Source organism: Anabaena sp. 54 (assembly GCF_017355725.1).
In the GTDB taxonomy this organism is placed as follows: Bacteria; Cyanobacteriota; Cyanobacteriia; order Cyanobacteriales; family Nostocaceae; genus Dolichospermum; species Dolichospermum heterosporum.
In genome coordinates this window covers 1-57,671 of sequence record NZ_JAAVWA010000012.1, presented here as the reverse complement: position 1 = coordinate 57,671, position 57,671 = coordinate 1, and the positions used below count along the sequence as shown (strand labels likewise).

Here is a 57,671-nt window from a genome sequence, read left to right as displayed (position 1 = left end):
TTACTTTTCCTGGATTTAACTGTAATGAATTAATTTACCCAAGGACAGACTTAAATCCCACATAGAATCTTTAAAAATTTATGGAGGTAAATGTATATATTGATTATTACAGCAGATTGTAACTCAACAAATTGGAGAATCTGTACCAGAAACTATATACTTTGAGTAAAAGGAAAATAAGACTTTGGACTATAACATAACACAAAAAGTTATGATTGATACATTCAATCTTGACGAAGTTGTAGAATTTGCAGAAAACCCCGAACCCCGTTGTCCATGCGTGTTATTGCTAGATACTTCTGGTTCAATGCAAGGAGAACGAATCGAAGCCTTAAATCAAGGTTTGTTGAGTTTAAAGGATGAACTGGTTAAAAATTCCTTAGCATCCAGAAGGGTAGAAGTGGCAATTATTACATTTGATAGTAATGTTAATGTTGTTCAGGACTTTGTAACTGCTGATCAATTTAACCCGCCGATTCTCACAGCCCAGGGGTTAACAATTATGGGTTCGGCTATTCATAAAGCCTTGGATATTATTCAAGAGCGCAAATCCCAATATCGCACGAATGGTATTGCTTATTATCGTCCTTGGGTGTTTATGATTACTGATGGTGAACCCCAGGGTGAACTAGATCATGTTGTTGAACAAGCTGCCCAAAGACTGCAAGGGGATGAGTCTAATAAGCGGGTGGCGTTTTTTACGGTGGGTGTAGAGAATGCGAATATGAGCCGATTAAGTCAAATCGCTGTACGAAGTCCCCTGAAATTAAAGGGATTAAATTTCATTGAGATGTTTGTTTGGCTGTCTGCTAGTATGTCAGCGGTGTCTCATTCTCAGGTAGATGAACAGGTAGCACTACCACCAATTGGGTGGGGATCTGTTTAATGAAAATTGCAGCTTGTTGTTTAAACTGAACTAGCTGTGGAAAACAAATTATATGAATACATCAAAACAGATTTCTCAATGGCGGGTAGTGGCTGCTTCTGTATGTGGGACTAGTCATTCAAAAAACCAGCAACTTTGTCAGGATGCTCACCATTGGCAGCTATTGGCTAATAATGTGTTGGTGATAGCAGCGGCGGATGGTGCGGGTTCTGCTAAACTAGGAAAGGTGGGATCAATGATTGCGGTGGAAACGGCAATAGATCATCTTTCTCGCCAAGAGATAACGAGTGATTCTCTGGCTAATGATGGTGTTTTGCGTTATTTGCTCAGTGACGCTATGTTAGTAGCCCGCAAAGCTATAGAAATTGAGGCGGATGTTTGTAATCATCAACCTCATGATTTAGCAACTACCTTGATTCTGATGATTGCTACACCAGAAATTGTGGCTGTAGGGCAGGTTGGGGATGGTTTGGCTGTGGCTAAAAATAGTATGGGTAATCTGATAGCGTTAACCATTCCTAGCAATGGCGAATATATCAATCAAACAACTTTTCTTACGTCTCCTGGCGCTTTGGAGACAGCACAATTTGAAATATGTCGGGAAGAGATTGTTAATGTGGGTGTTTTGACTGATGGGTTACAAATGTTAGCTTTGAATATGATTGTTGGTGAACCTCACAAACCTTTCTTTTTTCCTTTATTTCAGTTTGTAGCGAATGCTGAAGATAAAATATTAGCAAAAGAACATTTAATGCGGTTTTTAAGTTCTGATAAGATTACTCAGCGGACTGATGATGATTTAACTTTAATTTTGGCTGCATTTATTAACTCATAATTTATAGTCATTAGGGATTAAAGACAGTATGGTATTAGCCATACTCTTGAGTGTCTGAACTTTTGACGGATTCTAATCACCTCATATAACCTTTATTCTGCCATGCAGGTACTACGTCATCTTCCTAACCCGGAAATTCTCAACCTCTCTGTCAGTGTGGGACATGGTGGTGAAGCTTGTATCTATGCAGTTCCATCGGATGAGAATTTGGTAGCGAAAGTATATCATAAACCAACTGTCTCTTATGCCCAAAAACTGCGGGCGATGCTTGCTAATCCTCCTGTGAATCCGACGGATAATTTAGGGCATATTTCTATTGCTTGGCCACAGGAATTATTGCAAGCGGCGGATGGTAGCGGTAAGGTCGTTGGTTTTGTGATGCCCAGGATTCGGGGAATGCGACCAATTATGGATTTTTATAATCCAGGGATTCGCCGACAACATTGCCCTTTGTTTAATTATCAATATTTATTGCGAACTGCCCGGAATCTGGCTGCGGCTTTTTCGGCTTTGCACGCCAGCCGATACTGTGTTGGTGATGTGAATGAGTCGAATATTTTGGTGAGTGATACGGCTTTGGTGACGTTGGTGGATACGGACTCGTTTCAAGTGACCGAACCGTTGCAGAATGTTGTTTATCGTTGTTCTGTGGGTAAGCCTGAATATACACCTCCAGAATTACAGAATAAAACTTTTGCGGACTATGATCGAGAAATTCATCATGATTTGTTTGGGTTGGCTGTGCTGATTTTTCAGTTGTTAATGGAAGGAACTCACCCATTTTCTGGGATATTTCAAGGGGCGGTAGATCCTCCAACCTACCAAGGGAGGATTCTTTCTGGACATTTTACCTATAGTCAAAAGAAACAAGTTCCCTATCTACCAACGCCTATTTCTCCTAGCTGGAATCTGCTTCATCCTAGTTTGCGGGATTTATTTGTGCGTTGTTTTGAGGATGGTCATGATCAACCTTTGTTACGCCCTAATGCTCAAACTTGGTTGTCGGCTTTAACGGCGGTGGAGGAGAGTCTGATGATTTGTCAGGTGAATCTTCAGCATCTTTATCATAATCATTTGGATAAGTGTCCTTGGTGTGAGCGGACTAAAAGATTGGGTGGGAGAGATCCATTTCCGTCATTGCTGGCGATCGCTTCTAAACAACATCTACAACCACGCGCCCAACCTAAGTCTAAACGTCGCTATATTCCTACTCCCCGCATCACTCAGCCATTAACACCAAATTCTCCGGTATATCATTGGCAACCTATAGCTAATCAGCAATTTTATCATCCTCCTGCTGGTAAAAAATTAAATCGGAAGGTATATGGTGTGATTTGTGGGGTGATGGGATTGGGTCTTTTGGGCTATTTGGATGTAATGATTAAATTTACCCGTCCTTTTGTTTCCCAAAATCCCTACACTCAACAAAGTTTGATGTCTCGTACATCTAATCAAACTGCTGATTTGCCAAGTCTTTCTTTTGCGGATTACTACCAGCGCGGTGATACTGCTTACCATCAAAAAGATTATGAAGAAGCAGTTGCCAACTTCACCGAAGCTACTAAAAAGAATCCCCAATCTGCCAAAGGGTATATAAATTTGGGTAATGCCCAATATAATTTAAATAATTATGAGGCGGCATTAGCTAATTATAACCAAGCTTTGAAGTTGAATCCTCAAGAGGTTAAAGCCTATATAAATCGCGGTAATGCTTACTATATGCTGGCTGACTATAGTAGTGATCCTGATAAGGAATATAAACAAGCGATCGCTGATTTTAATGCCGCCATCAATATAGATAAAACTGATGCGGAAGCTTATGTCAGACGGGGTATTGTCAGATTTGAAATTACTAAATACATCAATAATTCTTTTCCAGAATACCAAAGGTCAATTGCTGATTTTACTGAAGCCATTAAACTCAATTCAGCTAAAATAGATGCTTACTTTCAACGGGGTTTGGTTCGTTATCAAATGGCGCAATACAGTAGTAATTATGCAACAGAATATAAACAGGCGATCGCTGATTTTACTGAAGCATTAAAACTTAATCCCCGATTGGCTAAAGGTTATCTAAAACGTGGGATGGCTTATTATGAACTAGCACAATATAGAGAAGGTATAGCTGACAAAAATCATGTTCAAGCAGTTGCGGATTTAGAAACAGCCGCTAAAGTTTCTTTGGAGCAAAATGATATGGATAATTATCAACAGTCTTTGAGTAGTATTTGTATCGTTGTTGCTAATAAATGTGATAGTTTATTATCTAACACAATTCTCACTGGACAAAGTAATTGATTTAGGAGTTCAGGAGTCAGGAGTATGGCTAACGCCACGCTACGCTATCAGGAGTATGGCTAACGCCACGCTGCGCTATCAGGAGTCAGGAGTCAGGAGGAAGAAGAAGGAAGAGGAAAGAAGAGGAAAGAAGGAATAAGAAAGAAGGAATTAAAATCATCTAAAATGTGAATAATCGGTTAAAAATAATATTTAAAATTTACTCCTGACTTCATTAAGAAATTAGGGGTTTTATTTTTGTGACTAAAATTACTAGGGAGCATCCCAATTTTGCAGAAATAAGCTGGCGATTAGGAAGATGCCTCCGGCTCCCGTCAGGGATACACGGCTATACAAACAAAGTCCGCCTACGCGGACTAGGGAAATTTAAAACCCACGCAGGTGGTCACTGAGCCTGTCGAAGTGTGGGTTTTGCCTGTGTAGCCGTGACTTCGAGTCGCCTGAATTCTTATAGTGAAATGTGGCTTGAATGAGACACAAAATTCACGAAAAAAGACAAACACCAAAAGACTTTTATTCCTTCTTTTTCTCCTGAACTCCTACTATAAATATTTTACATATAAAATATCTTAATTTACTTATTCTTTATGATTTTCTAGAAAATAACAGTTAAATTATGTTTATCTACCTAATAAAGAGAAAGAAAAAATTATTTAATTTCTTTACCATCATTGTGCATTCTCTTCATTTCCATTAGTTGAAATTATCGTCCACCTGCAAATCTTTGAGGTAACTACATGAAAGCAGTAATTTTAGCAGGAGGTCTGGGTACAAGGTTGAGTGAAGAAACCAGTATCAGACCCAAACCAATGGTTGAAGTTGGTGGTAAGCCAATTCTTTGGCACATAATGAAAACTTACTCTGCTCATGGTATTAATGATTTCATCATTTGTTGCGGTTACAAAGGTTATGTCATTAAAGAATACTTTGCTAACTATTTTTTACATATGTCAGATGTGACATTTGATATGCGATTTAATCAAATGAATGTCCATTCTGGATATGCTGAACCCTGGCGCGTCACCTTAGTAAATACAGGTGATAATACAATGACAGGCGGACGTTTAAAGCAAGTTCGTGAACATATTGGGAATGAAACCTTTTGCTTTACCTATGGTGATGGTGTAAGTAATATCAATATTACAGAATTAATTAAATTCCATCGAGAGCAAAAGACATTAGCAACACTCAGCGCAGTGCAACCAGCAGGAAGATTTGGAGCAATTTCTCTAGGACAGGAACAAACTAAAATAACTAGTTTTAAAGAAAAACCTGAAGGTGATGGTGCTTGGATTAATGGGGGCTATTTTGTTCTCGAACCCCAAGTAATTGATTTTATTGCTGATACCTCAACTGTGTGGGAGAAAGAACCATTAGAAAAGTTAGCTGATTTAGAACAGTTAGCGGCTTACAAACATGATGGTTTTTGGCAACCAATGGACACATTAAGAGATAAAAACTATCTAGAGGATCTATGGAAAAGTGGTAAAGCTCCTTGGCAAGTTTGGTAATAGCAATTTTGATTTTGGATTTGAGAGTTGAGATTTTAAATATTGGATTGGGGAAAGATTACTAATGTACGATTTTGCGATTATTGGTGGGGGAATAGTTGGACTTTCCACTGCAATGGCTTTAGGAGAGCGTTATTCTCATGCTAAAATATTAGTGTTAGAAAAAGAGAGCGAATGGGCATTTCATCAAACTGGTAATAATAGCGGTGTCATTCATTCCGGTATTTACTATAAACCGGGAAGCTTTAAGGCTAAATTTTCCCGTGATGGTAGCCGTTCAATGGTAGAATTTTGCCAGAAATATGATATTGATCATGAAGTTTGTGGTAAAGTAATTGTTGCCAGTAATCAACAAGAATTACCTCGCTTAGAAAATCTCTACACACGCGGGTTAGAAAACGGTATTCCTGTTAAAAGAATTAGCCCAGAAGAAGTTAAAGAAATTGAACCTCATGTTAGTTGCGTTGGTGGAGTTCAGGTATTCAGCACAGGAATTGTCAATTACAAACAGGTTTGTTTAAAATATGCGGAATTAATTCGCAATCAAGGGGGAGATTTACGTCTCAACACCCAAGTTTTAAAAATTGTCCGCAGTGGTAGAAATCAGGTATTAGAAACTAACAATGGCAGGTTTGAAACTCGATTTGTGATCAATTGTGCCGGATTGCATAGCGATCGCATTGCAAAATTAGGTAAAGCTAATCCTGAAGCTAAGATCGTTCCCTTTCGCGGTGAATATTACGAACTTACCCCCGAAAAACGCTATTTGGTGAAAACTCTCATTTACCCAGTTCCTAACCCAGATTTCCCCTTCCTCGGCGTGCATTTCACCCGGATGATTGATAACACTGTCCATGCAGGACCCAATGCAGTTTTAAGTCTGAAACGTGAAGGTTACAAAAAAACCGACTTTGACTTCAGAGATTTTGCCGAAGTTATCACCTATCCTGGCTTTTGGAAACTAGCAGCAAAACACGCCGACGAAGGAATTCAAGAAATCATTCGTTCCTTTAGTAAAGCAGCCTTTGTCAAAAGTTTGCAAAAACTCATCCCCGAAATTCAAGCCGCAGATGTAATTCCCACCCATGCAGGAGTTCGCGCTCAAGCATTAATGAATAATGGTTCTCTGGTAGATGACTTTTTAATCATTGCAGGTGAGAATTCCATTCATGTTTGCAATGCACCTTCACCCGCTGCAACTTCTTCCTTAGAAATTGGTAAAGCTATAGTTAAGCAAATACCAGAACCTACTCATTTGCACAGTTTAGTAAGTTAGTAGGGTGCGTCAGATACTAAAAATCTGTTAACTTTACTAACAAATCAAGTCTGACGCACCCTACAAGAGAATTTTATCTGCGGATTTTTCAAGCAACAACATATTTTTCCACATCAAAAGTTTTAACAATCATGAAAGTTTTAGTAACTGGCACAGAAGGTTATCTTGGTTCTTTATTGCCTTCTTTATTAATGCAAAAAGGACATGAAGTTATTGGTGTTGATACTGGTTTTTATAAAGTTGGTTGGCTATATAATGGAACTAACGTCACAGCTAAAACCCTAAATAAAGATATTCGTGATATCAATCCCGAAGATTTAGAAGGTGTGGAAGCTATTGTTCACATGGCGGAATTATCTAATGATCCTACTGGACAATTATCTCCTACCATTACTTATGATATTAATCATTTAGGTTCAGTTCGTCTAGCTAATTTGGCAAAATCAGTAGGTGTCCGCCGTTTTGTTTATATGTCCTCCTGTAGTGTTTACGGTGTGGCTAGTGAAGGTGATATTACAGAATCATCACCAGTTAATCCACAAACAGCTTACGCAGAATGTAAAACATTAGTAGAAAGAGATGTTCAACCATTAGCTGATGATGACTTTTCTCCTACTTTCATGCGGAATGCGACTGCTTTTGGTGCTTCCCCCAGAATGCGTTTTGATATTGTTTTAAACAATTTGGCTGGCTTGGCTTGGACTACAAAAGAAATTAAAATGACCAGTGATGGTACACCTTGGCGGCCATTAGTTCACGCTTTAGATATTTGTAAAGCCATTGTTTGTGCCTTGGAAGCACCCAGAGATATTATTCACAATCAAATCTTTAATGTTGGCGATACAGCAAATAATTATCGAGTTAAAGAAATAGCGGAAATCGTTGCTGATGTTTTCCCCGGTTGTCAATTATCTTTTGGAACTAATGGTTCAGATAATCGCAGCTATCGAGTATCTTTTGAAAAAATTAACACAATTCTACCTGGATTTAAGTGTGATTGGAATGCTCAACTTGGTGCTGGACAATTATTTAGTTTGTTTAAGCAAATTGATATGAATGAAGATACTTTCTTGTCTAGAGGATTCACCCGCTTAAAACAATTAGAGTATCTAATTCGCACAGAACAAATTGACAAAGATTTCTTCTGGAACAAGCAGGAAAACTATTAATTTATTCGGAAAATATTGTAGGTTGGGTTGAGCGACAGCAAAACCCAACATGATTAATAATTTTGTTGGGTTTCCTTGCGTCAACCCAACCTACATTTCTACATTTCCTTAACCAAACATTATTGCATCAAGGTGGATTAAATTGAATTTTCTTAATTCAAGATATTCGATTTAAAAGCCTATTTTAAATTTATACCAAGTTAAATTAACAGATAATGCAAAAGTTACTAACCATTGCTATTCCTACATACAATCGCGCTGCTTTACTAGATAAACAACTGGCTTGGTTAGCAACAGCAATCAAAGGTTTTGAATCAGAATGTGAAATTATTATTTCTGATAATTGCTCAACAGATAATACACCGGGAGTTGTGAAAAAATGGCAAACTGCTTTTAGTAATACTGTATTTATAGCGAATAGAAATCGGGAAAATATAGGGTTAATGCCAAACATTGCTTTTTGTCTTCAAGCTGCTGGTAGTAAATATGTTTGGACTGTGGGTGATGACGATCCAATTCAGGAAAGGACTCTAGGTTATGTCATCAATAAAATTAAAGAAAATCCCAGTTTGTCACTGATGTTTCTCAACTGTTGTGGACGAGATAAAAATACAAATAAAGTTTTGGTAGAACACTGGTTTCCTAGTGATAGTGATGAAATCATTGTTGATAGTAAACCTGTATTTCAAAGGTATTTACAGGGTAGTTTTGGGGGTGTACTATTCATGACAGCTACCATTTATAATACCGAACTTGTGCAACAAGCTTTGCAAAACTGGACTACTTCATGTAAAAATTTAGCATCCCAAGCATATTGGACTGGATTTTGTGCGGCTTATGGAAATATCATTGTTACTCAAGATAATTATTTGGAATGTACAATGCACGCTAGTTCCCTAGAAGAAAATCCTCGATGGTCACTAATGATGCGATATGTCTACATCCCGGAGATTTATCTGAAATTATTAAGTTTAGGATATTCTGCTAAATTTTGTCAACGAATGATTCTAGAAAATATTTTCAACCTGAGTGATTGGAAAATATTATTGGGTGCTTTAAGAAGATGGCCAGTTCTAGCAACCAATATTATAATTACCTACTTGCAATTAGTAGGTAGATTCATCTATCAAATGAATTTTAATCAAAAAAAATCAGCAATAAATATCTCACGAATAAGTAATTAAATAAAAGATAAAATCCTTCTCTATTAACCATCAAAAACCATGAATAAACTACTAACTATTGCTATTCCTACTTACAATCGAGCCGAGTTACTAGATAAACAATTAACTTGGTTATCTCAAGCTATTCAAGGATTTGAATCAGAGTGTGAAATTTTAGTTTCTGATAACTGTTCTACAGATCATACTCAATCTATTATTAGTAAATGGCAAAATATTCTCACAAACATCACATTTAAATCCAATAAAAATCCTGAAAACATCGGCGTAATGCGAAATATTTTTCATTGCCTAAGTTCTGCCACAACCAAGTATGTTTGGACAATTGGTGATGATGATCCAATTCAGGAAAGAGCAGTTGCCTATGTGATGAATAAAATTAAAAATATTGATGATTTATCATTATTGTTTCTGAATTTTTCTGGTCGAAACAAAATTACTGGTGAACCAGTACATCCACCAAAAATAGTTGGTAATCGCTGGTTTGATGCCGATACAGAAGATGGTGAAGGTGATGGTAAAGCAATATTTGAACATTGTTTTACTAAAAGTGTAGGAGCAGTAATTTTTCTAACTGCTACAGTATATCGTGCTGATTTAATTAAACGCGCTCTCCAAATTTGGCCAACTGCTAGTAATAATTGGATATCTTTAGCATATTTAGCCGGTTATTGTGCTGCTAATGGCAGAGTAATTGTGACTAAAGATATCTATTTAGAATGTATTGTTGGTGTTAGTTATTGGCAAAAAGAACCGAAATCTGCACTTTTAATGCAATACCAACATATACCTGAAGTTATTTTAAAACTTGAGCAAGTTGGTTATTCTAAAGCATATTGTTGTCGGATGCTTTTACAAAACTACCATGAAGTAGACCTGAAAGTTTTTTTAGGAGCGATGAGAAGATGGCCTGTATCGGCTATTAAGACAGTAATTCCTTTTTTAGGTTTAGCTAGTGTGGCAGCATTGGAATTAATACCAATGAGAGAATTTAAAGTAGCAGAATCAGAAATGGACAGAACAACGACTTCGGAAGTCAGAAACTATAAGGGATGAATCAGCAATTGTTTGGACAAAATAAGTTTTGATTGGTAGGGATTCGGATTGTGCTTAACACCGTTATAGAAAAAATCTCAGTCTTAAAAGATGAGTTAGCTTATCAAGTGAAACTTTGGCAGTACAAGGGTAATTTGCCTGTCTTAACAGGAAATGATGCTATCATTGCTAATTCTCTTAAAAATGAAGGAATTGCCATAACAACGCTTGAAGCATTGGGACTACCTTCTACTTCACAACTATTGAATGCTGCTCATAATTTTTTACCAAATATGGGCAGGTCTAATTATAATTCTTCATGCCAAAATCCACCAGAAATTTACACAGTTACACACATAAATGATTTTTTTACTTGGGGAAATGAATCAAAACTGCTGAAGATTCTAGAAAATTATATTGGTCTTCCTGTTGCTTATCACGGTGTCCAAATTCGCAAAGACTTTATTAATCAAAGTCAATTCAGCACCATGCTGTGGCATCGAGATTCTGAAGACCGCCGCATTGTGAAAATCATCATTTATTTAAATGATGTAGACGAACAACAAGGACCTTTTGGATATGTACCATCATCTTTGACTTCGGGTCTAAATTTTTATCGCCTTTACTACAAAATTCATAATAAGGGCATTAATGATGAAACATTAAATAAAACTGTCCCTAAATCGGCTTGGAAGTCTTGTCCAGGTGCGGCAGGTACAGTAATTTTAGCGGATACAAACCGACTTTTACATCATGGAACTGTCCGCACTGAAGAAAGATCAACACTATTTTTTGTTTACACAGCTAACCCACCAAAACGACCGGGACTTTGTACTCAATATTGGGATGATACTTTTCCCAAACCAGAGTTATCTAAACAAGTTAATTAGGTTTAAATAGGAAGGGAATTCCTGTCATGCTGAACAAAATTTCAACTATAAGTTCTGAGTTGAATTATCGAGTATCACTTTGGCATCATGGTAAAAATTTACCTGCTATTAGTGCAAAAGATCAATTGATTGTTGATACCCTAAAAACATCAGGTGTTTATATCACATCTTTGGAAGATTTAGGTTTTTCATCTACGGCTACAATGTTAGCTACTGCTAATAGTTGTACTGATAGGATGGTAAATCCTAGAGATATTCATGCAGGATATAAATTACCCCAAATTTATACCGTTACAGATTTACCGGAATTTTTTAATTGGGGAATTGAAACCAGACTACAAAATATCATTGAGCATTATATAGGTTTACCTATCGCTTTTCATGGTGTTCATGTACGGAAAGACTTTCCTAATGAAAAACAATTGGAAACTTTACTATGGCATAAAGATTCTGAAGATAGACGCATGATTAAAGTCATTATCTATCTAAATGATGTGACTGAAGAACATGGACCATTTGAATATATTCCCCTACCGACTAATGCTTTAGAGCAAGTTAAAAATTATCAAGTTGATTATGAGTTGTGGCGTGTTAATTTTCTGGGAATTAATGATGATAAAATGATGAAAGTTATTCCTAAATCAGCTTGGAAATCATGTCCTGGTAAAGCTGGAACTGTGATTTTTGCAGATGTGAGAAATATTTTACATCATGGGACTGTGAGAACCCAAGAACGATCAACTATATTTTTCACATACACGGCTAAATCTCCTAAACGACCTGAACTTTGTACACAATATCATGATGATACCTTTCCCAAAATAAATCCCCAATTAGGATTAAAGGTATAAACCTAAAATGCAGAAATTCAGGAGTCAGAATAAGTAGTGAGACAGAATTAATTACACAATGTCATTGCGTTAGCGTAGCGTGGCGTTAGCCATATGGAACGAAGTGAAATGAAGCAATTCCAAGGGTTGTGATTGCTTCCCTTCGCTCGCAATGACTGTAAATATTTTTGTCCAATTACTTAATTGGTATCAACCATGATCATGCCAGTTTTATTTCCTGAATTTTGCTATCTAAAATCAAAACCATTCTATTATCTTCAAAAAACTTCCGAAATAACCATGATTTTTACCTCTACTAAACTCGCTGGTGCTTTTATTATTGACTTAGAAGAAAAGCCTGATTCTCGTGGTTTTTTTGCTCGGACTTTTTGCGCTGATGAATTTCTCGCTCATGGGTTAAAACCAACAGTTGCCCAATGTAACCTTTCTTTTAATCATAAAAAAGGCACATTACGAGGAATGCACTATCAAACTCTCCCCGCAGCGGAAACAAAATTAATTCGCTGTACTCAAGGAGCTATTTATGATGTGATTGTGGATATGCGTCCTGAATCTCCCACTTATCTAGCGCATATTGGTGTAGAACTGAGTGCAGAAAATCGTCGCGCTCTTTATGTTCCAGAAATGTTTGCTCATGGTTATCAAGCTTTAACAGATGGTGCAGAAGTTGTATATCAAGTGGGTGAATTTTACACTCCTGGATATGAACGGGGTTTGCGTTATGATGATCCAATTTTAGAAATTTCCTGGCCACTGAGTGCAACAGAAATGTCTGATAAAGATCGCAATTGGCCTTTACTAGAATCTATTTTGATAGGAGTTTAATCATGATTATTGTTGATAAAGCTTTACAAGCACGGGCGGCTTTAGGTAAACCAGTTAAAGTTGCCATGATTGGTGCTGGTTTTATGGGTCGAGGAATTGCTAATCAAATTATCAATTCTGTGCCAGGAATGGAGTTGGTGGCTATTTCTAATCGTCACATTGATAACGCTAAACGAGCTTATTTAGAAGCAGGAATTGAAGATATCAAAATTGTTGCTAATTTAGCTGATTTAGAAGAAGCGATCGCTCAAAATGAATATGCAATCACCGAAGATGCCATGCTCCTGTGTGAAGCTGATGGCATAGATGCAATCATTGAAGTCACCGGGACAATTGAATACGCGGCTCATTTGGTGATGTGTGCGATCGCTCATCACAAGCATATCATCCTCATGAATGCCGAACTAGATGGCACAATTGGACCGATACTCAAAGTCCATGCAGACCGCGCTGGAGTCATCCTGAGCGCCTGTGACGGCGACCAACCAGGGGTAGAAATGAACTTGTACCGCTTTGTCAAAAGCATCGGTTTAAAACCCCTCCTGTGCGGCAACATCAAAGGCTTACAAGACCCCTACCGCAACCCCACCACCCAAGCCGGTTTTGCTCAACGCTGGGGTCAAAATCCTGCTATGGTGACAAGCTTTGCCGATGGTACAAAAATCTCCTTTGAGCAAGCCATAGTCGCCAACGGCACAGGTATGAAAGTAGCCAAGCGGGGAATGTTGGGATATGACTACACAGGTCATGTTGATGAAATGACCAAAATGTACGACATTGACCAACTTCAAGAACTAGGCGGTATCGTTGATTACGTCGTTGGCACCAAACCCGGTCCAGGAGTATTCGTATTTGCCACCCACGAAGACCCCAAACAACGTCATTACCTCAACCTTTATAAACTCGGTGAAGGCCCCCTCTACAGCTTCTACACCCCCTATCACCTATGCCATTTTGAAGTTCCCCTCTCCGTAGCCCGTGCTGTCCTCTTCCATGATGCGGTGCTTGCACCAATCGCCGGTCCCGTTGTTGATGTCGTCGCCACCGCCAAAATTGACCTCCAAGCCGGAGCAACCCTTGACGGTATTGGTTATTACATGACCTATGGACAATGTGAAAATTCCCCAATTGTGCAACAACAAAACCTACTGCCAATGGGTCTAGCGGAAGGATGTCGCTTAAAGCGCGATATTCCTAAAGATCAAGTCCTCACTTATGATGACGTGGAACTACCAGAAGGTAGACTTTGTGATCAATTACGCGCTGAACAAGCAGTTTACTTTGCTCCTGTGAAAACTTTAGCACTAACAAAATAGTTTTCCAATTAGCATCAAGATAATTCAGAGGTTTCCTGATATTTTCATTTAACCTCTGAATTCACATATATACAATAAATGACAGAGATTATTTTGATAATCTTGCGAGGTTTCCCATGATTCAACTCCTTATTAAACAACATAAAATAATTGATACAAAACAACTGATACAACTTAGTAATGCAACATTAAAAATTCAATTACTAGAGAATAAATATTAAAACCAATCATCACTTACCAAATTATCAAGAAAAAGATGAAAATAGCTCTCGTCCATGATTACTTAACCCAACGCGGTGGAGCAGAGCGCGTATTTGAATTATTGTGTAAACGGTATCCCGACGCTGACATTTTCACCTCATTATACGACCCGCAAAAAAGTATTGATTTAGGTGAGAGAATTATCAACACCACATTTTTACAAAAAATTCCTGGTGCAACCAAATATTTTCGGATGTTAGCCCCCTTATATTTTCCCGCATTTCGTTCCTTGGATCTTCAAGATTATGACCTAATTATCAGCAGTAGCACCAGTTTTGCCAAAGCAGTACGGAAAAATCCCCAAGCAAAACATATTTGTTTTTGTCATAATGTTACCCGCTTTTTATGGGACACAGAAACATATTTACGGGAGTACGGAGACTATAGATACTTTGCTCCTCTCATCGAAAAAATCTTTCAAATGATGAGAGATGTAGACCTGAAATATGCTCAAGAACCCGATCTCTACATCGCTAACTCTACCATTGTTGCCCAACGAATTCAAAAGATTTATCACAAACAAGCGATCGCCATTAACTATCCAATTGATACTAGCAACTTTGTTTTTTCCGATACTAAAGAAGAATACTACTTGGCATCGGCGCGGATGATAAGTTATAAACGTCTTGATATAATAGTCGAAGCTTTTAATTGGTTAGGCTGGAACTTATTAATATCAGGTGATGGACCAGAACAAGAAAGATTAAAAGCCCAGGCATTACCCAACATCCAATTTCTAGGTCATGTCAGTGATAGAGAGCGTAAAGACTTATTTTCTAAAGCCAAATCAGTTATTGTTGCGGCTTTAGAAGATTATGGATTAGTTCCAGTCGAGGCAAACGCCAGTGGTACACCGGTCATTGCTTATGGAGCCGGAGGAGTCTTAGACACTCAAATACCAGGTAAAACAGGTGTATTTTTCAAAAGACAAGCACCATGCTCTTTACAAGCAGCTTTACTAGAAGCTGGAGGAATATCTTGGGATTACGAAACTATCCGTAATCATGCCGTTAGCAATTTCTCAGAACAGTCATTTTTTAGTAAAGTTGAGCAAGTTATTGATCAAGCTAGTAGTTCGTCAAATTTATTTTGACGGGTAATGATCGGAAAAAACTTCTGTTCTTCCCTCCCCTACCCCCCCCGCTCCCCCTACCCCCCTACCTCCCCTACCCCCCCTACCCCCCCTACCCCCCCTACCTCCCCTACCTCCCCTACCTCCCCTACCCCCCCTACCCCCCTACCTCCCCTACCTCCCCCGCTCCCCCGCTTGCCTTCACCCGTCATTTTCGGGTTGACAGACTACTAGTGCAGCATGGCAAAAATAACTCATCATTAAAAGTTCCTAGAAAGCTTATATAATTTGCTTTTTTAATTTTTAATTCTGCCTTGCAGCATTGGAGTTGTGCATCACTAATTCATTTAATTTTTTAGGTGTTTGCGTAGTGTATCGCAGATAAGGATAATAAAAGTGGTTCAAACTAGTCTAAATCCCAATATAAATTCAGCATCAGAAACAGAACCAGGTTATGGACAAATGTTTGCAGTAATTCTGCGAAGATTTCCCTGGTTATTATTAGTATTGCTCAGTTCTACGGCTATTGCTGGCATCATTACATTAAAAACCCCACCCAGCTTCAAAAGCACCATGCAATTGTTAGTAGAGCCTAACTATCAAGGCAAGAAAGAAACAGATAACACTGAAAGTCAATTTACTGATGCTAATGTGGAGGTAGATACAGCTACTCAATTAAACTTGATGCAGAGTTCTGGACTGATTAAAAAAGCAGTTGATAGACTTAAAACTGAATATCCAGACTTAACTGTAATGGATTTAAAAAAATCCTTAGTCCTCACTCAAATTAAGACTCCAGAGGATAATATTGCTACTAAAATATTTCAAGTTGATTACACCGATAGCGATCCAGGAAAAACTCAGAAAGTCCTCAAAACAATTCAGCAAGTTTATTTAGAATACAATAAACAACAACAAGATTCACGCCTACAAAAAGGTTTACAAGTTATCAGAGATCAATTAAGAAAAGCGACTGATGAAGTAACCGCTTCCGAAGCAAATTTACAAAGATTTCGCAGAAGTCAAAATTTAATTGATCCAGATGCTCAAGCTAAAACCGTAGAGACAGCTTTAAATACTGTCCAACAGGAACGACAAACAACTCGTTCTCAATATGAAGAAGCCTTAGCAAAGCAAAAATCTTTACAAGCACAACTAAACCGTTCTCCACAAAATGCCTTAGTTTCTTCTCGTCTGAGTCAGTCTACCCGCTACCAAGGCTTACTCAATGAAATCCAAAAAACAGAACTGGCTTTAGCACAAGAACGTTTACGTTTCACAGATGATACTCCCAGCGTTCAAAAATTATATGAACAACTGCAAAGTCAAAAGCAACTTTTACAAAAAGAAGTTAGCAGAACTTTAGGAGAAAAAACCAACTCTACCTTTAATTCTGGAGACAATCTTTTAGAACAAGGACAACTAGGACAAATTGATCTTAATCTCACAGGTCAATTAGTAGAAACCCAAACAACTATCGTTGCATTAACCGCCCGCGATCAAACTTTAGCAGCCAAAGAGAAAGAATTACAAGCCGACCTCAAGCGGTTCCCTTCTCTATTGGCTTATTACAATCGCATCCTGCCTCAACTACAATTTAGTAGAGAAAGATTAGAACAATTATTAAGAGCAGAACAAAAATTACGCCAAGAACTTTCTAAAGGTGGATTCAATTGGGAAGTAGTAGAAGAACCACAAGAAGGTTTTCAAACTGGTCCTAATATGAGACAAAATCTCTTATTAGGAGGAGTAATTGGGTTAATGTTAGGAGGACTTGCTGCCTTTATTCGTGAAGCATCTGACGACGCTGTACATACCACTGCGGAATTAGAAAAACAAGCTGCTCTCCCATTATTAGGAACAACTCCTAAATTGCCACCTCCCAAACCCAGAGAATCCATGATAAAATTGCCATTTGGCAAACCAGAAGTTCTCGCACCTTGGACAATTCAAGTATTACAATCTTCTCCCCGTTGGGAATCACTTGATCTCATTTACAAAAATATTGAACTGCTTAATAAAGTCTCAGATTTAAGATCATTAATGGTGACATCAGCATTACCAGATGATGGTAAATCGGCTTTGGCATTAGGTCTAGCCATGAGTGCGGCTCGCCTACATAAAAAAGTCTTACTAATTGATGCCAATTTACGCGATCCTAATCTGCACAAACAGTTAAATCTTCCTAATGAACAAGGACTTTCTAGTTTATTAGAAAGTGAAGTTAATCTACCTAATCAGATCAGTGTTCCTTACTCTGGGTCGTCTTATATTGATATTTTAACAGCCGGACCAACTCCGACCGATCCTGCTCATCTTTTGAGTTCTCCCCGGATGATTCAATTAATAGCTGCATTTGAAGAAAATTATGATTTGGTAATCATAGATGCCCCTTCCGTTCTTGGGTTAGTAGATGCTATGCTCACGGCATCATCCTGTCGTAGTGTGGTGATGATGGCAAGTATTGGTAAAGTGACCCGCACCCAACTTAATCAAGCCACAGGGATGTTGAGTAGGTTAAATCTGATTGGGGTTGTAGCCAATGGCGTATCTCCGTCTGATAGCACCTATGTACCTTATGTAAAACCAAAACAATTAGTTTTACAACCAGCAATGGAAGAATAAAGCAGAATATTTGCTGACTATTTAACCCACAAAAATATATTGACCCCTGCATTAGACAGGGGTTTTTGTGTTGACTATTCAAGATCAATTAAGTAGTGCCCCCCTTTCCCCTTATGAAGGGGGGTAACAATGTGATGAAAATTACGAGATAAGTAATGGGACAGAATTAATTACACAATTGATTTTTCTGTTCCCTGTTCCCAGTTAAGAGTTCCCTCTCTCAACGAGTGAATTTAATTTTGTCCGACTACTTACCACCTTTAAAACATTCTCTAAGGGACTTCCAATTAAAAAAATACCCAAAAATTTCTTGTGGTGCGGGACGAATTGCCCGCTAATCATCAAGGACGGGCAGGATGCCCATCCCACAAAATTGGGTAATTTATTTTTTGGTGTTCCCTAAGAGGAGAGGGAAAAGGAATAATATTTAATACTAGAGAGGCTTAAAACTCTGATTTTATGCTGCTAAAAACAAACCAATATGCCCCTCTCCAACGCGGAGAGGGATTGGGGTGAGGTTCAATAACTCCTACGTCGTCACGCTACGCTATCGAATTCACGTCTAATTAGGGTTAGATACTTGTTGGTTAAATGTATTGAGTTTTGTTTATAAATCTCTGCTAAAAAAATGATATTATTTGCTTTTTCAATTTTCAATTTATTACTGTAGTATGTTGGCAAATGACCATTCACTATACAAAATATTTTTGTTGTATTACTAATACAATTCACATTTATTTTTATTTACCTAATAAGTAATTTATGATATACTTTGCAAGTATAAAACAAGGTTTATTTTTATTTAGTTACGATTAATTCATTTCACCATATCTTAATATTATAGAGAAGAAAGTAATATTTATTTAAAGAGTGAATAAAGAAGTTGTTTCTTGATGATTTATTTATCGAGAGTCTTATATTCTAGAGATTGAAACCCATCATCAAAATCTCCAGGACGAAACCGAAGTAATTTTATCAGGGTTGCAAAAAGTTAGTATCTTCTCTGAGATGACTACTCTTGATCATAAATCCAAGTGTCCCTAATTTTCTGTTGTCATATTTAATCATTGCTATAGGACTCCTATACAATACTGTTCTGTCAAGAAAATATTAATTTTCTAATGGTAAATATTCAGTCAATCTTTTACTAATTTATCGCTGTTAATATATGCCAATTTCAGTCATTTCTAGTCTAAATAGTAACTCTATTGTCCCCCAGCAATCTGAAAATTTTAACTTCCTATCATGCTCATTAAAATGGCGCAGAGGAAAATTATTAGTAAAAGCCTCTGAAAAATTCTCACAACCCCATTTAGCTGCACTAGAAAATGAAGAATCTTTAATAGAATGTTTAAAACATTCTCCAGTTAGTTTAGTCAGCATAGATCCCAAAATCGGTGATTCTTTATTAAAAGTTTGGGCAAATGCTTGTCAAAAAGCTAATAAGCCCATATTTATGAACATTTCTGGGCATCAAAAATTGCCAAAGAAAGGTAATCAAATTTTCAGAACTTTACAAATAATAATTGATTGGACTTGGGCTTTACTTTTGCTGTTATTTATGAGTCCAGTCATTCTCGGAGGATTAATAACTATGCAAATATATTCCCCCAAATTGCTGTTTAATTATGAGTGGTATGTCGGAGAAAATGGGCAACTTTTTCAGATTATTAAGTTTAGTTCTATGGCTAAACAGGAAATGACAGATTTGAACATTATTTTAGGTACATTCATTTTGAATAATTTATCTAATGTATTGAATATATTGCAGGGAAAATTTTGTCTAATCAATAATCGTTGTTTATCTTTGGAAAGTGCAGTTAAATTAAGTTTAGAATCACAAAATAACAAATTAAACAAGCAAAATAAATTTAGCGGTGTATCGTAAATAGATGGGAAGGATAAACTGCCTATAGTTGAGAATAAATCTATTGGCTCTGTGTTTTCAAGCATTTTTATCTAATTGATGAATACTTCCTGTTCTCATATTGATGACTATGAATTATGTAGCTAATTAAAAAATAAGAAATATCATGCAAACAGCGATTTGTACCGTATTTGAAAAAGACTACCATTATGGTGTGGGGGCTTTGGTAAATTCCCTGTATTATCATGGTTTTCGAGGCATAATTTGGGCTGGTTATCGTGGAAATACACCCGATTGGGCTAAGGAGCTAAAAACAGAAACTGGTTATCAAGAGTTTTCTGTAGATGAAGGTTGTGCAATCCGATTTGTCAAACTAACAACTCCAAAACATTTAGGCTTTTATAAACCTGATTTTATGTCCCAATTGTGGGAAAATTATTGCCCAGATATTGATGCTTTATTTTACTTTGATCCTGATATTGTCAATAAATGTAACTGGGATTTTTATGAAAATTGGGTAAGTCGAGGAATTGCTCTTTGTGGTGATTCTTGGTATCTTGTGCCGGCGAATCATCCGAGACGGTTAGCATGGAAAGAATTTGCTGAAAATAATGGTTTTGCTTGTGAGCGCGAGTTAGATTATCACTACAATAGTGGCTTCATTGGAGTTCATAAAAACTACAAATCTATCTTGAAAGTTTGGCAGAAATTAGAAGAATTGGGTGAAATGGCAGGATATGCCAATTTAAAGGATCTTTATAACGGTAATACCTTTAATCATTATCCATATCTGTATGGAGATCAGACTTATTTAAACTTAGCATTGATGCTAACTAATTATCCTTTGAGTACCGTTGGACCAGACGGCATGGATTTTGTTCCTGGTGGTACTATTATGTCTCACGCCACAGTCCCACATATTAAACCTTGGCGCAAAAAACTACTGCTGAGTGCTTTAGAAGGTAGTTCTCCCACCATAACTGATAAATTATATTGGCGACATAGCCAAACACCTATTCAATTATATTCAATACCAAAAATACTATGGCAAAAATTTGAAATTCTCTGTGGTTCTGCTCTTGGTCGTTTTATTCGTCGCGCTCCTATGTAAGCATATTAATTTTCTTGAGATTGGTGCTTCTATACTTAATTATCAAAATTATCGGTCAAAATTTTTATGGATTCCAAATTTCTACCGTCAACTATGAAAATATTGCAAGCTACAAGTTGGTGGCAAAATAATCGGGTAATATTACGAGAATTTAAACACTTTCGAGTTGTGGCTATTTTAGCTATCGTATTTTCGGCTTTAGCTGCAAGTTTTGAAGGGTTTGGTTTAGGATTTTTGCTGGTGTTCCTGCAAAGCCTAACTACTCCTGGTTCTGAACCTGTGAAAACAGGGATAGAGTGGTTTGATATTTTGATTTTAGGAATTAATGGTTCAGCAACGGAGCGATTATATCGAATATCTGCTTTAATTGTTGTTACAACCTGTATGCGGGCATCCTTTAATTATATAGGACAGATTTGCATCCAGTTTAGTGAAATCAGTTTAGTAGATAATCTGCGTAAACGAATTTTTCAACAGTTAGAGGCTCAAACTCTCAATTATTTTAGTCATAAGAAATCTGGAGAATTAGTTAATATTCTTACCAGTGAAATGGAGAGAATTAGACAAATTTTTGGTGGACTAGCTTTTTTAATCACTAGAAGTTTTACGCTGATTGTCTATTCTATTTCTTTGTTTATACTTTCCTGGAAACTGACTATAGTTTCTATTTTACTATTTAGTCTTTTGGCGGTAGCATTATCTACCTTAAATAAACAAATTAGAGAACGTAGTTTTGCGATTACTTCCGCTAATGATAATTTTACTGCTAGGGTGCTAGAGTTTATCGAAGGTATTCGCACAATTCATGCTTTTTCTACTCAAGAATTTGAGCGAAACCGCTATTATCAAGCCAGTGAAAAAATTGTTAATACTTGGAAAAGTGTTTATTGGATTTCTTTGATAGTTAAGCCTTTGGCTGAGAGTATATCTACGCTAATTCTGATTAGTATGATTATTGTGGCTTTAGCCACAGGATTAATGAAAGTTTCGGCTTTGTTAACTTTCTTTTTTGTCCTGTTCCGCATTATCCCTATGACTCAGGATTTGAATGGGGTAGTGGCTTTTTTAAGTACCCAAGCGGGAGCAGTGGAAAATATCAAGGATTTGTTGAAACCTGATGATAAAATCTATTTTCAAAATGGCGCATTAAGATTTCCTGGTTTTAGAAGATCAATTGATTTGGTGTCTGTAGATTTTGATTATAGTCTTAATCAACGAGTTTTACATAATATTACTCTCTCGATTAAACAAGGGGAAATGACGGCTTTAATTGGTTCATCTGGGGCTGGTAAAACCACACTTGCAGATTTAATTCCTCGCTTTCATGATGCTACTGACGGCTATATTTATATAGATGAAGTTGATATTCGCAAATTTGACATTAACTCTCTGCGTTCTAAGATAGCAGTTGTGAGTCAGAATACTTTTATTTTCAATACTTCTGTTTGGAATAATATTGCTTACGGGACACCAACAGCTACAGAAGCAGAAATTAAAGAAGCTGCACGATTAGCAAATGCTTTAGAATTTATTTTAGAAATGCCGGAGGGTTTTGATACGCAATTAGGAGATAGAGGTGTGCGGTTATCAGGTGGACAAAGACAAAGAATTGCGATCGCTCGCGCATTGCTGAAAAACCCCGAAATCCTGATTCTAGATGAAGCTACAAGTGCCTTAGATTCAGTGTCTGAGCGGTTAATTCAAGAATCCTTAGAAAAGCTATCTGTTGGTCGCACAGTAATTGCGATCGCTCACCGTCTTTCTACTATAGCTAAAGCAGATAAAGTTGTAGTTTTAGAACAAGGAAAAATCGTAGAACAGGGAGCATATCAAGAGCTACTTCAACAACGTGGCAAATTTTGGCAATATTATCAAATTCAAAATGAAGTGAGATAAACAATAATTCAATTTTCCCATAGTTTATTTTCTCATCCTCCAATCAATGTTAAATATTAACTCCTCCGAACCTTTGGTGAGCGTCATTATCCCCACCTATAATCGCCCAGAATACCTGAAACAAGCCATTAATAGTGCTGTTAACCAAACTTATCAAAATCTAGAAATTATTGTTTCTGATAATTGTAGTTCTGAAAATCCTCAAGCACTAATTGAATCATTTCAAGACTCACGGATCAAATTTTGGCGACATGAGCAAAATATTGGGATGTTAGCTAACCAGTTTCATGGTTTTAAAATTGCTACAGGTAAATATGTGGCTAGTCTCCATGATGATGATATATGGAATGAGGATTTTTTATCTAAACTTGTCCCCAATTTAGAAGCAAATCCCGATTTAATTTTGGCATTTTGTGACCAATATATTATAGATGGTGATAGTAAAATTAATGTAGCTGCCACTGAAAACAATACCCGCAGTTATAAACGTGATCAAATCACTCCCGGAGTTCATAAAAATTTTACTCAAATTGGCTTAATTGATAAAAGTATTCCCACTGCGGCTGCTTGTGTAATTAGAAATGGAGTGCTTAATTGGGATAATATTCCTTCAGAGGTTGACGGAATGTGGGATTTATATTTAACATATCTTTGTTGTATTTCTGGCTATGGAGTTTACTATGTTCCCGAAAAATTAACCCAATATCGAGAGCATGAACAAACTGATACTATGCTCAGTGGTAGTCGCAATGTTCAAGCAAAAATCCGTAAAGGTAAAAGTGAGATATTCTGTTATCAAACTTTTATGGAAGATCAACGGTTAGAGGAATTTAAATCCTACTTTAAAACCAAATGGTTAGAAGCTAATACAACTTTAGGAATTGGCTTGTTACGAGATCAAAAAATTACAGATGCCCGTCGTTATTTCTGGAAAACTTTAAGTGAACAAAAATTCAATTTACGAACTTTAGTGGCTTTAATTATTAGTTTTATTCCTACCAATCTAACGAATAAAATTTGGAAAATTTCCTAATTTATTCAGAGGGAACAAGGAACAGAAAAAACTGGCGTTGCTGAATCGAGGTATGAAATTCCCAAATTGAATCTTTAAAACTCAAACCTCAGTGCGTCTTTGCGCCTTTGCGTGAGACTAAAATTCATACCCTTAATCAGCAACGCCTCTATTCCCTGTTCCCTTTTTTTTGTAAATCACAAGAGGTTATCAGTGAAAATTTGTATTGTTACCCACAAAATCAGAAAAGGTGATGGTCAAGGTAGAGTTAATTATGAAGTAGTTCAAGAAGCCATTCGTCGTGGTCATGATCTGACATTATTAGCTAGTGAAATTGCCCCAGAGTTAGCCGAAAATAGTGCTGTTAATTGTATTTATATTCCAGTAGAAGGGTATCCTACGGAATTTATTCGCAATTTTATTTTTGCTCAAAAAAGTGCCGATTGGTTGCGTAAAAATAGAGCCAATTTAGATTTGATTAAGGTCAATGGCGCGATTACTATGGGGGCAAGTGATGTGAATGCCGTGCATTTTGTACATGGTTCTTGGTTGAAATCGCCTGTGCATATTTCCCATAAACGTAAAGATTTGTACGGGTTATATCAATGGTTATTTACTGCGGCTAATGCTTATTGGGAAAAACAAGCTTTTCGGAAATCTAAAATTATTATTGCTGTCTCAGAAAAAGTTGCCCAAGAATTAGTAAATATTGATGTACCTCGTTCACAAATTCGGGTTGTTGTTAATGGTGTAGACTTACAAGAATTTGCTCCTGGTGTCAGTTCTCGGACGGAATTGGGATTGCCTGAGAATGTTAATTTGGCATTATTTGCAGGTGATATTCGCATTTCTCGTAAGAACTTAGATACTGTACTTCATGCCTTAGTAAAAGTTCCTGAATTACATTTAGCAGTTGTCGGTGGTACTCAAGATAGCCCTTATCCGGCAATGGCAAAGGCATTAAATATTAGTAAAAGAGTGCATTTTTTAGGTTATCGCCGTGATATGCCCCAAATTCAACGGGCATCAGATTTATTTGTATTTCCATCCCGTTATGAACCTTTTGGACTTGTAGTGATTGAAGCGATGGCTTCAGGTTTGCCCGTGATTACCGCCACTACTACTGGTGCGGCTGATTTAGTTAATCCCGACTGTGGCATCGTTTTAGACGATTGTGATGACGTTAATGCTTTAGCCGATGCGCTTGGGTTGTTAAATAGCGATCGCTCACTGCGTCAACAAATGGGTAAAGTTGCCCGGACTATTGCCGAACAACATAGCTGGTCAACAATGGCACAAACCTATCTAAATATATTTGAGGAGTTAATCACCCATGAGAAACACAGTTCTCATTCCCACCTATCGCCGTCCTCAAGACCTAGCCCGCTGTCTGAAAGCACTGCAACAGCAAACTAAATCAGTTGATCAGGCGATCGTTGTTGTCAGAGATACAGACACAGAAACTCAGCAATTTCTCCAACAATTTCCGCCCCACCTCCTCCCCTTACAGATTGTCACCGTCACTCAGCCGGGAGTCGTCTCCGCCCTCAACGCCGGACTGGCACAAGTACAGGGAGACATTCTTTCCATCACCGATGATGATGCCGCCCCCCACCCGGATTGGTTAGCAAAAATTAATACTCACTTTAGCGTTAATTATGCCGTTGGTGGCGTTGGTGGTCGTGATTGGGTGTATCAAGGAGACAAACTCGAAAATGGTTCTCGTCCCATAGTTGGTAAATTGCAATGGTGGGGGCGCGTCATTGGCAACCACCACTTAGGAATAGGCGCACCCCGTGAAGTTGATGTTCTCAAAGGTGTGAATATGAGCTTTCGTACTCAGGCGATCGGTAAACTGCGATTTGATGACAGAATGCAAGGAACAGGCGCACAAGTACATTTTGAAATGTCCTTTGCCCTCACCCTCAAACGTACTGGATGGAAAATAATTTATGATCCCAGCATTGGAGTAGATCACTATCCCGCCCAACGATTTGACGAAGATCAACGCCACAACTTTAACGACACCGCATTAATTAACCTAGTCCACAACGAAACCTTAATTTTATTAGAACATCTTTCCCCCCTGCGTCAAATTATATTTTTATCCTGGTCAATTTTAGTTGGTACAAGAGAAAGTTTAGGAATATGTCAATGGCTGAGACTATTTCCCCAACAAAAAGAAATCGCCAGTAAAAAATTGCGAGCATCCTTACGAGGAAGATGGTTAGGATATCAAAAATATAGAAAAATAGGAAATCACCATCTTAGTTATTAATTACCCCAACCGACAACCGAGATCCCCGACTTCTTCAAGAAGTCGGGGATCTATCTCCTAACTAAACTTTTTATAGAATATTCAGATCAAAATGATTTCCAAACCAACACTTTTCAATACAGTTTTAAAAGAACAATTTTCTCCCCAAGATCGATCAGCCCAAAGTTGGATTATCATTCTTGCTTTTATCCTCCTGATCACAGCTTGCTACTTTACCAGTACGGGTAGTTTACGCCTCGTTTTTCCCGCCACTGCTTTTCTAGTAGCGGCGTTTTTATACTTACGGCATCCCATCCACTATATCGGCTTCACCTGGTGGATATGGTTTCTCACCCCCTTAATCACTCGTTTAGTTGACTATAAAATTGGCTGGGACCCCACCCGACAAATGTTAATTGCACCTTATTTAGTCGTATTCCTGACCATATTCACCTTTTCAAAACATCTACCTAGCAGTCTTCGTCAAGGGGGACTGCCATTTCTTTTAGCAGCCATAGGAGTTTGTTATGGATGTTTAATAGGTTTAATTTACAATCAACCACTCCCTGTAGTTCGGAGTTTTTTAGATTGGTTAAGTCCCATAATTTTTGCTTTTCATTTATTTTCTAATTGGCGAGATTATCCCAGTTATCGTCAGCACCTGCAAAGAACATTTATTTGGTGTGTACTCATCCTGGGAGCTTACGGTGTCTATCAATTTGTTGTCGCTCCTGAATGGGATAGATATTGGCTAATCCAATCGAAAATGTTTACCAGTGCTGGACACCCAATTCCTTTTGGAATGCGCGTTTGGAGTACATTACACTCACCTGGTCCATTCGGAACTGTCATGCAAGCTGGTTTACTATTATTATTTACCAGCACTGGTCCGTTAATTTTCCCCGCTTCTGCTGTGGGTTATTTATCATTCTTACTTTCCCAAGTGCGGACAAGTTGGGGCGGCTGGTTATTAGGAATAATTATGATTTTTGGTTCAGTAAAACCCAAAATTCAAATGCGATTAATTACCATAATTTTAGTAATGTCAATCTGCGTTATTCCCTTGGTGACTATCGAACCGCTTTCTAAAGTTATTACCACTCGATTTGAAAGTTTTTCCAATCTCGAACAAGATGGTAGTTTTAGAGATAGATCCGCAACTTATGACAGAAACCTGAATTTAGCTCTTTCTAATGTTGTCGGTAACGGCTTTGGAAATATCTGGAAAGTGAATGAAAAAACTGGACAAATAGAAGTCATTGTTATTGATAGCGGCATTTTAGATATGTTTTTTACCTTGGGTTGGATTGGTGCTATACCCTATATTAGTGGGTTAGTATTAATGCTAATTACCGTTAGTAATTATACAGAAGGTCGTTTTGATAGTTTTCTTAGTGCTGCCCGCGCTATTGGTATCAGTTCTTGCGCCCAATTAATTATTTATAGCGGGATGCTGAGTATTGCAGGGATGATTATGTGGGGATTTTTAGCAATGGCTATGGCAGGTCATAAATACTACAGCAGACCACAGAGTTAAATTAAAACCCCTTCCTTAGCAATCTTGAGATCCCCCTAAATCCCCCTTTCCAAGGGGGACTTTGACTCTAGTTCCCCCTTTTTTAAGGCTACGGTGTACACACAAGTGGTATCTGCAAGGGTTTCAGGCGTTATAGACCCCTGAAATTGTCATTACGAGCGCAAGTGATCACATAATCCCGTGGTTTTTGCGATTCCTAGGTCGCGCTAGTTCCCTCCGGGACGCAATGCGTTCGCTATCGCACAGCCTAAAATTAGATAACGAAACCAAGTCATAGGTGGAATTTTAAGACTTGTGTGTACACCGTAGTTGTAAAGGGGAGGGTTAGGGAGGGGTAAAATATTTGATACAGCAATCATGACTTTTCAAACACCCTCTTATTCATCCTGACTTCAATCATATAACCAAGTATTTTGAGAAAAATCTTCACTATCTTGATTGGGCTTTTCTTGCAGTCGTTCTACTGATCTATGAGATTTTTTGTATTGGATGGATTTGGAAATTTGACTAGCTTGTTGACTCATCTGTGGATAAGATGGTTGAGTAGGTTGTTTTAAAACCTTGATTTCTTCTAGCAACTGAGAGTTAGAATCTGCTAATTGTAATGCGGTTTGTTTTGTCTCGTAAAGTTCCCTCGTTAAACGTTCTACCAATGCTTCTTTTTCTGAAAAAGCTGTTTGTAAATCGCTAATTTGTTTGATTAAAGTGGATTCTTTTTGTTTTAATGTAGAAACTGTTTTTTGCAATTCTTTAATACTGGCTTCTAGTTCTAACTGATTATTGATGGGAATAACAGGAGTATTATCTGTTGGTACTTGGGTTTCCAATACTGCTTCAGCCGAAACTTCAATTACAGGTTCACCTTGTAGGGGTGTAAATTTTGTGGTTTCTTCTTGTATTAAGTTAGAGAGATTTTTTTTAAGCATTACTTTATGAACTCCAATTACGCCGTCATTATTTAATTATACGTCTTGAAGTGACAACAAAATCTCAAATTCCCAATTTCTTGGAAAAATTGACTAAGTAGGTGAACACAATAAAACCAAACTGTGTAAAGAAATGTAAAATCGCCCAAAGCTTCTTCACTCTTGCCTCTTGCCTTTTGCCTTGCCATAACGACAATTTCCAACGCCAATCTACTTAGACACTAAGCCAGTTTTACTCCTGACTCCTGACTCCTGCTCTATTAGTCCAGATAATAGGTAAAATTAAGATGTTTACTTATCTATCCTTTTTCTGTTTTGGCTACTATACCTTGTCCTCGTTGTCATCAAATTATTGATAGTCAAGCAATTACTTGTCCTCAATGTCGCTTATTGCTGAAAGCTTACGGACATCCTGGTATTCCCTTGCACCACGCTCAAGGAAATGATTATTTATGCGACAGTTGTAGTTATCATTTTGATCATACCTGTAATTTTCCCCAATATCCCTATGCTCAAGATTGTCCTCTCTATCAAAATATGGAAGAAAGTACATTAGAATTGCAAAAGCAAAATTCTCGTTATAGCTTGAGTATCAGGGTTAATAATTGGATAAAACGCCATCAAACTCTGTTATTAATACTAGCTTTGTTATTAGTTTGTTTATTAATAACCTTGTTTAATGCTTGATTCTGATGGTATTAGCTGTCTCCTTAAACTTGGTTTAATTCTAAGGTTTCTGGCATAGTTTCCACAGTTGATAAAATCTCTTCCTCAAATATTTCTAAATCAAACCAAAAAGTAGTACCGATACCAACTTCACTCACCAAATTTACTTGACTATGATGCCTGTCCATAATGTTTCTAACAATTGATAAACCTAAACCTGTTCCTTCTAGAGTATGAACTCTATTTTCTACACGAAAGAATCGGTCGAAAATTGCTTGTTGATCTTCTGGTGCGATACCAATTCCTGTATCACTAATTTCAATTCTCACTTTACCAGCATGATGCTGAGAATAAGAATTAGCATCTAGTTGATAGGCACGAATAACTACCTTACCACCGGCTAGAGTAAATTTAAGAGAATTACCAATTAAGTTGCCAAATACTTGCAGCAATAAATCATAATTGCCGAGAACAAAAGGTAAATCAGGATTAAGTTCTTGGTATATTTCAATGCCTTTATCTTTGGCATTAAGCTGATAGGTACGTAATGTCTGTTCTATTGCTTGTGGTAAATCTACTTTATCAAAAGTGTAATTTCGACCTGATTCAAGTTTTGATAAATCTAAAACGTCATTAACTAAACGGGTGAGTCTATCAGTTTCATTATTAACTGTTTGTAGAAATTCTTTGCGTTCATCAATTCCTAAATCTTCACCATAATCATGCAGGGTTTCAATATAGGTTTTAATGTTAAATAAAGGTGTGCGTAATTCGTGGGAAATGTTGCTGATAAATTGGCTTTTTGCTTCATTTAGTTCTACTTCCCGGCTAATATCTTGAACGGTGATAGCTATGCCTTTAATACTTTCTCGTTGCAGGTTGAGAACTGTGGTTAAAACAATGCGAATTGTGCGTTGAGTTGGTTGTTTTAGGAGGATACGAAATTCGGCACTTTCACATTCACCGGCTGCCATTTCATACAAAGTCCGGGATATTTCCATTTGGACACTATGGGGTAATTGATGCAGTATATTACTACCAACAACATCCACTCCTTCCCAAGCAAAAATCCGTCTGGCGGTGGGATTGACTAATATTACTTGCATATTATTATCAATCAAGACTGCACCATCAGCAATGGTGGAGACTAAGGTTTCTAATTTAGCTTTTTCGGCAGTTAATTCTTCAATATTTTGTTCTTCATAACGTTCTAGCCGTTCTGCCATTTCATTAAAGCTGAAAATTAGTTCTCCTAGTTCACCACCTAGAGGTATATCTATCCGTTGTTTAAAATTTCCAGCCGCAATTTGTTTAACACCTACTAGTAATTCTTTAATAGGTTTAGTAATAGTTAAAGCATTAATTACTCCTGCTAAAATTACCATGACCCAAATTGTGATAAAAACGGCAATGGTAACATCACGGGTGAAATTAGTGGATATGACTGCGGTTTGATTAGGGTTAATACCAACTGCTAACACACCTAAGTATTTTTTATCTACTATTAAAGGCACAAATACATCTGTAACTGCGCCATCGGGGGTGTTATGCTGCCTAACCATTGGCTGGTCTTCATTGCCAGGATAATCTTCTGGTAGTTGGATATGGCGCTTAATAGTGAGGGAGTTTTCTACCTCTGGTTCCCAAAAAGGAAGACCAAAAAAGATTTGCCCAGTTTCATCGGCGTATAACATATAACGCACGCTAGAAGTGGCACTGAAAAAACGTTGAGAAAATTGGGCAACTTCAGTTAAATTGTGATCGGCAATGAAAGGGGCTACATTTGCCCCCAGGAGTAATCCTAGATCTCGACCAAAGCGGGTATCATTGAGACGTGCATCTTGCTGAATTGTGTTTATAGCCCAGAAGGTTAAACCACTCATGACTAAGGAAACCATGAGGGTGGCGACGGCTAGGAGTTTGGTCTGAAGGGTGAATTCTGACCACCAATTGGCGATACTTGCTGCAAGGGATGCGTTGCCTTTTGCCAGCGCAGCGATCGCTTTTGACGCGCCGGAGACACATTCATCTCGGAAATTTCTGAAAATAGCCAGCATCTTAAAATATAAGTGTTAGTAAGTAGTTGGACAAAATTAAATTCAATCGGGTCGTTAGGGAAAAGGGAACAGAAAGACAATGTGTGTAATTAATTTTGTCCGATTACCCCTTCTTTCCTAATTTAACTATGTTTTTGCAGTAATGGTGAAAACTAAGTTGAAACAGAGGTTATGTGATGTGACTATTACAATGTAAAATCAGTAATAATCTCAGGTTCAACATCAAGAATATTTTGACTTTCCCAGTTGGACTCACATTCTAACTCAGTAAATTATTTCCCAAATACTTGTAACCGAATTAAAATTTTTCTATCCTATTTATGACTTCTCCTGAAATACCCCGCAAATCACCCAGTCAAGCGATCGCTGCCAGAATTTTTCACGCTGGCAATGTCATCAGTTTATTTATTATGATCACCAGCGGCTTGCAAATTTACAATGCAAATCCTGTCTTTGGTGGGCGTGGTGGATTAAGTATTTTTCCCCTCTTTACTTTAGGTGGTTGGTTGGCTGGAGGCAGACATTGGCATTTTGCAGCCATGTGGCTATTTTCTATAAATCTGTTTTGCTATGGAATTTATATTTTTGTTACCCAACGCTGGAAAAAAAGATTTGTTAGCGACAAAGATATCAAGGCATTACAAAAAACTCAGAATCACCAACGTTTAAACTATGCTTGGCATCGAATTATTTATACAGCCATCATTCCTATTTTATTACTAGCAATATTTACAGGTATAGGAATGTATAAACCTGCTCAATTTTCTTGGATAGTTGATATTTTTGGCAGTTGGCAAGCATTAAGAATTGTCCACTTTGCTTCTGTACCGATAGTGGTAGTATTTGTCTGGTTTCATTGGCGGTTAGGGCAGAATGTAGGCGGCAATGCCTTAACAAAATCTATGTTTTGATAAAAAAAACTAGCAGCATTGAGGAATTAAAATGAATAATCATGAATTTGCACGGAGAAAGTTTTTACAAATTTCCGGTTTGTCGAGTATGAGTTTATTACTGGGTGGTTGTGGTACACCCATGTTTGCAGATTTTGTAGGTAAACTTTCTGAACCTCTCAATCAGAAATTTGAAGAGTTAATATTTCAACCTCAAAAGCCAGTTCCAGAATTTTTACCTAGTCAAATTGAACCAAGTCAATTAATAATTAATAGCTTTAAATCTACACCAATTATTGATTTAGAAAAATATCGTTTAATTATAGATGGTGAAGTAAATCATCCTCTGAGTTTGAGTATGGCAGATATTCAAGCCTTACCTCTCACTTCCATGATTATTCGTCATGTTTGTGTAGAAGGTTGGGCAGCAATTGTGCAATGGGGTGGCATTCGTTTGCGGGAAATTATCGCCCTTTCTCAACCTAAATCTCAGGTTAAATATGCCTATTTTAAATCAGCAGATGGTTATTATGAAAGTTGGGATATCGCTTCAGCTTTACACCCACAAACCCTATTAGCTTATCAAAAAAATGGTGCAGCTTTGCCTGTGGAAAATGGTGCGCCTTTGCGATTAGCTTCACCCATTAAACTTGGCTATAAACAAAGTAAATGGGTAACAAGAGTTACCCTCACCAGTAAATTATCAAATGCTAAAGGTTATTGGGAAGATATGGGTTATGAATGGTTCGCCGGATTGTAAATTGAAGAAGGAGTCAAGAGGTAGGGGCGCAGGGCCTGCGCCCATTCAGGAGTATGGCTAACGCCACGCTGCACCCATTCAGGAGTTCAGGAGAAAGAAAATTATCCAATAACCAATTACCTTATTTTTTTACTAAAATATAGGCATTTGTATATTCAGGTAATTTTTGAATATATTGTTCAAAATCTTTTTCACTAGCAAAAGTTCCTGCTAGGAAATCAAGTTGATAAAGGTTGGGTAAAAATGCCCCACCTGTATCGGCAATTACGCCCATTTTTAACCGTTTTTGATTGTCTTCAGTGACAATTATTCTGCCTAAACCAATGTTTAGCACATCTCCTGCAAATGTTACTCCTGGTTTGATGGATATTTTAGCATCTATTTTATATCCATAACCTTTAATTGCATCAACTTCTTGAAAATACCAATAACGCTTTTGTGCAGTGGCTTTTAGACCTCGAATATAGGACATTCCATTATTTTTGTCTACGTTTAAAAACTCTTTAGTTCCATCAGTAAAATTAACTAAAACAGTTCCCTGCATTAGTGCTGCCTCTAAACCATTGCGAGTTAAATAAGCAATAGGTTTAACTTTGCCAAATTCCTTACCTCCAGGTTCATAAATACCTGATAGAACATCTTGTTTTGTATATTGAGTGTAAAATTTATTTTGACTTAATTCTTCCTTAATAGCATAAATTGGTGTATTGTATTTAGAAGTTTTTTGTCGAGAACCGGGATGAATAAAAGCTGCATATTTAGTAATTCTTAATTTTTTCTGTTGGGGATTTTCTGGGTTATGGGCAGACCATTTAATTACGCGAAAATTGGCGTTAATAAAGTTAGGATCTTGTAACCGAGTTGTCCGCTTATTAGAAATATCTTCTTCTAAGACGACAATCATAAAATCTAATGTTTTTAGAATATCTTTAACGGTAACTCCTTGAGTTACTAAGATACCTGTGCGTTGAATATCGGGATCTTCTTGAGAGTATTGTTGAAAGTATTTTCTAGTATTGGTGAGTACGGTTAATAAGTCAGCCTGATTGAAATTTATGGGATTATTTGGTAATTTTCCTGCTGTCAATACTTGATTAGAATTAATACTATATTGATATTTTTGCCATTCATTAATAACTGAATAAAATGTGGACTTTTCATTATTTTTGGCATTTATATTAGATGGTTTTGGCGTAGGTAAATTATCAGAAGATACTTGAATTGGAGGATTTCCTATTTGGGATAATGATACATTTTTAACAATTTGTTGCTGTTGAATTGGTTGCTTGTTAGTGAAGACAATTACTAATAAAGCAGCAATAAATACTGTAATTTTGAATTTTTGATTAAATAGAATACGCATAATTCATGAAGACCAACAACGATTATGCCCCATTTTAGCATTCTCAGAAATGTTGACAATGGGAAATATGCCCAATTATGATGATTAATCATTCATTTCTTTTAAGGTAGCTAATGCTGAAGGTGATAAACGACTAAGATAGCGGAATATCCAATATTTAACTATAGTGTCTAAAATTACAGGAAATGTGGCAATAAACATAAAGATATAATTCCTATTTGCTGGTAAACCTAAGTGTTCTGTAAATCCTTCCAGAATTACTTCCCAACCATGGGGTGAGTGAAAGCCGACAAATACATCTGTAGATAGGATAATTAAAAAAGCTTTAGCACTATCGCTTAAGCCATAAACAACTTGATCTATAAAGTGTTGAAGAGAAATAATATCTTTTGCACTAAAAACAATAACCAATGCAAAAGCAATTAAGGCTATAATATCAGCAAAGATATTACTAATGGCATTGGTACTTTTATGTTGAAATTCTGCTGCTAGTTCTATGGCTTTGGCTTTAATCTTGGATTCTCGATTTTCTGGAGAAATTTTAGTTTCTGAATCCAGTAAACTTTCAAACTTTAATTTTGCTGTAAATATTTTTAATTCATGAAAGGCTTTTTCTTCCATTTCTTGATTAAGAAAAATTTGCCCGGAGTGATCGTTTCTCAGATTTTCTACTATGGGAAGAATAAACAGCCGTTTGGATAGGTGATGAGTTAGCAGGGGAATTATTATCAATAATAATAAGAATTTGACGGCTATAGTTGTCCTCTGTCTGGATATTTGATATTTTTTAATAAATTCTTGATCTGCATTTGGAGATATATCACTGAGAATTTTCTGGAATGTTTTCCCGATTGATTTGGGAAATATGCCCGTTTTTAAGAATATAAATGGTTGTGAGGAAACATCTTGATTAGATCGTGATGATTTTTTCATAGTTAGGATAAATCAGAGGTTAGATGTAGCCATGATCAATGCCTACAACTATAACAATTAAAAAGGTTGATGTTCAACTATAAAATCAATACCATTTTATTGTAGTGTATTACCAGTTTGATCTAATTTAACTGAGAGGGTGGTTGAAAATTTAGAACAATGGTAAAAACAACTCTCAGTATAGGCTAAAGGCGTGATTTTTCAAAAAATCTTAATATATTTTCCTAATTGAAGTAGGATGGCTATATTTAGTGTAAAAATATTCCTACTGAAAACTTGCTGCAAAAGAAAAATTATGACTATGTATCCTAACCTCAACCGGGCATTTTCTCATCCTGTGCTAAAAGTAATTAGCGGTTTGAATAACTTCAATGCTGCTAGTGTGGCTGCGACTGTAAAAGCGGCTGATTTGGGTGGTGCGACTTTTGTGGATATTGCTGCTGATGTAGATTTGGTAAGATTGGCGAAAAGCTTGACTAAATTACCTATTTGTGTATCTGCGGTTGAACCAGAGAAGTTTGTCACTGCTGTGGCTGCTGGCGCTGATTTGATTGAAATTGGTAATTTTGATTCTTTCTATGCCCAAGGACGCAGATTTGAAGCTGCTGAGGTTTTGGAACTAACTCGCCAAACCCGTGCCTTGCTGCCAGAAATTACCCTATCTGTAACTGTTCCCCATATTCTTACCTTAGACCAACAGGTACAATTGGCTGAAGATTTGGTGAAAGCGGGTGCTGATATTATTCAAACTGAAGGTGGTACTAGCAGCAATCCCATTCACTCCGGTACTTTGGGTTTAATTGAAAAGGCTGCTCCTACTTTAGCCGCTGCTTATGAAATTGCTCGTGCAGTTTCTGTGCCTGTACTGTGTGCTTCTGGTATTTCTAATGTTACTGCACCTCTAGCGATCGCCTCTGGTGCATCTGGTGTTGGTGTCGGTTCTGCTATTAACCAACTCAATAGCGAAATCGCCATGATTGCTGCTGTGCGTAGTTTAGTAGAAGCTTTAGCGACTGCAAATACTCGCACATTTGCTTAAGAAGTAAAAGGCAAGAGGCAAGAGGCAAGAGGCAAGAGGCAAGAGGCAAGAGGCAAGAGGCAAGAGGCAAGAGGCAAGAGTAAAGAGTAAAGATATTCTCCGCTGCCCCCCTGCCCCCTGCTTCTTCTCACCCCGACAATTCAAGATAAACAATTTTTCAACGTATCAATGACTTTATCTTGTTGTTCTTGCTCCAATTCGGGGAACATGGGTAAAGATAAAACCTCTTGACTTGCTTGCTCTGCTGCTGGTAATTGTCCTAGTTGATAACCTAAATTTTTATACACTGGCTGCAAATGTAAGGGTAAGGGATAGTAAATCATGGAATTAACCCCCTGTTCCTGCATTTGATTTTTTACGGAATCTCGATATTTACCACTGGCACCATTACGTCTTTCTCCAGAAATCCGAATAGTGTATTGATTCCAAACACCAACTCCCCCAGGAAATTCTTGGGGGACAATAATATCAGAAACTTGGCTGAGTTGTTGGTAATAATAATCAGCGATTTGCTTACGTCTAGAGTTCCAAAGATCAAGATAGCGCAGTTTAATTTGCAGAATTACGGCTTGAATGGCATCTAAACGACTGTTGACACCGATTTCCTCATGAATATATCTTACTTTACTCCCATGTTCTCGCAAAACTCGTAGTTGAGTAGCGATCGCTGGATCATTCGTGGTAATTGCCCCACCATCACCGCAACCACCAAGATTTTTGGTAGGGTAGAAACTAAAACAACCAATATGTCCAATACTCCCAACTTTTTGATTTTCCCAACTTGCACCGGTAGCCTGAGCGCAATCTTCAATTACTCTTAAATTATGAGCTTTGGCAATCTCCATTAATCCTGTCATATCCACAGGGAGTCCAAATAAATGCACTGGCATGATTGCCTTGGTTTTCGATGTAATCGCTGCTGCTACTTTTTCTACATCTAAGTTAAATGTAGTCGCATCAATATCTACAAATACTGGTATCGCCCCGACAGCGCTGATAACTTCCGTTGTCGCAAAAAAAGTAAAGGGTGTGGTAATAACTTCATCACCTGCCCCAATTCCTAAAGCGCGTAATGCTAAAAATAGAGCATCAGTACCAGAGTTACAAGCTACGCATTCACTGACACCATGATAATCTGCAAATTGTTGTTCAAAATCTGTAACTGCTGGACCACCAATATAACGCCCAGAAGCCAGAACCGCCAAGACAGCAGCACTTACCTCAGTTTCAATGGTGGCATATTGTTGTTTAATATCAAAGGCGGGAATCGAATTTACACTTTTAATCATGAGTTTTTATTTGTAAAGGAGTCAGGAGTAAGAAGTCAGGAGTCAGGAGTCAGAAAGAAGATTTTTCCCTTCCCTCTCCTGCGACAACCCGATTTAATTTTTTCAACTACTTATGCTAAAGTTTTCAATCGTTAAGAGGTAGATAAATTATGCCAGAGCTAATCAAGTTAGATATGGTAGATTTGGCTTTAGCGATGGGTTTAATGGCGATCGCCATTGGCATATCGGCATGGGAGAAATTAGGACTAGAATTAAATTTAAGCGTAGCTACTGGTAGAACTATCCTCCAACTACTTGTACTAGGATACATTTTCGACTTCATTTTTGCCGTTAACAATGTTTGGGCAGTAGTGGGAATTTTAGCAATAATTCTGACAATTACGGCAATTATTACTCGCAACCGCATCAGTCAAAAAATTCCACAAGTCTTACCTTTAGCTGGAAGTGCGATTTTTGTCAGCACCTCCTTAACATTGCTTTACACCAATTTTTTGATTATTCAACCAGAAAGATGGTATGAACCACGTTATATCATTCCTTTAGCTGGTATATTGCTGAGTAATGCCATGAATGCAGCCGCAATAGCCGGAGAACGTTTAGTTAGTAGTATCAACCAATTTCCCACAGAAATAGAAACCCATTTAAGTCTGGGTGCAACACCTGAACAGGCAATTAAGCCATACCGCAAAGAAGCGATTCGTGCTGCAATTATGCCGACTTTGAATCAAATGATGTTGATCGGTATGGTGACAATACCAACCTTCACCAATGGACAATTATTAGCCGGTATCACACCGCTAGAGGCTGTATCCTATGAGATTTTAATTATTTTTATGGTAGCTGTCACCAATTTGTTAACAACTATTTTAATTACCAAGGGTTTATGTCGGCAGTTTTTTAATTCTGCCATGCAGTTGGTTAGGTAATGGGTGATTGGCGAATAATTCTTGGTCAACAATTCGCAATATTACTGGAAGCTGAAGGTAAGTAAGGTTAAAATTACAAGCAATGTCTAAATCTGAAGTAGAACTATGAAGACGGCTGAAAAACTGGCTGCTGGTTGGCTACTCACACTTGGATTCATGTTTTTGGCAATATCAGTTTCAGAAATCATAGATAAATCAGCGCAATCAGGAGTAATAGTATATCCGGTGGAGGGGGAACAGGTATTTTCTGCTCCCAATGCGGTTCAGAATAGCAAAGATACTATTGTAGGCGGAATAATTTTTGGTGTTCCTAGCGCGATATTGGGGAGTTGGTTAGCATTAGGTTTGTATAAACAAAGTCAACAAGAGAAAAAAGCCTTAAAACAACAAAACAGCGAACAATTGCAAGCCCAATTTTATCAAATGTTACTACAAAATCAAGGAAGAGTAACTTTGTTAAGTTTTGCCATGCAGTCCCAATTACCGGCAGCGGAAGCTAAACAATATTTAGATAAGAAAGCTAAAGAATTTAATGCGAATTTTCAAGTAACTGAAGAAGGGGCTGTATCATATCATTTTGATGTTTAATAGGTCAGATGACACAGTTTTTCTTAACTATAGCCGCCATTTTTGGCGGTTTATCTGTTGCTGGTGGTGCCTTTGGCGCTCATGCTTTGCGGGAAAAAATTAGCGATGCCTTCGGCGAGCGCAGCTATCGCTCTTTAGAAATATTTGACACTGGCGCTCGTTATCAAATGTATCACGCTCTGGCGCTTTTGTTAGTCGCCATCCTCATGAGTCGTTTAGAAAGTCCCCCGACGACGCTTTTAGTTAGTGGTTGGTTATTTATAATTGGTGTGGTAATTTTTTCCGGCAGCTTATATGCTATCAGTTTAACGGGTATTAAGTCTTTAGGCGCAGTTGCCCCATTAGGAGGATTGGCATTAATGCTGGGTTGGGCTGCTTTAGCTGTAGCTGGTGCAACTATCAAGTTTTAATCCGTAGTAAATGGGAAATGGAGTCTAAATTATCACTCAAATTACCCCAATTTCTCCTGCCCGTTACCTTTTCTATCTTAATAGATTGAAAAATAGTATCGTCAGTTGGTGACATCAAGTAGGTAAAATATTACCGCAGTCTTAATAAAAAAGGTGTAGCCAGCACGTGAAGATATTTGTATATCACACTCCCGAATTGACCCCAACTGATACAGTTCCAGAATGTGCGATCGCCGTTGATGTTCTGCGAGCAACTAGTACAATGGCTACGGTTTTAGCCGCTGGGGGCGAAGCTGTGCAAGTTTTCAGTGATTTAAATCAACTCATGGAAGTAAGTGAAAAATGGCCTCCAGAAAAGCGACTCAGGGCTGGAGAACGGGGTGGAGCTAAAGTAGCTGGTTTTGAGTTGGGTAACTCACCCTTAGATTGCACACCAGAATTAGTTGCCGGCAAAAGGTTATTTATTAGTACCACCAATGGGACAAGGGCTTTGCAACGGATACAAAATGCCCCCATTGTCCTGGCAGCAGCTTTGATTAATCGGGCAGCCGTAGTTAAATTTCTGTTAGAACAGCAACCGGAAACTGTCTGGATTGTGGGTTCTGGTTGGGAGGGAAGTTATTCCTTAGAGGATACAGTATGTGCAGGGGCGATCGCTCATAGTATTTGCCAACAAACTAATTGTTCCCTCGCAGAAATCGGTGGTAATGATGAGACGATTAGTGCGATCGCTCTTTACTCCCAATGGCAAAATGACCTATTAGGACTACTGCATCAAGCTAGTCATGGTCAACGCTTATTACGTTTAGAATGTTTAGAAGATCTGAAATATTGTTCCCAAACTGATACTTTAGATATTTTACCGATTCAGCAAGAACCAGGAGTATTAAAAAGTCAAAACAACTAACAAGTCAGGAGGTAGGGGCGCAGGGCCTGCGCCCAGTCAGGATTCAGGAGAAAGAAAGGAGAAAATTTCTTCCCCTCTCTCTTCTTTGGCAAATCAAACATAATAATCAGAAATTTTCATCCTGATAATCCTGAAATCCTGGACATCCTGATTCAGACAATTAATCCTGAAATCCTGGACATCCTGATTCAGACAAAGACACACCCAACCACCCGGCAAAATTCTCCATTTGTGTGAAAGAAGGATTTTCTACAACTTTAAGTTGATACTTGCCAGGAATTGATGCAGCTAGAGTAACAGAATAAGTCCGCAATTCATCTTGATGAAAAACAGTAACTTGAATAGAATCATCCGCTCGATAATCCTTCAAGCGTTCATTTAACTGATTTCCCACCCTAATACTATCAATCGCTAATAATTCATCTCCAGCATCAATTCCCGCAAATTGTGCCGGTGAACCCGCTTCCACAAACTTAATTATCTCCCGTCCATTTTCAGTATTTATCCTCACACCCAAATAAGGTTCTTCATTCTTTTCCTCAACTAATTGCAAACCAAAAGGTTGCAAATATTGATTAAAAGGTAAATCGTCCAAACCATGAAGATAGCGTTGAAAGAAATCTCTTAAATCCATACCCGCTACAGACTCAATCACACCCTCTAATTCTTCGGGAGTATAACCAACTTCATCCTTTCCAAACTCCTCCCACATTTGCCGCATTACATCATCCAAAGAACGCTGATTCCCATGATGAACGCGAATTAATAAATCTAATAACAGTGATACCATTTCCCCTTTGATATAATAGGAGATTTGGGAATTACCACTATTAGCATCTGGACGATAAAGTTTAATCCAAGCATCGAAACTTGACTCCGCCAAAGGTTGTACCTTGCGTCCTGGAGTCATTAAATATCTAGTAATTTCCTTACTCAAATAATTCAAATATGCCTTGGTATTATAAATACCCGCCCGTAAAGGAATAATTAAATCATAATAACTGGTTGTTCCCTCGCAAAACCACAAAGATGGTGTATAATTTTCCTGATCATAATCAAACACTTCCAAACCCAAAGGCCGAATTCTTTTAACATTCCATAAATGAAAGAATTCATGGGCTACCAATTGCAAAAACGGCTCATACTTATCCAGATTCTGAAATCCAAACCTTTGATAAATTAAAGAACAAGAATTTTTATGTTCTAAACCACCAAAACCCTGTTGAAGCAAATGCAGCAAAAATACATATCTATCATAAGGTAAACCACCAAACATTTGTGATTCTACCTCAATAATTTTTTGGCAATCAGCAATCATTTGCTGTGGTTGAAAATTTCCTTTTCCCCAAACTGCTAATTCATGAGGTTTTCCCAAAACTTCAAAATTGTATAATTGATGAAAACCAATTTCAAAAGGACAATCAACTAAAGTATCAAAATCAGCCGCGACAAAAGTATTTTTTGTTTCTGCAAATATTGGTAAACCAGTAGTTATTTGCCATTGAGGGTTAGCTGGAATCACCCGGATATATATGGGTAAACTTTCACAACCAGGGATTCTGAAAAATAACGCCGCCCCATTAAAATAACCGTGAGTAGCATCTAAATGATTTGTTCTGACTGTTAATTCATTAGCAAATACCCGATAATGAATAGTTACTTCCGAACTATCACCTTTTTCTACTTGCCAATGATTTTTACTAACTTTATGCCAAGACAAGGGTTTATGATCAGCAAAAGCTGCAAAATCTTGTAAATGTCTCTCATATTCCCGTACTAAATATGAACCAGGAGTCCACACAGGCATTTTTAAATCAAGAACTGCCGATGGATAGTTGACAATGTGTAAAGTCACCTCAAACAGATGGGTTTCTGGCTGAGACATTCCCACCAAGTAATGAATTTGTGGAGAGAGTTCTGAAATCATTTTGTGTGTTGAGTTTTGAGTTACTTATCCATAATCAACAGTCTATGGTTCATCGTCAAGTCCAGGCATATAAAATTAATAATATGATGTATTTATATGCAAGATTTGGGAAAAAACAAGCCAAGGAGTTACCAATTATGACAGTACCTTATGACGAACTAGTTTTTCAATCACCATATTTAGCTGTAGTGAAAGCAAAACAACTGCTAGAGGAGGGGAAAATTAAAGAAGTTGATAATATTTTAGAGAGTTTAGCCGAGTCTATGGGGCGATCATAAAAAAGAGCAGTAATTAATCAATTAACTCGATTGATACTGCATATAATTAAGTGGAAATGTCAACCGGAAAAACGTAGTGCTAGTTGGGTAATTTCTATTCGTTCAGCTAGGGCAGAAATTAATGCCAGTCAAGAAGAAATGCCAGGTCTCAATCGAGATTTTTTGGAATCAATTTGGGATAAGTGTTTTCTAGCTGCAAAACAGGATGCTAGAGATGAAATGGGCAAAAAACCAGATATTATTGCTTTAAGTTGGGATGAAGTTTTTAACGAAACTTATACACTTTGGGAAGATTAGAAAATTTCTATTTGGTAAAAAATCAGGTTATTTACAGCAGCTATCAGTAGTAAAACAGCCTCACTGCAAGGTTTTGTGATTAAAGGTTGTACCTCATTTACCCACAATATGCTGTATCTTGATTCTTGGCTGTTCCCTCTTTCCCAATCATTACACTTCATTGCGAAATAGGCAGTTAAGTAAAAAATATGATAACTTCTGATCTAGTCTAGTAGTCTGTCAACCCGAAAATGACAGGTGAAGGCAAGCAGGGGGAGAAGAGAGGCAGGGGGGCAGGGGAGGGAAGAACAGAAGTTTTTTCCGATCATTACCCGTCAAAATAAATTTGACGAACTTCTAGTAAAGCAATTACAACTAATTCATCAAGGAGAACTCAGTGGCAATGGAATCAAATGTATTAACGGGCGCAACTGTAGATAACCAAGATATAAGCGAATACGTTGCTCATCTACAACTGCACATGACACTACAAGCTCGCAACTTGGTTCCCAACTTAGTTCCCAACTTCAAACAGACAATTCAAGATAGTCGTCAACAATTACTGCATCAAACCCAAGCGGAATTTGAAAAATTTGCTTCTCGCCAAGGTCTATAGATGTGAACTACCACACACTGACTTCGGTACAGTGTGGGCTTCCCAATTCATCGGGAGTTAGAGATAGGACGTAATTTACCATGACATACTAGACATAGCCAGACATTCGTGGTATGATAGGACAAGCAACAAACCTAGTTCTATCAGATGACAGACCCAAATCTTTCTCTGGTAACACTTACCTATCAGCTTGGTTTTCGCTTACGGTATTGGTGGTCAATAGCCTACGATTTTACCACAAAATTTTGGGGATTAGAACTGTTTAATCACAAGCGACAGAGCAGGGAACTGGCAACGCATTCGGTGGGTGTCGTAACTCAAATAACGGCTACCATGAGAGTAAACTCAGGGTGGTCTGGTCAGTACGGCTTGCTTGATTACTCTTGCAAGCCCAGTCACTTTAGGGCTGGGTTACTGACCCATCTAAATAGGGCTTGCTGATAGCGTAGCGTGGCGTTAGCCATATAAACCTAAAACCCTACGCATGAAGAGTTTTATCTATATAAAAGGTAAACGAGGTGCAAGAAAAATATGATCCTAGCATCAAAAATCGCTCAATTTTCCAGACTTGATATTACTTCTAACTTCTTCTAAGGGAACACCAAAAAATAAATTACCCAATTTTGTGGGATGGGCATCCTGCCCTTCCTTGATGGTTAGCGGGCAAGATGCCCGCACCACAAGAAATTTTTGGGTATTTTTTTAATTGGAAGTCCCTAAATCCTCCTGATAGCGCAGCGTGGCGTTAGCCATACTCCTGGTAGCGCAGCGTGGCGTTAGCCATGCTCCTGAACTTCTGAACTCCTGAACTTACGGTGAATAGTTAAGAGTATTTTTAGTAGAATTACCATAGAATAGAAGCAGACATTGTGGTTTTCACCCCAAAGGTATACTCACAATTTCTGCTTTTTATATTTTTTTACTCATTTAGTTAAGAAAATCACTCTTGGGAAGCAAGACCTAAGAGCAAAAAGCCATTAAAATGATTGCAGTATTAGATCACCAATCATATTTTGTAAAGGTTAAATGGCGGCTTGAATCAAAATGACTTCACTACTCCCTCGAAACCTCAGCGTTGTTATCCGACCAGTCCAGCATAGGGATTTGGAAGGAATTGATCGCTTAACTCAAGAATCATTGTCCCATCTTTCTTCCCAAGAAACTGATGCGGCGATGCGGCAAATGCAATGGTTAAAACACTGGTATGGGTTACTCAAATTCTTAAGTTGGTTTCCTAATCCTTTACAGTACCGTTTCTGGGTCTATGTTGCCGAACAGGGAAGGATACTACTGGGAATGATTCAAGTCTCGCCTTTTAACCGAACTCGCAGCACTTGGCGAATTGATCGGGTGATGTTAGCGGGAACTGGCGATCGCCTGGGAGTAGGTTCACAACTACTGCGCCATTGCTTTGAATCTATTTTAGAAGCACGGACGTGGATATTAGAAGTTAATATTAATGACGTTGATGCCTTAGCACTGTATCGCCACAATGGATTTCAACGGCTGGCAGAAATGACATACTGGGAAATTAGTCCCCAGTTATTAGCAGAATTAATTCAAACCGAGCCAGATTTACCCAACCTCTTACCAGTCAGTAATGCTGATGCTCCCTTACTATATCAACTAGATACAGCATCAATGCCACCCCTGGTACGGCAAGTATTTGACCGGCACACCCACGATTTTAAAACCACTTTGTTTGGTGCTATTGGTGATGCCCTCAAGCAGTGGATGACAAAAACCGAAGTTGTTAGTGGTTACGTCTTTGAACCCCAGCGGAAAGCAGCCATTGGTTATTTTCAGGTGCAACTTGATCGCACAGGGACAAAACCCCATATCGCCACACTGACAGTTCATCCTGCCTATACTTGGTTGTATCCTGAACTATTATCTCAATTAGCCCGTATCGCCCAAGATTTCCCCCAACAGGGATTACAATTAGCTTCCTCCGACTATCAACCAGAAAGAGAAGAATATTTAGAGCGAATTGGGGCTAAACGCCAAGAACATACCCTAATCATGTCTCGTTCCGTCTGGCATAAACTACGAGAATCGAAATTTGTCTCCCTAGAAGGGATTCAGTGGCAGGAAATGTTACAAGGACTGCAACCAACCCGGAAGCCTATTCCTGGGGGGATGTCATGGATGCCGCAACCACAGCAGGTACAGCCAGAAAGAGCTACACCAGTTCAGTCGGAAATTGTAGCTTTCAATCATCAAAACCCTAATATGATAGACACACCTTGTCCATCAGATTCAGCTACAGATGAACCCTATGAGCAACAATAGCGTGATCTCCCAACAGCCATCAAAATCATTTATTTCCGCGTTGGGTGTGGATGTTGGTAGTAAACGCATTGGTTTAGCTGGGTGTGATGGCACAGGATTAATTGCTACGGGTATAACCACAATTGAGCGTAAGTCTTTTGTCGAAGATGTCGAGAAAATTCAGCAAATAGTCAATGAGCGACAAGTACAAATTCTCATTGTTGGTTTACCTTATTCAATGGATGGTTCTATCGGTTTTCAAGCCCGTCATGTCCAAAAATTTGCGGCTAGATTAGCAGAAGCACTGAAACTTCCTTTGGAATATATGGATGAAAGATTAACTTCTTATCAAGCAGAACAACTGCTAATAGCTGAAAATCGCTCTCCATCAAGAAATAAGGGTTTAATTGACCGTAAGGCTGCTGCATTGATTTTACAACAGTGGCTAGATGCTAGACGTAGTTCAGCAATGCGATCGGTAACATTTGCTGATGAGTGATCCCTTTTAACATGGTATTCTAAAAACTATTACTTCTATCTCTGAATTTATGGTTGACATCGGCTGTCATTTAGCGGTTCAATGATTTCCATATATAAGAGTATTGTTACAGTTACATAATTCAGCTATGTATTCATCTCCACTTCCTGAAGACAATGATCACGATTCCGAAAGTTCTCTGATTTTAACAGATGAGCTAAAACGAACACTAGAATGTTACATCGAGCATACCCTCGATGTAGAGGGAGAAAAATATGTTCTCCTTCTTCCTGTAGATTCACCAATAGAAATTTTTGCTTGGCAAGCCGATGGCGACGAAGAAGAAGCCGTTTTGGTGGAAGATGATGAAATCATAGACCAAATTTTCGGCACTGCTCAAGCTGTGCTTTCCGAGCAAAATCTAATTCTCAAGAATACTGCTTATGCTTTGACTGTAGCAGGTGAGTTACCTCCTGAAGATGAATCGAAATTCTTTACTTTAGAAATCGAAGATGAAGAAAATGGTTTAGAACCAGAGCAACTAATGGAAATTGCCACTTTTTATCATGATGAACAGGAGTATGCAATTTATACTCCCCTCGACCCCTTGCTCTTTTTTGCCAGAATTACGAAAACAGGTGAACCAGAATTACTTTCTCCTGAAGAGTTCCGTAAATTTCAACCCCTCTTAGAAGAACATCTTTTTAACGAAGTTGAGTAATTGGTAATTGGTAATTGGTAATTGGTAATTTAATTACTCTTGCCTTTTGCCTTTTGCCTTATTCAAAAATCTAAATTTAATTAGGGTTTGCTTAATAAATCTAAACCTCAAATTTTTTTTCTTCCTTTCTGACTCCTGAATCCTGACTGGGCGCAAGCCCTTCACAAAAAATTATGACTCGCAACCATCTATTAGAGCCTAACTTGATTTTAGCAGGTTCAGTTTTGACGCTGACACCAGATGTTATCCGACAATATGGGCTGAAAGGGCTAGTATTAGATGTGGATGAAACTTTAGTACCGATGACAACAAGTTCTACTTTCCCAGAATTGCAAGCATGGATAGAAGAAATTCGGGTTTGTACGACATTGTGGTTAGTTAGTAATAATTTAAGTGAAGCGCGAATTGGTGGCATTGCCCGTTCTCTTAATTTACCTTATTATTTGGGTGCGGCTAAACCTTCCCGACGGAAAATTCGGGCGGCGTTGCAGGAGATGAATTTACCTGTACATCAAGTGGGGATGGTAGGCGATCGCTTGTTTACAGATGTTTTAGCTGGTAATCGCTTGGGAATGTTTACAATTTTAGTTGAACCAATTATCCATCCCGATTTTACAGCCCTCCGTTCCCATCCTATCCGTAATATTGAAGTTTGGATATCAGAGATATTGGGTGCATCTATTACAGGTAAAGCTATTAAACATTAAAAATTGGGCGTTGCATAATTGAAGTATGAATTTATCCTCACGCAAAGGCGCAAAGGCGCAAAGGTAAGAGGTTTAAAAACATCTTTTTTTTGACTGAAGCTCTAAACTCAGCAACTTTTGTTTCTTATCTGTTCCCTTCTTTTATAACTTACCAGTTCCGTAACTGTACTCGTACTCAATTAAAATCACGAAAATAGCAGCCAGTCAAGCAGTTATTCATAAAAAATTTGTACCAGTTTTGTAAGTGGCACAAACTTGTAGAGACGACCGCCGTTTTTATCTAACTCCGCTGCCAAATTTTAATTGTTTTGTCCAAACTCCCACTGACTAACATTTCTCCAGAAGCAGTAAAGGATAAAGCTGTGACTGTATTAGCATGACCGGCAAATGTCCCTAATAATTCCCCAGATTGTAAATGCCACAATTTGATAGTTTTATCAGCACTACCACTAGCAATAATTTGTTCATCAGGACTTAAAGCAACTGTATTCACACTATCTCGATGTCCTTTGAGAGTGTGAACTAATTCCCCAGTAGCTAAATTCCAAACTCGAATAGTTTGATCTTGACTACCACTGACTAAAAATTTAGCATCAGCACTCATGGCTAGGGAACTAACAATATGAGAATGACCCATCAGGGTGTATATTGGTTGTGTATCTGGCAAATTTTTCTGATTGAGTGTTGAGGATGTTTCCCAAACTTTGATCTTCCGATAGCTACCTGTAATCAAAATTTTCCCATCTTGACTTAACACCATTGAATGGGCTGCTGTATCGTCTAAAGATAGAGTATTTTCGACTTGGCGATCGCGCAAGTTCCAAAACAAAATCTGGCGATCATGACCACCAGTTGCTAACATCTTACCATCAGGTGTAAACGCCACACAACGGACATCTCCATGATGTTTATGGAGAATATCAATTAGATCCAACGCCCCAGTATGCCAAATTTTAACGGTGGAATCTGCACCTACACTTACTAATGTTTGTCCATCGGTGCTAAAAGCCAGGGAATTAACCTCATCTACGTTGGCAGAAATAACCCAAGGATATTCTGATAATGTCTCGATTAATTCACCTTTTGATAAGTCCCATAATTTTGTTTCTCCCCTGCTACCACTAGCTAACATCGGGATTGTTTTCACATTTTTAGTTCCGGCATCTTGGACTACTAAAGTTTTGATAGCATAGGCTAAACAGTTAATACCTTTGGTATGTCCTTTTAATGTTTGCCAGCATTCCCAATCACCAACAATCTTCTTTTTGGGATGTTCTGGTGGTAAGGTTTGAATGGTTTCTACCATCATTTTCTCATCATTTATTGGCACATCATCTGGTTTACCACCCAGAGACTGTAAATACCAATTTAATCCTCCTGCATACAATAGGCTACTGGGAGTTAGATAAGTCTTTGAGTCTGAAAAATCTAGTTGATTTGTCGGTAAAAAACCAGTAATCACTGTTTGTTTGTGGTATCCTGACTGGGTATTTCCTGGATAAAACAAACACAAGAAAATCAATACTTGGTGGTTATTGATATCTTCTTGACTAACAGACCAACGAATTTTATCTTTTTTAATGCCATTAAAACTTTCTCCATCTGCTACGTGAATTTGAATACTTACTTTTGGGTTATTTGCTAACAAATAAGTAAACTTACTTTCACCGCGTAAATTTCCCTCATCATCCAAACCCATATTTTCTAAAGTGTCTTGTGGCACTTTTCTCACTAATTTTCCTAACCGTTCCGTAATCATCCAATCAACAATTTGTTCACGGACAAGATAATCTTCTGCTTGGCGTTGAAAATAAGTCGGAAAGGGAATGATCCAATCAGGATATTCCGGATATTCAGGTGGTATCGGTGGAGGGTTTTTGGCGAGGATTTCAGCTTGCTGACGAGAACATTCAAGAATTTTCGTTAATGAATCCCCCGCAAATGCCATTACCTCACTGTGATAACCTTTAACTCGACTTTCTAAAAGAGAAAGATCCGCCGTTTTCGGTTTTTTCACCCGGTTTAAGAAGTCAGTTTGTTGCGCTTTTAGTAAACTAATCCAATTCATCTGCATGATAGTGGCACACCATTGCATACCCAAGATAACTTATACTAATGGAATAATTACTCAATTTATAACTTCAGCCAAAATTTAGTAATCATTACAGTCTGATGGAATACAAAAACTAGCTAAATTTAATGGTAAACATTAAGCCCTACTGTGATTAAGCACTGCTTAACTTTATATAGCAGTTATTTTTAGGATGCAATACAATCGAGGACGGGAAAACCACGTCCCTACAGGCTTAACGATTTGCTGACTGGATCTCACAAAGAGTGCATACCGCTATATGGTAGGTTATGGGGATTTCGATGATTTCCATAAATTCTAACTAATCTAACTGATAATTTACTGTTTCTATAGAAACACTTCTGGCTAGAAAAATATTCAGAGGGAACAGGAAGCAATAGGGAACAGAAAAAACTCATGTTTAAAAACATGAGATTGAAATAATGACAAGTGGTATCCCGTAATTTTCATCACATTTTTACCCCCCTTTCCCTTTGTAAAGAGGGGTGACAATAAAAATCTAGTACAAAACGGCGTAAATAAACCAACCATTCTAAATCCTCCAAAAGCCTATACTGTCTTCATTTTGACTTTTGACTTTTGACTTCCGCCTTGCGGTACTAGTTCCCTCCCCTTTATAAGGGGAGGGTTAGGGAGGGGTAAAATATTCGATACAGCAATCATGACTTTTTAAACAGACTCTGAGAGAGTTTTTTGGCATCTATCTGATTTTTAAACACTTTCTTATTGATATGTTCAGCATAACTTTATTAAAAAAATAAATACTCTTGTCTATGGTTTGACTATTATAAAAATAGTTATTTTAATTATGGGAAGCATCAATATTTATTATCTACAAAACTTGAATTTTGTCTGGAATCAATTTTAAATTTATGAATCATAAAAAAAACCTAATCTCTTTAGAAAAAATCATCCCTAATAAATTGTTAAATCAGATACAATATATTCATTGTAGTTTAATTTCCTGGTGGATTTTGCATTGGGGAAGTCAGCCCTTGAAATTTTCTGAAAAATCAGCACTGGTTTTTTCTCCTCATCAAGACGATGAAACCTTTGGTTGTGGAGGGATGATTGCCCGTAAAAGAGAACAAGGAATACAAGTAGGTATAACTTTTTTAACTGACGGTAGAGGTTCTCATGGCTTAGATCCACTTATGCAAAATCAAGTTATCCAGATTCGTCAAAAAGAATCTTTGATGGCGTTAAATATTTTGGGAGTAAACCCTTCAGAGATTCATTTTTTAAATCACCAAGATGGCAGTTTAGCTTCTTTGAATATAGAGAAAAGACAACAGATAATTACTGAAATTTCAGAACTACTAAATTTATATCAACCGGGAGAGGTTTATGTGCCTCACCGTAAAGACTGTCATCAAGATCATGAAGCTACTTATAATTTAGTGAAAGAGGCAATTATCCAATCGCAAATTCATACAGAAATACTTCAATATCCTATTTGGGTATTTTGGCGATCGCCATTATTTATTCTGTTGAAGTTACAAGACATTGCAGCGGCTTATCGCTTATCAGTAACATCAGTAAAAGAGAAAAAACAAAAAGCTATTGCTGCCTATTCTTCACAGATTGAGATGTTACCTCGGGGATTTATTAACCGATTTTTATATTCGGAAGAAATATTTTTTAAATCCGAGTAAGGTAGGGACAGGGAAAACGCATCTGAAGATTTGCTATAAATAATTACAGTGGAGAAAATTTAAATGCGGATTCTACATATTACTAATCATGTTCAAAAAATCGGTAATGGAATTGTTAATGTTGCTGTAGATTTAGCTTGTTTACAAGCAGAAAGTGGTCTGGATATTGCTGTAGCTTCTGCTGGTGGAGAATATGAAAAATTATTAGCAGATCACGGTGTTGAACATTTTCATTTAAATCAATGTCGGACACCATTAAATCTGATTAAAGCTGCTTGGCATTATCGCCAAATTATTAAAGATTTTCAACCGGATATTGTTCATGTACACATGATGACAGGAGCGATTTTAGCAGGTATTTTTCGCAAGAATCGAGAATATCATTTAGTTTCTACTGTCCATAATGAGTTTCAACATAGTGCTATCCTCATGGGGTTAGCTGATCAGGTAATTGCAGTTAGTAAAGCAGTGGCTAATTCAATGATTAAACGGGGTATTCCACCTCAAAAATTGCGCGTGGTTAGTAATGGAACTTTAGGAAGTCCTCGACATAAAAAACTGGCAGATTATCAACCAGTAGAAATGCCACATCCATCTATAACTACTGTGGCTGGGATGTATACCCGCAAAGGTATTTATGAGTTAATTGAGGCATTTAAAATAGTTTCCTCAGACTTTCCGCAAGCACATTTGTATTTGGTAGGAGATGGTCCAGATCGTTCGATATTTGAGGCAATGGTGCAAAATACAGGTGTTAGTAATCGCATTCATTTTGAAGGATTTCAGGCAGAACCGCAACGCTATATGTTAGGAACAGATATCTTTGTTCTGGCTTCACATTGCGAATCTTTTGGCTTAGTGCTAACGGAAGCGCGGGAAGCTGGTTGTGCGATTATAGCCAGTGATGTAGATGGTATTCCTGAGACTTTAGATTATAGTCAAGCGGGGATTTTAGTGCCACCCAAGGATATTCCAGCCTTAGCTAATACTTTGACACAATTATTGAGCGATCGCCAACTTTTAGATCAGTGGAAATTCCGCGCCCAACAAAATTTAGAAAGATTTAGTGCCGCAAGAGTGAATGAAGAAACACTAAGTGTATATCGTGAATTAATGAGAAAAGACAATATCATCAGAGTCATGGAAACCAGAGAATTAGCCAATCTTAATTAACTGCTGTTCGCTAATGTGCATCGCAATTCCTTTCTCGTAATAGGCAGCTTCATTAATAAAGATCGGATAAACAGTAGAATTTCCTTGATAGAAAATTTCTTCTCCTGTGAAAGTCATAAAAATAGGATCACCAGGATGCAAAGGTTCATAATCTTGGAACTGAAGTTGGGGATGAATCATCGCCTGAATTTCCCCTACTTCATTTCTCGGATAATCAATCACACCAATTGATTTATAAACTGTGAGTGTGTTATTTTTTGGTAAATCTTTTCCTTGATTATAGTCTTCAAAATAATCTAAAACACTATAAATAAGTTGTTCAGTTTGTTGAAATAATTCCGCATTTAAAATTCCTTGGGGTACAGCACCAACTTCAATCGCAAAACCTAAATCACACAAAGAACGTAGAAAACCACTACCTTGAGGTTGTTCATGAATATAAACCTTCACAGAAGGATTAACTGCACTCAAAACAGCAGCTAATTTCAGCAGAAAAGGATGCCAATTTCCCAGAATAATACATAATCCCATATTGGCAGTAGTTGTATGTACATCAATAATTGTATCTACAGATTCTTGATTTTCTGGTTGTAATATTTGTTGAATTTCTCTTGCCCTTAATTCTTCGTAACTTGAAATTTTTGAATTTGATAATTTATCTTGATTAAAGCAACGATTCAGATCTGTATCAATATATCTTGTCCGTGCAGCAATAGCTTTAGGATTACCAAGTAATGATAAAGTTTCAAAACTGCCTCGATGAATTAAATGGGGATATTGCTGAAACTTTTTCACCAAGTAAACTCCCGTTAACTCATTACCGTGATTTCCGCCGACAATCGCCACCCGATGAATTTGATTCATAAATACCTCATTTATAAGCAACTTAGCTATGAAAGTGAACACATTCTATCAGTCCATAGCCTTTTGTGCTGAGATGCTGCATAAATAATTTTCTCATAGTCCAGATGCCAATAGCAAGAGGAAGGGAGTATAATTAATGATGATAAATTCTGAGATATTCTTTAAAAACGGCAGAAAGAGTATATAGTTTTTGATCATTTTCTAATTTGGATACTAAAAATCTTCTTGTTAATGATTGTAACCCGTTAATTATATCCATTGATGACAATGATAAAAGTTGTTTTATCTCATCTCTAGATATAGGTTGATCATTTTGACTAATTTTCAATAATATCTCTTTTTCAACTTCAGATAATCTCATCCATATTAAATCAAACAGAGATTTAAAATCTTCTGTTAAAATTAAACTATTTTCTTTGATAAATTCGGCAACTTCACTCTGAAAGACATCTTTAATTAAAATACTGATATATTGTAAATATTTAGGATGACTTTCATATAAGTTAATTAAGTTTAACCAAGTTTCCTCATTTTTTAATCCTTGATTTTTTAATATCTCTGTAGCTGCATTATTTAAACCTGATAATTCTAAACAATGAATCGGATAAAGTTCACTATCTAAAGAAATCATTTCTTGGCATTTTTCCTGACTAATGAGAATTAAACAACTTTGATGTTCAATTTCTGTGATCATTTGGAGGAAGGTTTTATAATCTTGATATTCAGGTTTATATTGTCCTGCAAATTGACAATTAACAAAGATATTTTCTAAATCATCTAAAACAACTAAGCATTTTTTATTTTTAAAGATATTAAATAATTGTTTTAATTTATCATCTATGGTTGCTTTAGCTTCTTGTTGACAAACATTCAATAAATCATCAATAAGTAAATCTAGGGATTTAGGAAATTTTAAACTTCTCCAGATAATAACTTCAAATTGTTGGAGATTTAGATCAACAGATCTTTTCACAAGGGTAGTTTTACCAATTCCAGATAATCCTAACACAGAGATTAAATGAGTGTGTTGATTTAATATCCCATTAGATAAATAATCTAAATCTTTTTTTCTTCCGTAAAAACGAGTAATTTTAGGGGATAGCGTTAAATCATGGTAAGAGGATTTAGATTGTTCTATATTATTATTCTGTTGATAATGATTTGATGTTTGATTATTAGAACACCAATTAATATTATTTTTTTCAAAATTAATAATTCTAGATTTTGTAACTCTTTCTATAGTCCAACAAAAATTAGATTTATTAACATTTTGACCTAAACTTTCAGATAATATTTTAAATAGATTCCTACTTTCATCACCGATATAACCCTCATCATAATCATAAATATTGGCAATTTGTCTATAAGTTTTACCCTGAAATAGTTCCTCAATAATCTTTTTTTGCAGATCATCTAAATGTTTATCAGTCTTAGTAAATACTAAATTATCCACAAATTGTAAAATTTCTGTAACAGTCATAAAACTTAGATGAGTTAATCTTTGTAGCCATTATAACTCAATCTGTTTCCAGATTATCAGGGTTTTTCAGGTATTTTCTTAAAATTTCTTAATAAAACATCAGAGAATATCTCATATTTTCTGGTATGACAAAAAAGTAATTAGGTATAAGAATGATTAATCAGGGTTAATTTAAGCAAAATAATTGCACGAAAACAATGGTTAATCAACTTTATTATGGGGACAATTTAGAAGTTTTAAGACGTTACATAAAAGATGAGTCTGTTGACTTATGTTATATTGATCCTCCTTTTAATTCTAAACGCAACTACAATCAAATTTATAATAATATTGGTGCAGAAGATAAAGCACAAGCTCAAGCATTTATTGATACTTGGGAATGGGATGATCACGCTATTCGGGGAATAGATGAAATTATTACTAATTATCATGGTTTATTTACTCAACAATGTATTGGTTTAATTTCAGGTTTAAGTAATGTCTTAGGAAAGGGAAGTTTACTCGCTTATTTGGTGAGTATGACTTTAAGAATAACAGGAATTCATCGAGTTTTGAAACCTACAGGTAGTTTTTATCTACATTGTGATCCTACGTCTAGTCACTATTTAAAGTTAATATTAGATGCTGTTTTTTGTTCTCAGGGTGGAGATTTTTTGAATGAACTTATTTGGTGTTATCGTGGTGGAGGTTCTCCTAAAAAGGATTTTGGTAGACGACATGATGTAATTTTTAGATATTCAAAAACAAAAGATTACATTTTCAATGCAGATAAAATTAGGATGCCCTATCAAGCGGAAGGAATTGGACGAACTGATGATGCAATGTGGGGAAAACATAAAGGTACTAATAAAGTCTATAAACCTCATCCTCTTGGTAAAATACCTGAAGACTGGTGGTTAATTAATATATTAAATGCTAATGATCCAGAACGTTTAGGTTATCCAACACAGAAACCAGAATCATTACTAGAAAGAATAATTAAAGCCAGTTCTAATGAAAATGATATAATATTAGATGCTTATTGTGGATGTGGTACAACTGTTGCAGTTTGCCAAAAATTAGACCGACAATGGATAGGAATTGATATTACTTATCAAAGTATTAGTTTAATTTTAAAAAGATTAGAAGACAGCTTTGGTAAAGATTTTGTAGATACCATCAAACTTCATGGTATTCCTAAAGATATAGAAAGTGCAATAGCATTAGCAAATAAAGCAGATGATCGCACTCGTAAAGAATTTGAAAAATGGGCAATTTTAACTTATACTAATAATCGAGCCATAATTAACACTAAAAAAGGAGCAGATAAAGGAGTAGATGGAACTGTTTTATTTTATGGTGATAAAGGTGAACTAGAGAAAGTAATTTTTCAAGTTAAATCTGGTAAAGTTAAATCAGGAGATATCCGGGATTTACTAGGAACAATGACGCTAGAAAATGCCAGTATAGCTATATTTATAACCTTAGAAAATCCTACAAAAGATATGTTAAAAACCGCCAAATCCGCTGGCTTTTATCAAAATAAATTCATGACTCATAGTTGTGATAAAGTTCAGATTATTACAATTCAAGATATTATTGAAAACAAACAAAAGTTAAATATTCCCTTAATTAATGAAGTTCTTAAAAGTGCAGAAAAACACAAAGAAGTGAAAGTTAATCAAATAGAATTAGATATTTGATAACTTTTAGTAGGTTGGGTTGACGCAAGGAAACCCAACATTTATTATCTTTATCTTATTGGCGTTTTTTATTCATCTCTATAAAACTCCTCTTAAATAGAATTAATCTCATAATCTGTAATATCTTCTTGTTCAGATTTACTGTAAATGGTTAACAATAAAATGCTGGTTTCTGATTCAAGTAAACAAATTACCCGATAACCAGCACTTTTACCTTTTTGAAGATTAAGTAGGTAAACAGAAAAATTTAAAGGTATATAACGGTATGTAAAGTTGTCTCAATGCGAGATTCTGATTGAGTTTCAGCCATTTTAAAAAATGCAATACCCCTCATTTTTATTTTGTTTACCTACTTACTATTTTTGACTCTAGCTTTATAAATATAAACATCTTCATTAAAACCAGTTAATCTATCTCCTAATAAATTTCCTTTTTGCAATTGTGTAATGAAAGATTGAGTATCAGAACGAATATTTCGGTATTTTTTGGCTAAATGTTTTAAATTTCTCTGATATTCAGGAGTTAAATCAATATTAATTAAAAAAGAATCATTCTGCATCAATTCCTTCCCACATTTTTTCTAAAGGGATTCTTTTTCCTGCTTTTGCTTCTTGTAATGCTGTTTTTAAACTCTCTTTTATTTCCTGAATTGGAGTGTCATCAGGATCAGATTCAATGTCATCTGCTTCTGGTAGGAGAATAATTACCTTAACAATATTAAAACCATCAACTTCTAAAGGATAATCTAAGGTTAATTGTCCCTGTTGAATTTTTCCAGTAACTTCTAAGGCTTTCATAGTTTCTAGCTGCTTTTTGTTTAACTAATTTTGATGAAGAAAATATTTCTATTACATCAATACCTTGTGCATTTCCTGTAGGTTGGGTTAAGCGACAGCGCAACCCAACGCATTTGTTGGGTTTCATGCTAATTGCTCCGCGAACGTTCACGTTCCACAACCCAACCTTGTATCTTAGAGGTATGTTAG

At 37.1% G+C, this 57,671-nt stretch carries 50 protein-coding genes and 1 pseudogene; 39 read left to right on the top strand and 12 right to left on the bottom strand.

Translation table 11 applies throughout. The features are described 5' to 3' along the window. Positions 1-211: 211 nt before the first annotated feature. The 21 genes from HEQ36_RS13260 to HEQ36_RS13160 all read left to right on the top strand — a co-directional run bounded on the left by HEQ36_RS13260 (position 212) and on the right by HEQ36_RS13160 (position 27,711). Complete coding sequence (locus tag HEQ36_RS13260) at positions 212-886, top strand: VWA domain-containing protein (RefSeq protein ID WP_039204101.1); 675 nt, start codon at positions 212-214, stop codon at positions 884-886. A 52-nt stretch (positions 887-938) separates the two neighbouring features. Then, positions 939-1,721 carry a PP2C family serine/threonine-protein phosphatase gene (locus HEQ36_RS13255; RefSeq protein ID WP_053540931.1) on the top strand — a complete coding sequence of 261 codons (783 nt, stop codon included), beginning with the start codon at positions 939-941 and terminating at the stop codon, positions 1,719-1,721. A 102-nt stretch (positions 1,722-1,823) separates the two neighbouring features. Continuing rightward, the gene (locus tag HEQ36_RS13250) at positions 1,824-4,019 is read left to right on the top strand and encodes a tetratricopeptide repeat protein (protein ID WP_053540930.1); all 2,196 of its coding nucleotides are present in this window, start codon (positions 1,824-1,826) and stop codon (positions 4,017-4,019) included. A 737-nt stretch (positions 4,020-4,756) separates the two neighbouring features. Beyond that, a complete protein-coding gene (rfbF, locus tag HEQ36_RS13245; protein ID WP_039204097.1) occupies positions 4,757-5,530 on the top strand; it encodes a glucose-1-phosphate cytidylyltransferase in 774 nt (257 codons plus the stop codon). A 64-nt stretch (positions 5,531-5,594) separates the two neighbouring features. Further along, positions 5,595-6,806: an L-2-hydroxyglutarate oxidase gene (gene lhgO / locus HEQ36_RS13240; protein WP_168635895.1), complete on the top strand. Its 1,212-nt coding sequence runs from the start codon at positions 5,595-5,597 to the stop codon at positions 6,804-6,806. A 131-nt stretch (positions 6,807-6,937) separates the two neighbouring features. Then, positions 6,938-7,975 (top strand): NAD(P)-dependent oxidoreductase, encoded by a 1,038-nt coding sequence (locus HEQ36_RS13235; protein WP_027403013.1) that lies wholly within the window; start codon positions 6,938-6,940, stop codon positions 7,973-7,975. A 215-nt stretch (positions 7,976-8,190) separates the two neighbouring features. Next, the gene (locus HEQ36_RS13230) at positions 8,191-9,159 is read left to right on the top strand and encodes a glycosyltransferase family 2 protein (protein WP_053540926.1); all 969 of its coding nucleotides are present in this window, start codon (positions 8,191-8,193) and stop codon (positions 9,157-9,159) included. Between the two features lie 39 nt (positions 9,160-9,198). Beyond that, positions 9,199-10,212 carry a glycosyltransferase gene (locus tag HEQ36_RS13225; protein ID WP_168635894.1) on the top strand — a complete coding sequence of 338 codons (1,014 nt, stop codon included), beginning with the start codon at positions 9,199-9,201 and terminating at the stop codon, positions 10,210-10,212. A gap of 50 nt (positions 10,213-10,262) precedes the next feature. Then, on the top strand, positions 10,263-11,081 hold the full coding sequence (locus HEQ36_RS13220; protein ID WP_168635893.1) for a phytanoyl-CoA dioxygenase: 819 nt from the start codon (positions 10,263-10,265) through the stop codon (positions 11,079-11,081). Positions 11,082-11,107: 26 nt separating this feature from the next. After that, positions 11,108-11,932 (top strand): phytanoyl-CoA dioxygenase family protein, encoded by an 825-nt coding sequence (locus tag HEQ36_RS13215; protein WP_168635892.1) that lies wholly within the window; start codon positions 11,108-11,110, stop codon positions 11,930-11,932. Positions 11,933-12,211: 279 nt separating this feature from the next. Continuing rightward, on the top strand, positions 12,212-12,757 hold the full coding sequence (rfbC, locus tag HEQ36_RS13210; protein ID WP_039204310.1) for a dTDP-4-dehydrorhamnose 3,5-epimerase: 546 nt from the start codon (positions 12,212-12,214) through the stop codon (positions 12,755-12,757). Between the two features lie 2 nt (positions 12,758-12,759). Then, positions 12,760-14,073 carry an SAF domain-containing protein gene (locus HEQ36_RS13205; protein ID WP_168635891.1) on the top strand — a complete coding sequence of 438 codons (1,314 nt, stop codon included), beginning with the start codon at positions 12,760-12,762 and terminating at the stop codon, positions 14,071-14,073. Between the two features lie 256 nt (positions 14,074-14,329). Continuing rightward, positions 14,330-15,427: a glycosyltransferase gene (locus tag HEQ36_RS13200; protein WP_027403018.1), complete on the top strand. Its 1,098-nt coding sequence runs from the start codon at positions 14,330-14,332 to the stop codon at positions 15,425-15,427. A gap of 375 nt (positions 15,428-15,802) precedes the next feature. After that, positions 15,803-18,031, top strand: a complete 2,229-nt coding sequence (locus tag HEQ36_RS13195; protein ID WP_168635890.1) for a polysaccharide biosynthesis tyrosine autokinase — start codon at positions 15,803-15,805, stop codon at positions 18,029-18,031. Positions 18,032-19,199: 1,168 nt separating this feature from the next. Next, positions 19,200-19,919 (top strand): heterocyst development glycosyltransferase HepC, encoded by a 720-nt coding sequence (gene hepC, locus HEQ36_RS13190; protein ID WP_168635889.1) that lies wholly within the window; start codon positions 19,200-19,202, stop codon positions 19,917-19,919. A gap of 145 nt (positions 19,920-20,064) precedes the next feature. Further along, positions 20,065-21,009: a hypothetical protein gene (locus tag HEQ36_RS13185; protein WP_053540919.1), complete on the top strand. Its 945-nt coding sequence runs from the start codon at positions 20,065-20,067 to the stop codon at positions 21,007-21,009. Between the two features lie 66 nt (positions 21,010-21,075). Next, positions 21,076-22,905 carry a heterocyst formation ABC transporter subunit HepA gene (gene hepA, locus HEQ36_RS13180; RefSeq protein ID WP_053540918.1) on the top strand — a complete coding sequence of 610 codons (1,830 nt, stop codon included), beginning with the start codon at positions 21,076-21,078 and terminating at the stop codon, positions 22,903-22,905. A 46-nt stretch (positions 22,906-22,951) separates the two neighbouring features. Further along, a complete protein-coding gene (locus HEQ36_RS13175) occupies positions 22,952-23,938 on the top strand; it encodes a glycosyltransferase family 2 protein (protein ID WP_168635888.1) in 987 nt (328 codons plus the stop codon). Between the two features lie 192 nt (positions 23,939-24,130). Further along, the gene (locus HEQ36_RS13170; RefSeq protein ID WP_168635887.1) at positions 24,131-25,333 is read left to right on the top strand and encodes a glycosyltransferase family 4 protein; all 1,203 of its coding nucleotides are present in this window, start codon (positions 24,131-24,133) and stop codon (positions 25,331-25,333) included. Continuing rightward, positions 25,251-26,195: a glycosyltransferase gene (locus HEQ36_RS13165; protein ID WP_053540915.1), complete on the top strand. Its 945-nt coding sequence runs from the start codon at positions 25,251-25,253 to the stop codon at positions 26,193-26,195. Before HEQ36_RS13170 ends, HEQ36_RS13165 begins: the two co-directional genes overlap by 83 nt. 91 nt (positions 26,196-26,286) lie before the next feature. Next, positions 26,287-27,711, top strand: coding sequence for an O-antigen ligase family protein (locus HEQ36_RS13160; protein WP_053540914.1), 1,425 nt, complete (start codon positions 26,287-26,289; stop codon positions 27,709-27,711). Between the two features lie 392 nt (positions 27,712-28,103). Here HEQ36_RS13160 and HEQ36_RS13155 read toward each other — a convergent pair whose 3' ends face one another. Then, positions 28,104-28,637 (bottom strand): hypothetical protein, encoded by a 534-nt coding sequence (locus HEQ36_RS13155; RefSeq protein WP_053540913.1) that lies wholly within the window; start codon positions 28,635-28,637, stop codon positions 28,104-28,106. A gap of 315 nt (positions 28,638-28,952) precedes the next feature. Here HEQ36_RS13155 and HEQ36_RS13150 point away from each other — a divergent pair, with 315 nt between their 5' ends. Then, complete coding sequence (locus HEQ36_RS13150) at positions 28,953-29,324, top strand: zinc ribbon domain-containing protein (protein WP_053540912.1); 372 nt, start codon at positions 28,953-28,955, stop codon at positions 29,322-29,324. A gap of 23 nt (positions 29,325-29,347) precedes the next feature. Here the strand turns inward: HEQ36_RS13150 and nblS are convergent, their stop codons facing one another. Then, the gene (nblS, locus tag HEQ36_RS13145; RefSeq protein ID WP_233455458.1) at positions 29,348-31,360 is read right to left on the bottom strand and encodes a two-component system sensor histidine kinase NblS; all 2,013 of its coding nucleotides are present in this window, start codon (positions 31,358-31,360) and stop codon (positions 29,348-29,350) included. 320 nt (positions 31,361-31,680) lie between these two features. Here nblS and HEQ36_RS13140 point away from each other — a divergent pair, with 320 nt between their 5' ends. Both HEQ36_RS13140 and HEQ36_RS13135 read left to right on the top strand, forming a co-directional pair. Then, positions 31,681-32,271 (top strand): cytochrome b/b6 domain-containing protein, encoded by a 591-nt coding sequence (locus HEQ36_RS13140; protein ID WP_168635886.1) that lies wholly within the window; start codon positions 31,681-31,683, stop codon positions 32,269-32,271. Between the two features lie 31 nt (positions 32,272-32,302). Beyond that, entirely contained in the window at positions 32,303-33,010 is a 708-nt protein-coding gene (locus tag HEQ36_RS13135; RefSeq protein ID WP_027403053.1) for a molybdopterin-dependent oxidoreductase, read from the top strand. Between the two features lie 121 nt (positions 33,011-33,131). Here the strand turns inward: HEQ36_RS13135 and HEQ36_RS13130 are convergent, their stop codons facing one another. Beyond that, positions 33,132-34,373 (bottom strand): hypothetical protein, encoded by a 1,242-nt coding sequence (locus tag HEQ36_RS13130; RefSeq protein WP_168635885.1) that lies wholly within the window; start codon positions 34,371-34,373, stop codon positions 33,132-33,134. 84 nt (positions 34,374-34,457) lie between these two features. Then, the gene (locus HEQ36_RS13125; RefSeq protein ID WP_053540908.1) at positions 34,458-35,306 is read right to left on the bottom strand and encodes a hypothetical protein; all 849 of its coding nucleotides are present in this window, start codon (positions 35,304-35,306) and stop codon (positions 34,458-34,460) included. 295 nt (positions 35,307-35,601) lie between these two features. On the opposite strand from HEQ36_RS13125, the gene HEQ36_RS13120 reads away from it, so the two are divergent. Next, a complete protein-coding gene (locus HEQ36_RS13120; RefSeq protein WP_168465455.1) occupies positions 35,602-36,345 on the top strand; it encodes a DUF561 domain-containing protein in 744 nt (247 codons plus the stop codon). A gap of 140 nt (positions 36,346-36,485) precedes the next feature. Here HEQ36_RS13120 and HEQ36_RS13115 read toward each other — a convergent pair whose 3' ends face one another. Beyond that, entirely contained in the window at positions 36,486-37,634 is a 1,149-nt protein-coding gene (locus tag HEQ36_RS13115) for a DegT/DnrJ/EryC1/StrS aminotransferase family protein (RefSeq protein ID WP_168635884.1), read from the bottom strand. 149 nt (positions 37,635-37,783) lie between these two features. Between HEQ36_RS13115 and fetB the strand changes: the two genes are divergently transcribed. The 4 genes from fetB (at position 37,784) to HEQ36_RS13095 (ending at position 40,465) form a co-directional block, all read left to right on the top strand. Further along, positions 37,784-38,560 (top strand): iron export ABC transporter permease subunit FetB, encoded by a 777-nt coding sequence (gene fetB / locus HEQ36_RS13110; protein WP_027403049.1) that lies wholly within the window; start codon positions 37,784-37,786, stop codon positions 38,558-38,560. Between the two features lie 105 nt (positions 38,561-38,665). After that, positions 38,666-39,148: a hypothetical protein gene (locus HEQ36_RS13105; RefSeq protein WP_168635883.1), complete on the top strand. Its 483-nt coding sequence runs from the start codon at positions 38,666-38,668 to the stop codon at positions 39,146-39,148. A gap of 8 nt (positions 39,149-39,156) precedes the next feature. After that, the gene (locus tag HEQ36_RS13100; RefSeq protein WP_053540904.1) at positions 39,157-39,558 is read left to right on the top strand and encodes a DUF423 domain-containing protein; all 402 of its coding nucleotides are present in this window, start codon (positions 39,157-39,159) and stop codon (positions 39,556-39,558) included. 166 nt (positions 39,559-39,724) lie between these two features. Continuing rightward, positions 39,725-40,465: a 2-phosphosulfolactate phosphatase family protein gene (locus HEQ36_RS13095; RefSeq protein WP_168635882.1), complete on the top strand. Its 741-nt coding sequence runs from the start codon at positions 39,725-39,727 to the stop codon at positions 40,463-40,465. 160 nt (positions 40,466-40,625) lie between these two features. Here HEQ36_RS13095 and HEQ36_RS13090 read toward each other — a convergent pair whose 3' ends face one another. Next, positions 40,626-42,392, bottom strand: coding sequence for a M61 family metallopeptidase (locus tag HEQ36_RS13090; RefSeq protein ID WP_168635881.1), 1,767 nt, complete (start codon positions 42,390-42,392; stop codon positions 40,626-40,628). Positions 42,393-42,436: 44 nt separating this feature from the next. On the opposite strand from HEQ36_RS13090, the gene HEQ36_RS13085 reads away from it, so the two are divergent. From HEQ36_RS13085 to HEQ36_RS13055, 7 genes are all read left to right on the top strand, one after another. Continuing rightward, positions 42,437-42,670 carry a hypothetical protein gene (locus HEQ36_RS13085; protein WP_233455457.1) on the top strand — a complete coding sequence of 78 codons (234 nt, stop codon included), beginning with the start codon at positions 42,437-42,439 and terminating at the stop codon, positions 42,668-42,670. 12 nt (positions 42,671-42,682) lie between these two features. Continuing rightward, a complete protein-coding gene (locus HEQ36_RS13080; RefSeq protein ID WP_290598899.1) occupies positions 42,683-42,967 on the top strand; it encodes a DUF29 family protein in 285 nt (94 codons plus the stop codon). 382 nt (positions 42,968-43,349) lie between these two features. Further along, positions 43,350-43,562 carry a hypothetical protein gene (locus HEQ36_RS13075; RefSeq protein ID WP_039200714.1) on the top strand — a complete coding sequence of 71 codons (213 nt, stop codon included), beginning with the start codon at positions 43,350-43,352 and terminating at the stop codon, positions 43,560-43,562. Between the two features lie 1,044 nt (positions 43,563-44,606). Then, positions 44,607-45,854 carry a GNAT family N-acetyltransferase gene (locus HEQ36_RS13070; RefSeq protein ID WP_053540901.1) on the top strand — a complete coding sequence of 416 codons (1,248 nt, stop codon included), beginning with the start codon at positions 44,607-44,609 and terminating at the stop codon, positions 45,852-45,854. Next, entirely contained in the window at positions 45,841-46,332 is a 492-nt protein-coding gene (gene ruvX / locus HEQ36_RS13065; RefSeq protein ID WP_053540900.1) for a Holliday junction resolvase RuvX, read from the top strand. The genes HEQ36_RS13070 and ruvX overlap by 14 nt, the downstream gene beginning before the upstream one ends. Positions 46,333-46,459: 127 nt before the next feature. Beyond that, positions 46,460-47,032 (top strand): DUF3727 domain-containing protein, encoded by a 573-nt coding sequence (locus tag HEQ36_RS13060; protein WP_027403039.1) that lies wholly within the window; start codon positions 46,460-46,462, stop codon positions 47,030-47,032. Between the two features lie 173 nt (positions 47,033-47,205). Beyond that, positions 47,206-47,739 carry a YqeG family HAD IIIA-type phosphatase gene (locus HEQ36_RS13055; RefSeq protein ID WP_053540899.1) on the top strand — a complete coding sequence of 178 codons (534 nt, stop codon included), beginning with the start codon at positions 47,206-47,208 and terminating at the stop codon, positions 47,737-47,739. Positions 47,740-48,019: 280 nt separating this feature from the next. Here the strand turns inward: HEQ36_RS13055 and HEQ36_RS13050 are convergent, their stop codons facing one another. Beyond that, positions 48,020-49,813 (bottom strand): WD40 repeat domain-containing protein, encoded by a 1,794-nt coding sequence (locus tag HEQ36_RS13050; protein ID WP_053541391.1) that lies wholly within the window; start codon positions 49,811-49,813, stop codon positions 48,020-48,022. 890 nt (positions 49,814-50,703) lie between these two features. On the opposite strand from HEQ36_RS13050, the gene HEQ36_RS13045 reads away from it, so the two are divergent. Both HEQ36_RS13045 and HEQ36_RS13040 read left to right on the top strand, forming a co-directional pair. Further along, positions 50,704-51,486 (top strand): PIG-L deacetylase family protein, encoded by a 783-nt coding sequence (locus HEQ36_RS13045; protein ID WP_053540898.1) that lies wholly within the window; start codon positions 50,704-50,706, stop codon positions 51,484-51,486. A 63-nt stretch (positions 51,487-51,549) separates the two neighbouring features. Further along, a complete protein-coding gene (locus HEQ36_RS13040; RefSeq protein ID WP_168635880.1) occupies positions 51,550-52,659 on the top strand; it encodes a glycosyltransferase family 4 protein in 1,110 nt (369 codons plus the stop codon). Here the strand turns inward: HEQ36_RS13040 and HEQ36_RS13035 are convergent. Further along, on the bottom strand, positions 52,642-53,523 hold the full coding sequence (locus HEQ36_RS13035; RefSeq protein WP_053540896.1) for an aspartoacylase: 882 nt from the start codon (positions 53,521-53,523) through the stop codon (positions 52,642-52,644). The genes HEQ36_RS13040 and HEQ36_RS13035 overlap by 18 nt on opposite strands. Positions 53,524-53,656: 133 nt before the next feature. After that, positions 53,657-55,003: an NB-ARC domain-containing protein gene (locus HEQ36_RS13030; RefSeq protein ID WP_053540895.1), complete on the bottom strand. Its 1,347-nt coding sequence runs from the start codon at positions 55,001-55,003 to the stop codon at positions 53,657-53,659. A gap of 197 nt (positions 55,004-55,200) precedes the next feature. On the opposite strand from HEQ36_RS13030, the gene HEQ36_RS13025 reads away from it, so the two are divergent. Further along, positions 55,201-56,685 (top strand): DNA methyltransferase, encoded by a 1,485-nt coding sequence (locus tag HEQ36_RS13025; protein WP_053540894.1) that lies wholly within the window; start codon positions 55,201-55,203, stop codon positions 56,683-56,685. Between the two features lie 92 nt (positions 56,686-56,777). Here HEQ36_RS13025 and HEQ36_RS13020 read toward each other — a convergent pair. From HEQ36_RS13020 to HEQ36_RS13010, 3 genes and pseudogenes are all read right to left on the bottom strand, one after another. Then, positions 56,778-56,912 (bottom strand): annotated as a pseudogene (locus HEQ36_RS13020) (type II toxin-antitoxin system RelE/ParE family toxin); the annotation flags it as partial. Positions 56,913-57,034: 122 nt separating this feature from the next. Next, complete coding sequence (locus HEQ36_RS13015) at positions 57,035-57,244, bottom strand: hypothetical protein (RefSeq protein ID WP_199924336.1); 210 nt, start codon at positions 57,242-57,244, stop codon at positions 57,035-57,037. After that, positions 57,234-57,482, bottom strand: a complete 249-nt coding sequence (locus HEQ36_RS13010) for a hypothetical protein (RefSeq protein ID WP_053540893.1) — start codon at positions 57,480-57,482, stop codon at positions 57,234-57,236. The genes HEQ36_RS13015 and HEQ36_RS13010 overlap by 11 nt, the downstream gene beginning before the upstream one ends. Between the last annotated feature and the right edge of the window lie 189 nt (positions 57,483-57,671).

Excerpts from the sequence above, each read along its gene's own strand:
- HEQ36_RS13260 (WP_039204101.1), top strand. The coding sequence starts at position 212 with ATGATTGATACATTCAATCTTGACGAAGTTGTAGAATTTGCAGAAAAC.
- HEQ36_RS13255 (WP_053540931.1), top strand. The coding sequence starts at position 939 with ATGAATACATCAAAACAGATTTCTCAATGGCGGGTAGTGGCTGCTTCT.
- HEQ36_RS13250 (WP_053540930.1), top strand. The coding sequence starts at position 1,824 with ATGCAGGTACTACGTCATCTTCCTAACCCGGAAATTCTCAACCTCTCT.
- rfbF (WP_039204097.1), top strand. The coding sequence starts at position 4,757 with ATGAAAGCAGTAATTTTAGCAGGAGGTCTGGGTACAAGGTTGAGTGAA.
- lhgO (WP_168635895.1), top strand. The coding sequence starts at position 5,595 with ATGTACGATTTTGCGATTATTGGTGGGGGAATAGTTGGACTTTCCACT.
- HEQ36_RS13235 (WP_027403013.1), top strand. The coding sequence starts at position 6,938 with ATGAAAGTTTTAGTAACTGGCACAGAAGGTTATCTTGGTTCTTTATTG.
- HEQ36_RS13230 (WP_053540926.1), top strand. The coding sequence starts at position 8,191 with ATGCAAAAGTTACTAACCATTGCTATTCCTACATACAATCGCGCTGCT.
- HEQ36_RS13225 (WP_168635894.1), top strand. The coding sequence starts at position 9,199 with ATGAATAAACTACTAACTATTGCTATTCCTACTTACAATCGAGCCGAG.
- HEQ36_RS13215 (WP_168635892.1), top strand. The coding sequence starts at position 11,108 with ATGCTGAACAAAATTTCAACTATAAGTTCTGAGTTGAATTATCGAGTA.
- rfbC (WP_039204310.1), top strand. The coding sequence starts at position 12,212 with ATGATTTTTACCTCTACTAAACTCGCTGGTGCTTTTATTATTGACTTA.
- HEQ36_RS13205 (WP_168635891.1), top strand. The coding sequence starts at position 12,760 with ATGATTATTGTTGATAAAGCTTTACAAGCACGGGCGGCTTTAGGTAAA.
- HEQ36_RS13200 (WP_027403018.1), top strand. The coding sequence starts at position 14,330 with ATGAAAATAGCTCTCGTCCATGATTACTTAACCCAACGCGGTGGAGCA.
- hepC (WP_168635889.1), top strand. The coding sequence starts at position 19,200 with ATGCCAATTTCAGTCATTTCTAGTCTAAATAGTAACTCTATTGTCCCC.
- HEQ36_RS13185 (WP_053540919.1), top strand. The coding sequence starts at position 20,065 with ATGCAAACAGCGATTTGTACCGTATTTGAAAAAGACTACCATTATGGT.
- hepA (WP_053540918.1), top strand. The coding sequence starts at position 21,076 with ATGGATTCCAAATTTCTACCGTCAACTATGAAAATATTGCAAGCTACA.
- HEQ36_RS13175 (WP_168635888.1), top strand. The coding sequence starts at position 22,952 with ATGTTAAATATTAACTCCTCCGAACCTTTGGTGAGCGTCATTATCCCC.
- HEQ36_RS13165 (WP_053540915.1), top strand. The coding sequence starts at position 25,251 with ATGAGAAACACAGTTCTCATTCCCACCTATCGCCGTCCTCAAGACCTA.
- HEQ36_RS13160 (WP_053540914.1), top strand. The coding sequence starts at position 26,287 with ATGATTTCCAAACCAACACTTTTCAATACAGTTTTAAAAGAACAATTT.
- HEQ36_RS13155 (WP_053540913.1), bottom strand. The coding sequence starts at position 28,637 with ATGCTTAAAAAAAATCTCTCTAACTTAATACAAGAAGAAACCACAAAA.
- nblS (WP_233455458.1), bottom strand. The coding sequence starts at position 31,360 with ATGCTGGCTATTTTCAGAAATTTCCGAGATGAATGTGTCTCCGGCGCG.
- HEQ36_RS13140 (WP_168635886.1), top strand. The coding sequence starts at position 31,681 with ATGACTTCTCCTGAAATACCCCGCAAATCACCCAGTCAAGCGATCGCT.
- HEQ36_RS13135 (WP_027403053.1), top strand. The coding sequence starts at position 32,303 with ATGAATAATCATGAATTTGCACGGAGAAAGTTTTTACAAATTTCCGGT.
- HEQ36_RS13130 (WP_168635885.1), bottom strand. The coding sequence starts at position 34,373 with ATGCGTATTCTATTTAATCAAAAATTCAAAATTACAGTATTTATTGCT.
- HEQ36_RS13125 (WP_053540908.1), bottom strand. The coding sequence starts at position 35,306 with ATGAAAAAATCATCACGATCTAATCAAGATGTTTCCTCACAACCATTT.
- HEQ36_RS13120 (WP_168465455.1), top strand. The coding sequence starts at position 35,602 with ATGACTATGTATCCTAACCTCAACCGGGCATTTTCTCATCCTGTGCTA.
- HEQ36_RS13115 (WP_168635884.1), bottom strand. The coding sequence starts at position 37,634 with ATGATTAAAAGTGTAAATTCGATTCCCGCCTTTGATATTAAACAACAA.
- fetB (WP_027403049.1), top strand. The coding sequence starts at position 37,784 with ATGCCAGAGCTAATCAAGTTAGATATGGTAGATTTGGCTTTAGCGATG.
- HEQ36_RS13105 (WP_168635883.1), top strand. The coding sequence starts at position 38,666 with ATGAAGACGGCTGAAAAACTGGCTGCTGGTTGGCTACTCACACTTGGA.
- HEQ36_RS13100 (WP_053540904.1), top strand. The coding sequence starts at position 39,157 with ATGACACAGTTTTTCTTAACTATAGCCGCCATTTTTGGCGGTTTATCT.
- HEQ36_RS13090 (WP_168635881.1), bottom strand. The coding sequence starts at position 42,392 with ATGATTTCAGAACTCTCTCCACAAATTCATTACTTGGTGGGAATGTCT.
- HEQ36_RS13085 (WP_233455457.1), top strand. The coding sequence starts at position 42,437 with ATGGTTCATCGTCAAGTCCAGGCATATAAAATTAATAATATGATGTAT.
- HEQ36_RS13075 (WP_039200714.1), top strand. The coding sequence starts at position 43,350 with ATGGAATCAAATGTATTAACGGGCGCAACTGTAGATAACCAAGATATA.
- HEQ36_RS13070 (WP_053540901.1), top strand. The coding sequence starts at position 44,607 with ATGACTTCACTACTCCCTCGAAACCTCAGCGTTGTTATCCGACCAGTC.
- ruvX (WP_053540900.1), top strand. The coding sequence starts at position 45,841 with ATGAGCAACAATAGCGTGATCTCCCAACAGCCATCAAAATCATTTATT.
- HEQ36_RS13060 (WP_027403039.1), top strand. The coding sequence starts at position 46,460 with ATGTATTCATCTCCACTTCCTGAAGACAATGATCACGATTCCGAAAGT.
- HEQ36_RS13055 (WP_053540899.1), top strand. The coding sequence starts at position 47,206 with ATGACTCGCAACCATCTATTAGAGCCTAACTTGATTTTAGCAGGTTCA.
- HEQ36_RS13050 (WP_053541391.1), bottom strand. The coding sequence starts at position 49,813 with ATGCAGATGAATTGGATTAGTTTACTAAAAGCGCAACAAACTGACTTC.
- HEQ36_RS13045 (WP_053540898.1), top strand. The coding sequence starts at position 50,704 with ATGAATCATAAAAAAAACCTAATCTCTTTAGAAAAAATCATCCCTAAT.
- HEQ36_RS13040 (WP_168635880.1), top strand. The coding sequence starts at position 51,550 with ATGCGGATTCTACATATTACTAATCATGTTCAAAAAATCGGTAATGGA.
- HEQ36_RS13035 (WP_053540896.1), bottom strand. The coding sequence starts at position 53,523 with ATGAATCAAATTCATCGGGTGGCGATTGTCGGCGGAAATCACGGTAAT.
- HEQ36_RS13030 (WP_053540895.1), bottom strand. The coding sequence starts at position 55,003 with ATGACTGTTACAGAAATTTTACAATTTGTGGATAATTTAGTATTTACT.
- HEQ36_RS13025 (WP_053540894.1), top strand. The coding sequence starts at position 55,201 with ATGGTTAATCAACTTTATTATGGGGACAATTTAGAAGTTTTAAGACGT.
- HEQ36_RS13015 (WP_199924336.1), bottom strand. The coding sequence starts at position 57,244 with ATGCAGAATGATTCTTTTTTAATTAATATTGATTTAACTCCTGAATAT.
- HEQ36_RS13010 (WP_053540893.1), bottom strand. The coding sequence starts at position 57,482 with ATGAAAGCCTTAGAAGTTACTGGAAAAATTCAACAGGGACAATTAACC.